General features: G+C 59.9%; 50 protein-coding genes and 1 pseudogene (2 of these 51 only partly in view). 26 read left to right on the top strand and 25 right to left on the bottom strand.

The features are described 5' to 3' along the window. The 5 genes from QMK55_RS28015 to QMK55_RS27980 all read left to right on the top strand — a co-directional run. Positions 1–1,036, top strand: the 3' portion of a protein-coding gene (locus QMK55_RS28015; protein ID WP_320328276.1) for a polyamine ABC transporter substrate-binding protein. Its footprint begins 56 nt before the window's first position; only the last 1,036 of its 1,092 coding nucleotides appear in the window; the start codon falls outside the window, past its left edge; its stop codon occupies positions 1,034–1,036. Between the two features lie 16 nt (positions 1,037–1,052). Next, positions 1,053–2,012, top strand: a complete 960-nt coding sequence (gene speB / locus QMK55_RS28010) for an agmatinase (RefSeq protein ID WP_102355145.1) — start codon at positions 1,053–1,055, stop codon at positions 2,010–2,012. A gap of 909 nt (positions 2,013–2,921) precedes the next feature. Further along, complete coding sequence (gene zapE, locus QMK55_RS27990) at positions 2,922–4,040, top strand: cell division protein ZapE (RefSeq protein WP_102355146.1); 1,119 nt, start codon at positions 2,922–2,924, stop codon at positions 4,038–4,040. Positions 4,041–4,057: 17 nt separating this feature from the next. After that, a complete protein-coding gene (locus QMK55_RS27985) occupies positions 4,058–4,639 on the top strand; it encodes a DinB family protein (protein WP_320328275.1) in 582 nt (193 codons plus the stop codon). A 127-nt stretch (positions 4,640–4,766) separates the two neighbouring features. Beyond that, a complete protein-coding gene (locus QMK55_RS27980) occupies positions 4,767–5,264 on the top strand; it encodes a GNAT family N-acetyltransferase (RefSeq protein ID WP_102355190.1) in 498 nt (165 codons plus the stop codon). An 83-nt stretch (positions 5,265–5,347) separates the two neighbouring features. Here the strand turns inward: QMK55_RS27980 and QMK55_RS27975 are convergent, their stop codons facing one another. Both QMK55_RS27975 and QMK55_RS27970 read right to left on the bottom strand, forming a co-directional pair. Further along, entirely contained in the window at positions 5,348–5,557 is a 210-nt protein-coding gene (locus QMK55_RS27975) for a hypothetical protein (protein ID WP_320328274.1), read from the bottom strand. Between the two features lie 202 nt (positions 5,558–5,759). Beyond that, a complete protein-coding gene (locus tag QMK55_RS27970; protein WP_320328273.1) occupies positions 5,760–8,006 on the bottom strand; it encodes a TonB-dependent siderophore receptor in 2,247 nt (748 codons plus the stop codon). Here QMK55_RS27970 and QMK55_RS27965 point away from each other — a divergent pair. Both QMK55_RS27965 and gorA read left to right on the top strand, forming a co-directional pair. Further along, a complete protein-coding gene (locus QMK55_RS27965; RefSeq protein ID WP_102355150.1) occupies positions 7,993–8,220 on the top strand; it encodes a hypothetical protein in 228 nt (75 codons plus the stop codon). The two genes, QMK55_RS27970 and QMK55_RS27965, sit on opposite strands and share 14 nt — an antisense overlap. Continuing rightward, entirely contained in the window at positions 8,204–9,562 is a 1,359-nt protein-coding gene (gorA, locus tag QMK55_RS27960; protein ID WP_102355151.1) for a glutathione-disulfide reductase, read from the top strand. Before QMK55_RS27965 ends, gorA begins: the two co-directional genes overlap by 17 nt. Here the strand turns inward: gorA and QMK55_RS27955 are convergent. Further along, complete coding sequence (locus QMK55_RS27955) at positions 9,559–10,575, bottom strand: DNA-binding protein (protein WP_102355152.1); 1,017 nt, start codon at positions 10,573–10,575, stop codon at positions 9,559–9,561. The two genes, gorA and QMK55_RS27955, sit on opposite strands and share 4 nt — an antisense overlap. 177 nt (positions 10,576–10,752) lie before the next feature. Here QMK55_RS27955 and QMK55_RS27950 point away from each other — a divergent pair, with 177 nt between their 5' ends. The 3 genes from QMK55_RS27950 to ahpF all read left to right on the top strand — a co-directional run bounded on the left by QMK55_RS27950 (position 10,753) and on the right by ahpF (position 14,078). Further along, positions 10,753–11,691 (top strand): site-specific integrase, encoded by a 939-nt coding sequence (locus QMK55_RS27950; RefSeq protein WP_102355153.1) that lies wholly within the window; start codon positions 10,753–10,755, stop codon positions 11,689–11,691. A gap of 136 nt (positions 11,692–11,827) precedes the next feature. Further along, positions 11,828–12,391 (top strand): alkyl hydroperoxide reductase subunit C, encoded by a 564-nt coding sequence (gene ahpC / locus QMK55_RS27945; RefSeq protein ID WP_003224621.1) that lies wholly within the window; start codon positions 11,828–11,830, stop codon positions 12,389–12,391. A 124-nt stretch (positions 12,392–12,515) separates the two neighbouring features. Beyond that, positions 12,516–14,078 (top strand): alkyl hydroperoxide reductase subunit F, encoded by a 1,563-nt coding sequence (gene ahpF, locus QMK55_RS27940; protein ID WP_320328272.1) that lies wholly within the window; start codon positions 12,516–12,518, stop codon positions 14,076–14,078. Between the two features lie 88 nt (positions 14,079–14,166). On the opposite strand, the gene gloA is transcribed toward ahpF, so the two are convergent. After that, a complete protein-coding gene (gene gloA, locus QMK55_RS27935; protein WP_320328271.1) occupies positions 14,167–14,688 on the bottom strand; it encodes a lactoylglutathione lyase in 522 nt (173 codons plus the stop codon). Between the two features lie 139 nt (positions 14,689–14,827). Here gloA and QMK55_RS27930 point away from each other — a divergent pair, with 139 nt between their 5' ends. Beyond that, complete coding sequence (locus QMK55_RS27930; RefSeq protein WP_102355191.1) at positions 14,828–15,346, top strand: DUF4946 domain-containing protein; 519 nt, start codon at positions 14,828–14,830, stop codon at positions 15,344–15,346. Positions 15,347–15,564: 218 nt separating this feature from the next. On the opposite strand, the gene QMK55_RS27925 is transcribed toward QMK55_RS27930, so the two are convergent. The 3 genes from QMK55_RS27925 to QMK55_RS27915 form a co-directional block, all read right to left on the bottom strand. Then, on the bottom strand, positions 15,565–15,930 hold the full coding sequence (locus QMK55_RS27925) for a histone-like nucleoid-structuring protein, MvaT/MvaU family (RefSeq protein ID WP_102355156.1): 366 nt from the start codon (positions 15,928–15,930) through the stop codon (positions 15,565–15,567). Positions 15,931–16,165: 235 nt separating this feature from the next. Continuing rightward, positions 16,166–17,701 (bottom strand): cyclic diguanylate phosphodiesterase, encoded by a 1,536-nt coding sequence (locus QMK55_RS27920; RefSeq protein WP_320328270.1) that lies wholly within the window; start codon positions 17,699–17,701, stop codon positions 16,166–16,168. 115 nt (positions 17,702–17,816) lie between these two features. Beyond that, the gene (locus QMK55_RS27915; RefSeq protein ID WP_102355158.1) at positions 17,817–18,689 is read right to left on the bottom strand and encodes a LysR family transcriptional regulator; all 873 of its coding nucleotides are present in this window, start codon (positions 18,687–18,689) and stop codon (positions 17,817–17,819) included. Positions 18,690–18,767: 78 nt separating this feature from the next. Here QMK55_RS27915 and QMK55_RS27910 point away from each other — a divergent pair, with 78 nt between their 5' ends. Further along, positions 18,768–19,715, top strand: a complete 948-nt coding sequence (locus QMK55_RS27910) for a DMT family transporter (protein WP_320328269.1) — start codon at positions 18,768–18,770, stop codon at positions 19,713–19,715. 245 nt (positions 19,716–19,960) lie between these two features. After that, entirely contained in the window at positions 19,961–21,037 is a 1,077-nt protein-coding gene (gene hppD / locus QMK55_RS27905) for a 4-hydroxyphenylpyruvate dioxygenase (protein WP_102355160.1), read from the top strand. Positions 21,038–21,163: 126 nt separating this feature from the next. Here the strand turns inward: hppD and rarD are convergent, their stop codons facing one another. The 4 genes and pseudogenes from rarD to QMK55_RS27885 all read right to left on the bottom strand — a co-directional run bounded on the left by rarD (position 21,164) and on the right by QMK55_RS27885 (position 25,159). Then, complete coding sequence (gene rarD / locus QMK55_RS27900) at positions 21,164–22,045, bottom strand: EamA family transporter RarD (RefSeq protein ID WP_320328268.1); 882 nt, start codon at positions 22,043–22,045, stop codon at positions 21,164–21,166. A gap of 287 nt (positions 22,046–22,332) precedes the next feature. Further along, positions 22,333–23,346, bottom strand: a complete 1,014-nt coding sequence (locus QMK55_RS27895) for an aldo/keto reductase (protein WP_320328267.1) — start codon at positions 23,344–23,346, stop codon at positions 22,333–22,335. A gap of 68 nt (positions 23,347–23,414) precedes the next feature. Continuing rightward, a pseudogene (locus QMK55_RS27890) lies at positions 23,415–23,624 on the bottom strand (LysR family transcriptional regulator); the annotation flags it as partial. Positions 23,625–23,848: 224 nt separating this feature from the next. Then, positions 23,849–25,159 (bottom strand): MFS transporter, encoded by a 1,311-nt coding sequence (locus QMK55_RS27885; protein WP_102355163.1) that lies wholly within the window; start codon positions 25,157–25,159, stop codon positions 23,849–23,851. A gap of 172 nt (positions 25,160–25,331) precedes the next feature. Between QMK55_RS27885 and QMK55_RS27880 the strand changes: the two genes are divergently transcribed. The 4 genes from QMK55_RS27880 (at position 25,332) to QMK55_RS27865 (ending at position 31,005) form a co-directional block, all read left to right on the top strand. Beyond that, a complete protein-coding gene (locus QMK55_RS27880) occupies positions 25,332–26,450 on the top strand; it encodes a sugar diacid recognition domain-containing protein (RefSeq protein WP_102355164.1) in 1,119 nt (372 codons plus the stop codon). A 221-nt stretch (positions 26,451–26,671) separates the two neighbouring features. Then, the gene (locus tag QMK55_RS27875) at positions 26,672–27,814 is read left to right on the top strand and encodes a glycerate kinase (protein ID WP_320328266.1); all 1,143 of its coding nucleotides are present in this window, start codon (positions 26,672–26,674) and stop codon (positions 27,812–27,814) included. A 336-nt stretch (positions 27,815–28,150) separates the two neighbouring features. Then, entirely contained in the window at positions 28,151–29,776 is a 1,626-nt protein-coding gene (locus QMK55_RS27870; protein ID WP_102355166.1) for a methyl-accepting chemotaxis protein, read from the top strand. A gap of 41 nt (positions 29,777–29,817) precedes the next feature. Next, a complete protein-coding gene (locus QMK55_RS27865; protein ID WP_320328265.1) occupies positions 29,818–31,005 on the top strand; it encodes a pyridoxal phosphate-dependent aminotransferase in 1,188 nt (395 codons plus the stop codon). 143 nt (positions 31,006–31,148) lie between these two features. Here QMK55_RS27865 and QMK55_RS27860 read toward each other — a convergent pair whose 3' ends face one another. The 5 genes from QMK55_RS27860 to QMK55_RS27840 form a co-directional block, all read right to left on the bottom strand. Then, a complete protein-coding gene (locus QMK55_RS27860) occupies positions 31,149–32,126 on the bottom strand; it encodes a D-glycerate dehydrogenase (protein WP_320328264.1) in 978 nt (325 codons plus the stop codon). Between the two features lie 13 nt (positions 32,127–32,139). After that, entirely contained in the window at positions 32,140–33,438 is a 1,299-nt protein-coding gene (locus QMK55_RS27855) for an MFS transporter (RefSeq protein WP_320328263.1), read from the bottom strand. Between the two features lie 96 nt (positions 33,439–33,534). Further along, positions 33,535–34,539: a sugar kinase gene (locus tag QMK55_RS27850; protein ID WP_320328262.1), complete on the bottom strand. Its 1,005-nt coding sequence runs from the start codon at positions 34,537–34,539 to the stop codon at positions 33,535–33,537. Continuing rightward, on the bottom strand, positions 34,532–35,314 hold the full coding sequence (locus QMK55_RS27845) for an AP endonuclease (protein ID WP_320328261.1): 783 nt from the start codon (positions 35,312–35,314) through the stop codon (positions 34,532–34,534). Before QMK55_RS27845 ends, QMK55_RS27850 begins: the two co-directional genes overlap by 8 nt. Positions 35,315–35,475: 161 nt before the next feature. Continuing rightward, complete coding sequence (locus QMK55_RS27840) at positions 35,476–36,495, bottom strand: LacI family DNA-binding transcriptional regulator (RefSeq protein WP_320328260.1); 1,020 nt, start codon at positions 36,493–36,495, stop codon at positions 35,476–35,478. A 208-nt stretch (positions 36,496–36,703) separates the two neighbouring features. Between QMK55_RS27840 and QMK55_RS27835 the strand changes: the two genes are divergently transcribed. From QMK55_RS27835 to QMK55_RS27825, 3 genes are all read left to right on the top strand, one after another. Next, positions 36,704–37,546, top strand: a complete 843-nt coding sequence (locus tag QMK55_RS27835) for a hypothetical protein (RefSeq protein WP_320328259.1) — start codon at positions 36,704–36,706, stop codon at positions 37,544–37,546. Positions 37,547–37,644: 98 nt separating this feature from the next. Next, on the top strand, positions 37,645–39,729 hold the full coding sequence (locus QMK55_RS27830) for a hypothetical protein (RefSeq protein ID WP_320328258.1): 2,085 nt from the start codon (positions 37,645–37,647) through the stop codon (positions 39,727–39,729). A gap of 246 nt (positions 39,730–39,975) precedes the next feature. After that, positions 39,976–42,585 (top strand): autotransporter outer membrane beta-barrel domain-containing protein, encoded by a 2,610-nt coding sequence (locus QMK55_RS27825; RefSeq protein ID WP_320328257.1) that lies wholly within the window; start codon positions 39,976–39,978, stop codon positions 42,583–42,585. 63 nt (positions 42,586–42,648) lie between these two features. On the opposite strand, the gene QMK55_RS27820 is transcribed toward QMK55_RS27825, so the two are convergent. From QMK55_RS27820 to QMK55_RS27805, 4 genes are all read right to left on the bottom strand, one after another. Then, positions 42,649–43,146, bottom strand: coding sequence for a hypothetical protein (locus QMK55_RS27820; RefSeq protein ID WP_320328256.1), 498 nt, complete (start codon positions 43,144–43,146; stop codon positions 42,649–42,651). A 203-nt stretch (positions 43,147–43,349) separates the two neighbouring features. Then, positions 43,350–43,991, bottom strand: a complete 642-nt coding sequence (locus tag QMK55_RS27815) for a DUF1345 domain-containing protein (protein WP_320328255.1) — start codon at positions 43,989–43,991, stop codon at positions 43,350–43,352. A gap of 169 nt (positions 43,992–44,160) precedes the next feature. Continuing rightward, positions 44,161–47,259 (bottom strand): efflux RND transporter permease subunit, encoded by a 3,099-nt coding sequence (locus tag QMK55_RS27810; RefSeq protein WP_320328254.1) that lies wholly within the window; start codon positions 47,257–47,259, stop codon positions 44,161–44,163. A 15-nt stretch (positions 47,260–47,274) separates the two neighbouring features. After that, positions 47,275–48,432 (bottom strand): efflux RND transporter periplasmic adaptor subunit, encoded by a 1,158-nt coding sequence (locus QMK55_RS27805; protein WP_102355176.1) that lies wholly within the window; start codon positions 48,430–48,432, stop codon positions 47,275–47,277. A 201-nt stretch (positions 48,433–48,633) separates the two neighbouring features. On the opposite strand from QMK55_RS27805, the gene QMK55_RS27800 reads away from it, so the two are divergent. Then, positions 48,634–49,335: a response regulator transcription factor gene (locus tag QMK55_RS27800; protein ID WP_003224662.1), complete on the top strand. Its 702-nt coding sequence runs from the start codon at positions 48,634–48,636 to the stop codon at positions 49,333–49,335. A gap of 4 nt (positions 49,336–49,339) precedes the next feature. After that, positions 49,340–50,641 (top strand): ATP-binding protein, encoded by a 1,302-nt coding sequence (locus tag QMK55_RS27795; RefSeq protein WP_102355177.1) that lies wholly within the window; start codon positions 49,340–49,342, stop codon positions 50,639–50,641. A gap of 117 nt (positions 50,642–50,758) precedes the next feature. Here the strand turns inward: QMK55_RS27795 and pncA are convergent, their stop codons facing one another. The 4 genes from pncA to QMK55_RS27775 form a co-directional block, all read right to left on the bottom strand. After that, entirely contained in the window at positions 50,759–51,385 is a 627-nt protein-coding gene (pncA, locus tag QMK55_RS27790; protein ID WP_320328253.1) for a bifunctional nicotinamidase/pyrazinamidase, read from the bottom strand. A gap of 49 nt (positions 51,386–51,434) precedes the next feature. Next, on the bottom strand, positions 51,435–52,193 hold the full coding sequence (locus tag QMK55_RS27785) for an anti-sigma factor family protein (RefSeq protein WP_102355179.1): 759 nt from the start codon (positions 52,191–52,193) through the stop codon (positions 51,435–51,437). Further along, the gene (locus QMK55_RS27780; protein ID WP_413787280.1) at positions 52,190–52,675 is read right to left on the bottom strand and encodes an RNA polymerase sigma factor; all 486 of its coding nucleotides are present in this window, start codon (positions 52,673–52,675) and stop codon (positions 52,190–52,192) included. Before QMK55_RS27780 ends, QMK55_RS27785 begins: the two co-directional genes overlap by 4 nt. 63 nt (positions 52,676–52,738) lie before the next feature. Continuing rightward, complete coding sequence (locus tag QMK55_RS27775; RefSeq protein WP_320328251.1) at positions 52,739–53,272, bottom strand: tetratricopeptide repeat protein; 534 nt, start codon at positions 53,270–53,272, stop codon at positions 52,739–52,741. A gap of 175 nt (positions 53,273–53,447) precedes the next feature. Here QMK55_RS27775 and QMK55_RS27770 point away from each other — a divergent pair, with 175 nt between their 5' ends. The 3 genes from QMK55_RS27770 (at position 53,448) to nudC (ending at position 56,092) form a co-directional block, all read left to right on the top strand. Then, positions 53,448–54,221 carry a class I SAM-dependent methyltransferase gene (locus QMK55_RS27770; protein WP_102355182.1) on the top strand — a complete coding sequence of 258 codons (774 nt, stop codon included), beginning with the start codon at positions 53,448–53,450 and terminating at the stop codon, positions 54,219–54,221. Positions 54,222–54,442: 221 nt separating this feature from the next. After that, positions 54,443–55,255 carry a crotonase/enoyl-CoA hydratase family protein gene (locus QMK55_RS27765; protein ID WP_102355183.1) on the top strand — a complete coding sequence of 271 codons (813 nt, stop codon included), beginning with the start codon at positions 54,443–54,445 and terminating at the stop codon, positions 55,253–55,255. Between the two features lie 6 nt (positions 55,256–55,261). Then, positions 55,262–56,092 (top strand): NAD(+) diphosphatase, encoded by an 831-nt coding sequence (gene nudC, locus QMK55_RS27760; protein ID WP_320328250.1) that lies wholly within the window; start codon positions 55,262–55,264, stop codon positions 56,090–56,092. On the opposite strand, the gene QMK55_RS27755 is transcribed toward nudC, so the two are convergent. Beyond that, the gene (locus QMK55_RS27755; protein WP_025109917.1) at positions 56,060–56,839 is read right to left on the bottom strand and encodes a TSUP family transporter; all 780 of its coding nucleotides are present in this window, start codon (positions 56,837–56,839) and stop codon (positions 56,060–56,062) included. The two genes, nudC and QMK55_RS27755, sit on opposite strands and share 33 nt — an antisense overlap. A 322-nt stretch (positions 56,840–57,161) precedes the next feature. Here QMK55_RS27755 and sfnG point away from each other — a divergent pair, with 322 nt between their 5' ends. Next, on the top strand, positions 57,162–57,671 hold the 5' end (the start) of the coding sequence (sfnG, locus tag QMK55_RS27750) for a dimethylsulfone monooxygenase SfnG (RefSeq protein ID WP_102355185.1). It continues 585 nt past the right edge of the window; 510 of the gene's 1,095 nt are visible here — the first part of the coding sequence; it begins with the start codon at positions 57,162–57,164; its stop codon lies beyond the right edge, outside the window.

The raw sequence follows: 57,671 nt of genomic DNA, 5'->3' as shown, positions 1-57,671 counted from the left end.
TGCCCAGGCCGAGGACAAGACCCTCAACCTCTATAGCTGGGCCGATTACGTGCCGGCGCAAACCCTGCAGCGCTTCGAGCAGGAGACCGGCATTCACGTGCGCTACGACACCTTCGATACTTCCGAGGTGCTGGAAACCAAGCTGCTGACCGGTGGCAGCGGCTATGACGTGGTGGTGCCGTCGTCCAGCGTTCTGGCCCGTGGCTTGGCGGCGGGCGCGCTGAAGGAAATCCCCCATGATAGCCTCAAGGGTTACGCCAACCTCGATGCCGATCTGCTGGAAAAACTCACGGCAGTCGACCCTGGCAATCGCTACGCCGTGCCTTACACCTGGGGCACGCTCGGGCTTGGGCTGAACGTCGAGGCGGTGCAGAAGCGCTTGCCGGACGTGCCGCTCAACAGCCTCGATCTGCTGTTCAAGCCTGAGTACGCGAGCAAGCTCAAGGACTGCGGGATTGCCGTGCTCGATTCGCCGCAGGAAGTCATCGGTCTGGCGCTGCACTATCTCGGCAAGGATCCCTATAGCACCGACAAGACTGATCTGTCCTCCGCCGAAGCCTTGTTGCAGAAACTCCAGCCGTCGGTGCTGTACGTCGCCACCGGGCGGCAGATCAACGATCTGGCCAGTGGCAACGTCTGTCTGGCGCTGACCTACAACGGCGACGTGAGCATGGCTGCCGATCAGGCGCACAAGGCCAACAAACCGTACGAAGTCGCCTACCGGATACCGCGCGAAGGGACGTTGATCTGGCAGGACAACCTGGCCATTCCCAAGGACGCGCCGAATCCGCAAGCGGCGCGCGCCTTCATCGAGTTCATGCTGCGCCCCGAGTCGGTCGCCGAGCTGACCAACACGCTGTTTTTCGCCACCGCCAATCAGGCCGCGACGCCGCTGGTGGACGAGGCGGTGCGTAACGACCCGGACATTTACCCGTCCGCCGAAGTGCGCGACCGTTTGTACGCCGACCGCAGCATGAGCCTCAAGGACATGCGTCAGCGCACGCGCCTGTGGACCACTTTCCGTAGCCATCAATAACAAGAGGAGCACACCAATGGACGTGCCGATGCTCAACGACCAAGCCATGACCCGCGACAGCCTGTACGGCACTTGCGCCGAAAGCACCTACGCCGGGATCACCAGTTTCATGCGTCGCCGCTACAGCCGTGACTTGCGCGGCGTTGACGTAGCAGTCAGCGGCGTGCCGTTCGACACCGCCACCAGCAACCGCCCGGGCGCCCGTTTCGGGCCACGGGGAATTCGCGCAGCGTCCACTGGTATCGCCTGGGAAAGGCACTGGCCGTGGGCGTTCGATCCGTTCGATCATCTGGCGGTGATCGACTACGGCGACTGCGATTTCGATTACGGCTCGCCGCACACCATCCCTGAAAGCATCGAGGCTCACGCCGAGCGAATTCTCGATGCCGGCAGTGCGATGCTGACCTTTGGCGGCGACCACTTCATCACGTATCCGCTGCTCAAGGCCCATGCACGCAAACACGGCGCGCTGTCGCTGATCCACTTCGACGCGCACAGCGACACCTGGCCGGACGAGGGGGGCAAGCGTGTCGATCACGGCACCATGTTCTGGCACGCTGCCAAAGAAGGGCTGGTGGATCCGGCGCGCTCGGTGCAGATCGGCTTGCGCACCACCAATGACGATCATCAGGGCTTTGCCGTGCTCGACGCGCGTCAGGTGCATCGGCGGGGCTGCGAGGCGATTGTCGAGGCGATTCGTGCGCGGGTCGGCGACAACCCGGTGTACCTGACCTTCGACATCGACTGCCTCGACCCGGCCTTCGCACCCGGCACCGGCACTCCGGTGTGCGGCGGATTGAGCACGGTGCAGGCGCTGGAAATTCTCGGTGGTTTGCGCGGGATCAACCTTGTGGGCATGGATGTGGTGGAAGTGGCGCCGGCCTATGACCATGCGGACGTGACGTCGCTGGCGGCGGCGACCCTGGCCATGGAAATGCTCTGCCTGTACGCCGCCAGACACAAAGTCGACCTCTGATACACCGCAAAACCTCTGTGGGAGTGGGCTTGCTCGCGAAGGCGGTGTGTCATTCAACGATGATGTTGGCTGACCCGACGCCTTCGCGAGCAAGCCCGCTCCCACAGGGGCTGTATTCCATGCGGTTTGAGCATTGGCTGTGAGGCTGCGAGACACACAGTCGACCTCTGATACACCGAAAAACCAATGTGGGAGTGGGCTTGCTCACGAAGGCGGTGTGTCATTCAACGATGATGTTGGCTGACCCGACGCCTTCGCGAGCAAGCCCGCTCCCACAGGGGCTGTATTCCATGCGGTTTGAGCATTGGCTGTGAGGCTGCGAGACACAAAGTCGACCTCTGATACACCGAAAAACCAATGTGGGAGTGGGCTTGCTCACGAAGGCGGTGTGTCATTCAACGATGATGTCGGCTGACCCGACGCCTTCGCGAGCAAGCCCGCTCCCACAGGGGCTGTATTCCATGCGGTTTGAGCATTGGCTGTGAGGCTGCGAGACACAAAGTCGACCTCTGATACACCGAAAAACCAATGTGGGAGTGGGCTTGCTCACGAAGGCGGTGTGTCATTCAACGATGATGTCGGCTGACCCGACGCCTTCGCGAGCAAGCCCGCTCCCACAGGGGCTGTATTCCATGCGGTTTGAGCATTGGCTGTGAGGCTGCGAGACACACAGTCGACCTCTGATACACCGAAAAACCAATGTGGGAGTGGGCTTGCTCACGAAGGCGGTGTGTCATTCAACGATGATGTCGGCTGACCCGGCGCCTTCGCGAGCAAGCCCGCTCCCACAGGGACTGTATTCCAGGCAGTTGCTACACGTTGATATGAAGCCGCGAGACACACAGTCGACTTCTGACACACCACAAAAGTCCACCTGTCTTTCAGGGACATCGTGGCATACTGCCGCGCATGACTTTCGACTCTCCTTTAAGCGCCTGGCAACACGCGATCGAGCACAAGGGCTTCATTCAGGATGAAGCCCAGGAGCACGCGGTCTGGGCGTTACAGAAATGCCATGAAGCCTTGCACGCTGGTGCTCGTTCGGTCACTGGCGTGTACTTGTGGGGCCCGGTCGGGCGTGGCAAGACCTGGTTGATGGATCAGTTCTATCAGAGCCTGCGGGTGCCGGCCCGGCGTCAGCACTTTCATCACTTCATGGGCTGGGTGCACCAGCGCTCGTTCCAGTTGACCGGAATTGCCGACCCGCTGCGGGCGCTGGCCAAAGAGCTGGCGGCCGAAGTGCGGGTGCTGTGTTTTGACGAACTGTTCGTCAATGACATCGGCGACGCGATCATCCTCGGTCGACTGTTTCAGGTGATGTTCGACGAAGGCGTGGTGGTGGTCTGCACCTCCAACCTGCCGCCGGATGAGCTGTACGCCGACGGCTTCAACCGCGATCGTTTCGTTCCGGCGATTACCGCGATCAAGGCGCACATGCAGGTGGTGGCGGTGAACGGTGCCGAGGATCACCGCCTGCATCCGGGCGCGGGGCAGCAGCGTTATTTTGTCGCTGTGCCGGGGCAGGCCAGTGCGCTGGAGCCGGTCTTCCACTCACTCAACGCCGGGCAACCCGCCAGCGCTCTGCCGGTGTCTGTCGGGCATCGGACATTGAACGTGGTGCAGGCCAGCGAATCGGTGCTCTGGTGCCGCTATGCCGATCTCTGCGAGCAACCGTTTGCCGCCATGGACTTCATCGCCCTGTGCGACCGCTATCGGTCTATCCTGTTGAGCGAGGTGCCGAACCTCAGCGCACAGAAACGCGAGGGGCGCATCGCTCGCGGTACGGAAGACGGCTCGGCGCAGGTGGTGGCCGGTGACCGCGAATTGCCGCAATTGTCGGTACACGACGACGGTGTGCGTCGCTTCATTGCGTTGGTGGACGAGTGTTACGACCGTAAAGTCCCGCTGTACATCGAGGCCCAGGTACCGATGGAGGCGCTGTACACCGAGGGTTATCTGGAATTCCCGTTCCGCCGCACCCTCAGCCGTCTGCAGGAGATGCAACTGCAGCGTTTTGCCGAATCCTGAGCGAAGAGGGCGCGAGCATGAGCCAACCGCTGTCTCATCATTTACTGACCATGGCCTACCAGAACGCGTGGGCCAATCATCGCCTCGGCAAAGCCTGGGGCCAGCTTGACGCTGAGGCTCTGGCGGCGCCGCGAGCGAGCTTCTTTCCGAGCATCCGCCTCACCCTCAATCACATCCTCACCTGCGACTGGTTCTACGTCGATGCGCTGGAACGCGAGTTGCGCGGCGCCGAGCCGCGTCCCGATTGCTATGTTTTTTTCAATCGTGATGAGCCGTTTACCGAGGCCACAGCGCTGCGCGAGGAGCAGGCGCACGTGGACCGACGGCTGATCGCCTATTGCGAACAACTGCGCGATGCCGATCTGGGACGAATCGTCACCATCGCCCGGGAAACGCCGCAGCACGACACTCGCCTGCGCATGGTCTCGCATCTGTTCGAGCACCAGATCCATCATCGCGGCCAAGTGCACGCGATGCTCAGCGCGACTTCGGTCAAACCGCCGCAACTGGACGAGTTTTTCTGCGCTGGCGAAAGTGGATTGCGCGCTCAGGATTTTGCTGAACTGGGCTGGACCGAAGAGCTGGTCTGGGGGCATTGAGCAACCGACATCTTTCCTCACGGATGTTTTTCATCTTTGAGGTTGTGGGTTGAATCAGCCTCGCGTTATGGTCGAACAGCCTTTCAGGTGCGCACCTTGCACGCCGGGGTCATGATCGGGGATGGAAATGGATTCCGCAGAAATTCTTGTGCTGCAAGCCAGTTACACCAATCCACTGCACGCCGAAGCGATCGGCATCGTGCTCAATCACTACGCAGAAGACCCCATGGGTGGCGCTCATTCGCTTGCCCCCGAACTGCTGCGCCGCGTGCCCGAAGAACTGGCGCGCCGACCCCATGCCTTCAGTGTGCTGGCTTTTGTTGGCGGTGAGCCGGCAGGGTTGGTGAACTGCTTTGAAGGCTTCTCGACGTTTGCCTGCAAACCGCTGGTCAATGTCCACGACGTGGCGGTGGTGGCGAAATTTCGCGGTCTCGGGCTGAGCCAGAAAATGCTGCGCAAGGTCGAGGAAATCTGCCGTCAGCGCGGCTGCTGCAAAATCACCCTCGAAGTGCTCGAAGGCAACGAGGTGGCGCAGAATGCCTACCGCAAGTTCGGTTTCGCCCCTGGGATGTTCAACCCGGAGCACGGCCGCATGCTGTTCTGGATCAAGGATCTGCAGGCATAAAAAAAGGCGCCCGGACAGGGCGCCCAACTGTCGTCTCCGAGGCCAGAGCGGAGCCATCGGAGGTCCATCGGTTGCTCGTTGAATCAGTGGCGATAAGACTCGGTGATTTGCGCGGTCTGATCGTCCGGAACCTTCAGTTCCACCGTTTTGGCTTCGGTCTGCTGCTCGCTTTGCGCGGGGTGGACCGGGAAGTTGTCGTAGTAATGCCGCATGCGTTCGGCGCCACCCTCGGCAAAGGCGCTGGCGGAACCGAGGGCGAGTAGCCCGGCTAGAATGGCGGTGCTGGTTTTCATGATGCCTCCTACTGAAAAACGTGGGAGCCGTTCGTCCATGAAGCAGATCTCGGGGCGCAGTGTCCCCAGCGTGAATTAACTCGGGGTTAACAGCAGCGGCGAGGGGGTTGGTGACGCATTGCGTGTCATCGGAGATTGGGGCCGCTTGGCGACCCATCGGGGATGAATCCCTTCACCACAGGGTTTTGTTTGAACGGATCAGTCAGAGCTTCCAGTCCAGGCTCAGCGTCACCGTGCGCGGATCGCCCCAGTACACGCCGTTGTAGAAGCCGACATTGTCGTAATACTTCTTGTCGAACAGGTTATCGACGTTCAGCGACGCCGACAGGTGTTTGTCGAACTCATAGCGCGACATCAGCTTGACCACGGTGTAGGCGTCCTGATTGATCCGCGCACGTTCGGTGATGATCCGGCCGTTGGCACCGCGACCGATCGGGCGGCTGGCACTGCCATAGACATCGCTTTGCCAGTTCACCGCGCCGCCCACGGTCAACGCGTGCCAGTTGCCCGGCAGGCGATAGGCCGTGGACAGCCGCAGCATGTTCAGCGGCTGAGTAGTATTGCTGCGTTGCTTTTTACCATCGACGGAGTGGGTGTAGGTATAGCCGGCGGTCATGTTCCAGCCGTCGAGGACTTCGCCGGAGACTTCCGCCTCAAAGCCATTGACCTTGCTGCCCTTGCCACCGGATTTGAAAAACTCCTCGCCGGTCACCGGGTCCGGAGGCACCGAGTTGTCACGTTCGGCGACGTTGTCCTGCTTGCTCCAGAACAGCGCTGCCGTGAGGTTGAGGCGCTCCTCGAGCAGGCTGCCCTTGAGCCCCAGTTCGTAGTTACTGCCAACCACCGGATCGAGGTAGTTGCGGCTGCTGTCGCGAGCGCTCTGCGGTTTGAAAATGTCGGTGTAGCTGACGTACACCGTGTACTCCGGCGTCAGGTCATACAGCAGACCTGCGTAGGGCGTCCAGATAGCGTTCTGGCGTTGATGGGTGGTTTTGGTAGTGGCGGGCTTTTGCTGCTCGTCATAGTAGTAATCGGTGTTCGACTCCTCCCAACTGCCATAGCGGCTGCCGAGCACGGCGTGCAGTTCATCGGTCAGGCTCAGGCGGGTCGCGAGATAACCGGCTTTTTGCCGGGTTATGCCATGTGAACCCGGCAGGCCGGTAACGGTATCGGCGAATTTGGCGATATCGCTCATGTATTTCCAGTCGCGGATATTGCTGTAGCCGGCAGCCTGCGGCGCATCGAAAGCGTAGGGCGAACTCGAACGGTTTTGTGCCTCACCGTAGCCGAACATCAACTCGTGTTCGCGACCCAACAGTTGGTACGGTCCCGCCAGGTTGACGTCGTACACTTCCATCTTCTGTGTACCGAGCATGTGCCCCTTGTACGCCGTCATGCCGCTGCGGTCGGCCTCGGGAAAACCTGCGCCGCCGTAATAGATCTTGCCGTCGACATCACTTTCGCGATGGGTGTAGGCGGCCTTCAGTTTCCAGCCATGGCCCAGTTGCTGGTCAAGCGTGGCGAACGCGGTCCTGTCTTTCAGTGGCCAGGAACTCCAGGGCGTCGCCATGTTGGTCGAACGACCCAGGCCAGCCTTGCTGCCGTCGGCATTCCAGTACGGCACGGTGCCCCAGGAGGTGCCCTGGACCTGCTTGTCCTGATAGTCATAACCGACGGCGAGGACCGTGGATTCGCTCAGGTCGGCCTCGAGGATGCCGTAGCCGACCTCGCGTTGCAGCGCGTATTTGTCGCGGAACGACTGGCTGTCGCGATAGGCCAGCACCGTGCGCCCGCGCAGGCGTCCATCGAACGCCAGCGGCCCGCCGACATCGACGTAGCTGTAGTAATCGTCATAGCTGCCGCCGCTGACACCGGCCAGCGCTTGCAACCGGGCGGTTGGACGTTTGCGCACCATGTTGATCGTCGCCGAAGGATCGCCCGCGCCAGTGGTAAGCCCGGTCGCGCCGCGTACGACTTCGATGCGGTCATAGATGATGGTGTCCGAGTCCGACTTCATCCGCCCGAAGGTATTGAGCATTCCGTCGATCTGGAAGTTGTTGATCGGGTAACCGCGCGCCGAGTAGCTGACCCGGTCCGAGTCGTTGTGCTGCACGACGATGCCGGTGGTCTGGCTCATGGCCTCGGACAATGTACCGAGTTTGAAATCGTCCATTTGCTGACGCGTGACCACGGACACCGACTGCGGGGTTTCCTTGATCGACAGGTTCATCCGCGTTGCTGTGCTCATCGCGCCGGTGGTGTAGGCGTTGCTGTTCTCGGTGTTGATGCCCAGGCCCTCGGCGCTGACGCTGGTGGCCGCCAGTTCCACTGCCTGGGTGGCGGATTGTGGCGCTGTTTCAGGGTCGGTTTCAGCCAGCAGGTCGGGGCTCAACGCAGCACTGCACAGGCCGAAAATGAGGGTCATGGAACGGGTGATGGGCGCGAACATCGCAGCCGACTCCTTGTCTTCGAGAGAAAAAATCCGTTGGTTCAAAGACGAGGTGCAGCCCGGCGATTTAGTATCAAACGAGAAATATTATTATCTGGAGATGTTTCCCGGAATCGCCTGTCAGGCTGAAAAGCTGCGCACAGCGCTTGCCCAATGGAGCGCTGCGGGTATGCTGATGGCCTGCCGAGGAGATAGAAATGGCCTACGATTTTGACCTTTATGTGATTGGTGCCGGTTCCGGCGGTGTACGCGCGGCGCGCTTTGCTGCCGGTTTCGGCGCGAAAGTGGCGGTGGCCGAGAGTCGTTACCTGGGTGGCACCTGCGTCAACGTCGGCTGTGTGCCGAAGAAACTGCTGGTGTACGGCGCGCATTTTGCTGAAGACTTCGAGCAGGCGTCCGGTTTCGGCTGGAGCCTGGGTGAAGCGGATTTCGACTGGGCGACCCTGATCGCCAACAAGGACCGCGAGATCAATCGCCTCAACGGCATTTATCGCAACCTGCTGGTCAACAGCGGCGTGACCCTGCACGAGGCGCACGCGAAGATCGTCGGCCCGCATGAGGTCGAGGTCAACGGTGAGCGCTTCACCGCGAAAAACATCCTGATCGCTACCGGCGGCTGGCCGCAGATTCCCGAGATTCCAGGGCACGAGCACGCGATCACTTCCAATCAGGCGTTCTTCCTCAAAGAGCTGCCGAAACGTGTACTGGTGGTCGGTGGCGGTTACATCGCGGTCGAGTTCGCCGGGATTTTCCACGGTCTGGGTGCGCACACCACGCTGCTGTATCGCGGCGATCTGTTCCTGCGCGGTTTCGATGGCTCGGTGCGCAAGCATCTGCAGGAAGAGCTGACCAAGCGCGGCATGGATCTGCAATTCAATGCCGACATCGCGCGTATCGACAAACAGCCTGACGGCAGCCTGAAAACGACCCTCCAGGATGGCCGCGTGCTGGAAGCCGACTGTGTGTTCTACGCCACCGGTCGCCGTCCGATGCTCGACAACCTGGGCCTGGAAAACACCGATGTGCAGCTCACCGACAAGGGCTTCATCAAGGTCGACGAGCAATACCAGACCGGCGAGCCGTCGATTCTGGCGTTGGGCGATGTGATCGGTCGCGTGCAACTGACGCCAGTGGCACTGGCTGAAGGCATGGCGGTGGCGCGTCGGTTGTTCAAGCCTGAGCAATACCGTCCGGTGGATTACAAGATGATTCCGACGGCAGTGTTCAGCCTGCCGAACATCGGCACTGTCGGCCTGACCGAAGAAGAGGCGCGTGGCGCGGGTCACGAGGTGGTGATTTTCGAGAGCCGCTTCCGCCCGATGAAGTTGACTCTGACCGAGTGTCAGGAGAAAACCCTGATGAAGCTGGTGGTCGACGCCAAGACTGACAAGGTGCTCGGCTGCCACATGGTCGGCCCTGATGCCGGGGAAATCGTGCAAGGCCTGGCGATCGCCCTGAAGGCCGGCGCCACCAAACGTGACTTCGACGACACGATCGGGGTTCACCCGACGGCCGCCGAAGAGTTCGTCACGATGCGTACACCGGTCGGCGCTTAAGCGTCTTTCGCTTTGGCTGTGTCTGGCGCTGCCGCAACGGTAGCGGCCAGACGCAAGCTGTCTTCGAGGCTCGCCTGAGTCTTGGTCAATTCTTTTTCCAGTGACTGATTGAGCTGCAGCTGTTCGTCGACGTTCTGTTTCAGCGTCTGACTTTCCAGCAGGGCCACGCGCAGGCGTTCCTGGAGGAGGGTGCGTTCGCTGTCGACGCGGCTGGCTTGTTCCAGCAGTTGATCCTGGCGCTGGTTGCTGTGCTTGAGCTGATCCTGCAGCAGGCTCAGTTCGCGCTGAGTGCCACGGTTCTCGGTGAGCAGGCGTTCGTTGTCACGGTGCAACTGGGTGATCTCGTCCTGACGCACCAGCGCACTTTGTTGTGCCTGACGCAGTTCCATCTGCAGTTGCTGCATCTGCCCTTCGTGGCGGGCCTGCTCCTGCTCGCGCTGCTCTTTAGTGGCGTTGCGGTAGTGCTCCAGCGCATCGCGGGCGTGCAGGTGCTTTTCTTCCAGTGAGCGGATCTGCTCGTCTTTGTCCTGCAAGCGCAATTCGAAGTCGGCCAGCGCCTGGTTCAGTCCGGCGTTGCGCGTTTGCTCGGTCTGCAGCATCGAACGGGTTTCGTTCAGCGCGCCGGATTCCCTGGCCAGCGCCGCGCCTTGAATATCGTGTTGTTGTTCCAGTTGTTCGAGTGCCTGGCGCACTTGCTTCAATTGCGCTTCCAGCGTTTCGCGCTGTTCTTCGAATTGCTCGCGGGCCTGTTCGATGGGTTCTTGCGCCTGTTCTTTCAGACGTTGAGCGAGGCGCGAGACCAGTGCCGTCAGCTCGTCGTTGATCGGTTCTGCGGACGCTTCGACCGGCTGGCTGCCGTCATCCAGCTCCTTCAGATAGCGATGGATCGTGGTTTTCGAACCGGTATTGCCCAGTTCGATGCGTACTGCATCGATGCTGGGGTGTTCGCCTCGGGCCAGAATCGCTGTGCGCGCTATCTGAACCACTGCTTTATTTACGCCACCACGGGCCATGTGAACTCCTACCGTTTCGTACTGTGGTACATGCCACTAAAGTCAGCAGTGTACCACGCTGAAAATAAAGTTAAATGTTTGATTAACAAGACGCGGGATATACTGGTATTACCCAATGTCAGGTGCTTAAATGGCTTTTTTGCGCCCTAAATCAGTACGTCTGCGAGAACACTGCCCATGAGCGATATCGATCGCTATCTGCAAGCCGCCACCCGTGACAACACCCGCCGCAGCTATCGCTCGGCGATCGAACACTTTGAAGTGAAGTGGGGTGGCTTCCTGCCGGCAACGGCAGACAGCGTTGCGCGTTACCTGGTCGAGCATGCTGGTGTGCTGTCGATCAATACGTTGAAGCTGCGTTTGTCGGCGCTGGCGCAGTGGCACAACAGTCAGGGATTTGCCGACCCGACCAAGGCACCGGTGGTGCGCAAGGTGTTCAAAGGCATTCGTGCGCTGCACCCGGCGCAGGAGAAACAAGCCGAGCCACTGCAACTGCATGACCTGCAACAAGTGGTCGACTGGCTGGAGCAGGAAGCGAGCAGCGCCCGGCAACAACAGGATCGCCCGCAGTTGCTCAAGGCCTATCGCGATCGAGCGCTGATCCTGCTGGGCTTCTGGCGCGGCTTTCGCAGCGATGAGCTGTGTCGGCTGCAGATCGAGCACGTGCAGGCGCATGCCGGCAGTGGCATCACCTTGTATCTGTCACGCAGCAAGGGCGACCGCGAAAACCTCGGGCAGACCTATCAGGCGCCGGCGCTGCTGAAGCTGTGTCCGGTGCAGGCCTATATCGACTGGATCACCGAAGCGGCGTTGGTGCGCGGCCCGGTGTTTCGCGGCATCGACCGCTGGGGCCACCTGAGCGAGGAGGGCTTGCACGCCAACAGCGTGATTCCCTTGCTGCGTCAGGCGCTGGAGCGCGCCGGGATCTCGGCCGAGCGCTACACCAGCCATTCCTTGCGCCGCGGCTTTGCCACGTGGGCGCATCAAAGCGGCTGGGATTTGAAGTCGTTGATGAGTTACGTCGGCTGGAAGGATATGAAGTCAGCCATGCGCTATGTTGAAGCCAGCCCCTTTCACGGGATGGCTCGGATTACGGATAAGCCGCTTACGTCGTAGATATCGTTTTCTTCTATTAATACAGTCAGCTAATAGCGAAAACAAATCAGCAGCATCAGGTTTGCCAATGAGCCATCCGTCGAGTGAGTGGGTAGGATTCACCCATCGAATTCACAACCCTGACGGAGAGTCATCAATGCCTATCATCAACAGCCAAGTAAAACCGTTCAAAGCTACCGCGTTCAAAAACGGCGACTTCGTACAAGTCTCGGACGCTGACTTGAAAGGCAAATGGTCCGTAGTGTTCTTCTACCCAGCCGACTTCACTTTCGTTTGCCCAACCGAGCTGGAAGACCTGGCCGACAACTACGCTGCGTTCCAGAAACTGGGCGTAGAAATCTACAGCGTTTCGACCGACACCCACTTTGCCCACGCTGCCTGGCACAACACTTCGCCAGCCATCGGCAAAATCGAATACACCATGATCGGCGACCCGACCCACGTCATCTCCCGCAACTTCGACGTGCTGATCGAAGAAGCCGGTCTGGCTGACCGTGGCACCTTCGTGATCAACCCTGAAGGCCAGATCAAAATCGTTGAATTGAACGATGGCGGCGTTGGCCGTGACGCTTCCGAGCTGCTGCGCAAGATCAAGGCTGCTCAGTACGTTGCCGCTCACCCAGGCGAAGTTTGCCCGGCCAAGTGGAAAGAAGGCGAGGCCACTCTGGCACCGTCCCTGGACCTGGTCGGCAAGATCTAAGTCTGTGACACGCAACTCAGGGCGGTACGCCGCACCTTCTTAAGTACGCTGCACCGCCCACTAAAAATGCCCGGGCGAGATTCGCTCGGGCTTTTTTTCGCCTCAAATAAAGGAAATCGCCCGTATGTTGGACGCCAATCTTAAAGCCCAGTTGAAATCGTACCTGGAACGGGTCACCCAGCCGATCGAGATCGTTGCCTCCCTCGACGACGGTGCGAAATCCCGTGAAATGCTGGAACTGCTGAAAGATGTTGCCAGTCTTTCGAGCCAGATTACTCTGATCGACAACGGTAGCGATGCTCGCAAGCCGTCGTTCTCGATCAATCGCCCGGGTGCCGACATCAGCCTGCGTTTCGCCGGCATTCCGATGGGCCACGAATTCACCTCGCTGGTGCTGGCCTTGCTGCAAGTCGGCGGCCACCCATCGAAGGCCAGTGTTGAGGTGATTGAACAGATCCGTTCGCTCAAGGGCGAGTTCAGCTTCGAAACCTACTTCTCGCTGTCGTGCCAGAACTGCCCGGACGTGGTCCAGGCGCTGAACCTGATGGCGGTGCTGAACCCGAACATCCGTCACGTCGCCATCGACGGCGCGCTGTTCCAGGACGAAGTCAACGATCGCAAGATCATGGCCGTGCCGAGCATCTATCTCAACGGTGAAAACTTCGGTCAGGGCCGTATGGGCCTGGAAGAAATCCTCGCCAAACTCGACACTGGCGCCATCGAGCGTCAGGCCGAGAAGATCAGCGCCAAGGAAGCGTTTGATGTGCTGGTGGTCGGCGGTGGCCCGGCCGGTGCGTCGGCAGCGATTTACGCTGCACGCAAAGGCATTCGCACCGGTGTCGCGGCTGAACGTTTCGGCGGGCAGGTGCTGGACACCATGGCCATCGAGAACTTCATTTCCGTGCAGGAAACCGAAGGCCCGAAACTGGCGACGGCGCTGGAAGAACACGTCAAGCAATACGACGTCGACATCATGAACCTGCAACGCGCCGACAAGCTGATCCCCGGCAAGAACGGCGAGCTGCACGAAGTCCACTTCGCCAGCGGCGCGACCCTCAAAGCCAAGAGCGTGATTCTGGCGACCGGTGCGCGCTGGCGTGAAATGAACGTGCCAGGCGAGCAGCAATACCGCAACAAAGGCGTGGCGTACTGCCCGCACTGCGACGGCCCACTGTTCAAAGGCAAGCGCGTGGCGGTGATCGGCGGCGGTAACTCCGGCGTTGAAGCGGCCATCGACCTCGCTGGTATCGTGGCGCACGTGACGCTGCTGGAGTTCGACGTACAACTGCGCGCCGATGCGGTACTGCAACGCAAACTGCACAGCCTGCCGAACGTCACCGTGATCACCAGTGCGCAAACCACTGAAGTCATCGGTAACGGCGAGAAGGTCAACGGCCTGCGTTACAAGGATCGCAACAGCGACGAGCTGCGCACTGTCGAGCTGGAAGGGATCTTCGTGCAGATCGGTCTGCTGCCTAACACCGACTGGCTCAAAGGCACCATCGAGCTGTCGCCGCGCGGTGAAATCATCGTCGACAACCGTGGCGAGACGTCGATTCCGGGCATCTTCGCTGCCGGCGACGTGACAACCGTGCCGTACAAGCAGATCGTGATTGCGGTGGGCGAGGGCGCCAAGGCTTCGCTGAGCGCGTTTGATCACTTGATCCGCACATCGGCTCCGGCGTAACTGCCAAGCCAGAAATGAAAAACCCGTGAGCGATCACGGGTTTTTTATGCCTGACACAATTCAATTGTAGGGGTTTTTGTGTAGTCAATTACAGCGGAGTTGGCTGAATGATTTCAACCCAGTAGCCATCCGGGTCCTTGATGAACGCCAGGCTCTTCATGCGGCCATCGCTCAGGCGCTTCTGGAAATCGCAGCCCAGTTCTTCAAAGCGTGCACACGCAGCAACGATGTCCGGCACCGAGATGCAGATGTGGCCAAAACCACGCGGATCGGTGTTGCCATTGTGGTAGGCGAAGTCGGCATCGTTTTCGGTGCCGTGGTTGTGGGTCAGTTCGAGGATGCCGGGAATCGACTTCATCCACTCGGTGCGCGCAGCGGCGTCGGCCGGAATCTGCACCTTGTCGACCAGGGCGAGGAAGTACAGGCTGAATTCGGCCTCGGGGAAGTCGCGCTTCTCGACCAGCGAGAAACCCAGCACGCGGGTGTAGAAGTCCAGGGACTGGGTGATGTCTTTCACACGCAGCATGGTGTGGTTGAAGACGAAGTTGCGGGTTGCGCTGTCCGGGGTGGCGGTGACGCCGGGGAAAGTGCTCAGTTCGTGCAGGCTCATAGGCCCTCCGTAACAATGGGGCGAGTGAATGGGCGCAATGATACGCATGCCGGCCGGCATCGCCAAACCGAATGCGCGGCTTGCTCTGTGGGCGGGCGAGCCTCAGACTTTACCGCTCAATTTGCGAGTGCCTGTGGTAATGATCCGACCCTTAAAAGCGTTGTTCGTTGTCTTTTTCTCGTTGCTGCTGGCCGTTCCGGTGTTGGCGGATCAGCCGAGCATTACCTGGCCTGCGGGTTGGGAAGTCCAGGCGCTGCCTGACACGCCGCCTCAGGTTTCCCGCCAGCGTGCGGTGAAAAATGATGCCGACGGCAATCAGGTCATGGTGATGGAGTTGACCATGACTCAGGTCGAGGCTGGTCATCAGGTCAACGTGCCGGGCGTTTTGCTGGAGATGCGCAAGTCGATTCAGAAGGATTTCTTCCAGGGCGGCTATCAAAGTGTTTGCAACAAGGTGCACCCGGCAAAACTCGGTGCTCTGGATGCACTGGAGACCACCTGTACGATCACTGAAAACGGCCGGCATGTGTTGTCGCAAACATTGGTCGCTGCGGTCGAGGCGGATAAGGCTTATGTACTTTCTTACGCCGGTCAGGCCGAGGTTTATAAGGCCAGCGCCGACGAAATAGTCGCAGTGAGAAACAGCTTGAAACTTTGAGCGTCTGTTCGCCAACTGGCTCGATTAGATACCCGAAGGCATTAAGCACAAAGTTTAGCGCGGGTTACCGTGGCAACATCCCGGCGCAAAATGTTTAGCCGGACGTCTTGTGGGTGTTAAAACGGTGTCACAACTAGCCCGGGGGAAATCGTTGCTTTTGTTAGATATTGTCCAAAAAAAAGCCCCGCATAAAGCAGGGCTTGTTTGTTGACGCAAGATTAACCGCGCAACCAGGAATCAACGGTGGCTGCACCGTACTGTTCCTTCCAGGCTTTCAGGCCACGGTGGTTGCCGCCCTTGGTTTCGATCAGTTCGCCGGTGTGCGGGTTCTGATAAACCTTGACCACGCGAGCGCGGCGGGTTTTCGGTGCGGCAGACACTTGCAGGCCGGATTTGCCCGGGTTCGGATCGAGGATGGCGATGATGTCTTTCAGGCCTTTGCCGTAGTTTTTCATCAGCCCCTGGAGCTTTTCTTCGAATTCGATTTCTTTCTTGAGCCCGGCATCGTTCTTCAGCGATTCCAACTGCTTGAGCTGTTCCTGAAGGGCCTTTTCAGCTGCACGAAATTCAGCGAGTCTGGACAATATCTTTACTCCAATAGTGTGTTTGGCTGATACCAACCGCAAACAAAGCTATAAGCCAAGAGCCTTGAAGCGACTCGGTGATAAATGGCTCACCTGCCAATCTTGCACAGGCTGAAAAAATTGTAGTAGTTAATGCGCCAAGAGTAAATCCTGTTGTTGTCGTCATGTAACAACAGTGGTGTTTTGTATCAATTTGGTGCGTCGGCTCGCAGCGCTCGGGGTTAACTGATTTTAGTTAATGGTGACTTAATGCATCGATGAAGTCGGCGCCGGGCATGGGTTTCCCGAACAGATAGCCCTGCAGGAAGTTGACGTGGTGCGCAGTCAGATAATCGGCCTGTGCCTGAGTTTCTACACCTTCGGCAACAATACCCAGATCGAGCTTGGCCGAAAGTTCGATAATCGTGTCCAGAATATGCCGTGACAACGCATCAATCCCGATCATCGCGACGAAGCTTTGGTCGATCTTGAGAAAGTCGACATTGAATGTTCGCAGGTAGCCCAGGCTCGAGTGCCCGGTACCGAAGTCGTCAATGGCGATCATCACACCCAGCGTATGCAGCTGCTCGAACAACTGGTGCGTGATCTCGGTCGGCTCAATCAGTTCGCGCTCGGTCAGCTCCAGCACCAGGCTGACGCTGGCGGGCGCAAATGCAGCGAGAAACTCGCGGCAATCGTCGACCAGTTGCAGGTCCTGACAGTGGCTGGCGGTGATGTTGATGCCGATGTGGAAGGGCTTGTCGAAGTCTGCGGACAGCGGGCCGAGCAGGGCGGCAGTCTGTTGCATCAAGGCGCGAGTCATGGGCACGATCAGGCCTGAATGCTCGGCGAACGGAATGAACAGGTCCGGACGTACCAGGCCTTCCTTGGGGTGGTTCCAGCGCATCAGCACTTCGGCGCCGGACCATTTCTTGCTGTCGCCATGCACCACCGGCTGAAAGTACGGGATGAACTCGCCAGCCTCCAGTGCCCTCAGCATTTCATGGCTGGGCGAGGTGGCGCGCCGCTGCAGGACATGGCCGATGGCGCCCGACACCACACCAAAAAACATCAGCAGGCTGAACAGCGGCGGGTATTCGTCGGCCATGTAGCGCCAGGTCTCGCCTTGCGGGAAACCGGCGCTGACACTGAAGGCATAACGCGAAGACGCCAGCATGCTTTGCGCCACTGGCAACGCTGGCAGCGCACCCTGATGCACCTTGCCATCGGCGGACAGCCAGTTGTCGCCGACCTGCAGCAACAGCAGCGTATGCCGACCGATCAGGCGCAGCACATTGCTCAGGTGATAGCCATCGAGCGTGGTCAGCGCGCCGCCGCGACCTTCGCTGAGCCGATACACCAACAGCGCGGTGTTGGGGGTGACGGGGTTGCCGTTCATCAACCACAGCTTGCCCTGGGCGTAGTCGCCCGGGTTCACGGCCTCCTTGAACTCACCGAACAACGAGCTGCAATAAAGGTTGTTGTCCCACACCAGATTGGTCGAGCGCACGAAGGGGCGGCGGGTCACCTGTTCGCGCAAGGCCAGTTTTACACTCTCGCAGGGCTGGCCGGCCAATGGCAGTAGATCGCTGGCGGCCTGGGCGGTGTTGTCGAGCATCAGTTCGAACTGGCGCAACGCCTCATCGGCAGTATGTTGAGTGCTCTGTTGCAGGGTGCGTTCTGCCTGCATGTACAGAATCCCGCTGCCCAGCAATACCGGCAAAAGACCACAAAGCAGGGTCACAATGATGCGCACGCTACGTTTGCGGCGGGGTCTGACGGTCAAGGGCATGGGCGCATCCTGTCGCGATGGAGTGGAACTCTCGAATGCAGGCCTGGCAACGGCGCGCCTGTGAAAATCAGCGGAGTCAGAAGGGATGATAGATGGCCGTTGGCGCTTGTGCTGCTCACGGTCGGTGGATCCGCGTCGCCAGTTCGATAAAGGCCAGGGTGGCCGGCGATGCCTGGCGCTGATCGAGGACCGCGAGGCCGATCTGCCGTTGCACTGCCGGCAACAGCGGCTTCTTCACGTAGCGCGGTGTGCCTTCATTCGGCAACGAGCCTTCGGCGACGACAGTGATTGCGTCTCCCCGGCCGACAACGTCCAGCGTACTGAGCAGTTGCGAGCAGCGGTAACGGATGTTCGGTTGCAGGCGCGCGGCATTGAACAAGCGCGAAACCAGCTCGCAAGAGCCCGCTTCGGTCAGCACAAACGGATCGGCGCACAGGTCCCTGAGGCTCAATGCGGGGGACGCGGCCAATGGATGATCGAGCGGCAGCAGCGCAACCATCTGGTCTGCGGCCAGAGCAAAGGTGTCGAAGCGTTCCTCGGGCAACACCACAAAACCGATGTCGATTCGCCGCTCCTCCAGCCACTGGACTATCTGCCGGTCTGGCCCTTCATCAATGTGCACTTCGATGCCCGGATGCGCCTCGCGATAGCGCTGCAGAATCTGCGGCAGCAACTTGATTGACGACGTCGGGCCGAACGAGCCAATACGCAACGTGCCGCTTTTCATGCCGCGCGCGTCGGCCGCTTCCTGGCGCAAGGTGTTGGCCAGGCCGAGCATGGCCCGCGCGCGCTGCAGTAATTGCTCGCCGATGTCGGTGAGTTCGACTGGCGACTGATGGCGGCGTAGCAGCTCGACGCCCAGTTCCTGCTCCAGCGATTTCATCGCGTGCGACACTGCTGACTGTGAAATCCCCAGGCGATGGGCGGCGAGGGTGAAACCACGCAGTTCAGCGACCAGTGAAAAGATCTCCAGTTGAGTGAGGGTCATGAGTATTTGCTCATTTTACGATGACAAGGAATGAGGTGAATGATACGCCATCCTTCAGTTGCTTTCGTTTGGAGTGTCATGCGCAACGTCGAGCAAACTCACGCAACAGTTTCCGATCGCCCGGTTTACCTGACCTTGGCGGCAGTGACCATGATTTGGGGGGGGACCTTTGTCGCCGGGCGTTTTCTGGCGGGCAGCCTCAGCCCTTTGATTGCCGCCAGTCTGCGCTTCCTGCTGGCCAGTGCGGCGCTGCTGGGGTTTCTGTGGCTGGCGCGAATTCCGCTTGCGCGGCCGACGCCCCGGCAATGGCTGCAACTGACGCTGCTGGGGTTCTTCGGGATCTTCTTCTACAACCTGTGCTTCTTTTATGGCCTGCATTACATCAACGCTTCGCGTGCCTCGTTGATTGTCGCGTTGAATCCAGCGGTGATCGGCCTGGCTTCGTGGCTGCTGTTCAAAGAACGTCTGGGACGGCTGAAAGTGGTCGGCATCGCGCTCTGCATCGCCGGCGCCAGCCTGGTGATTGTCAGCCGCAACCCGCTATTGCTCGCCTCGACGCCTGATGCGTGGATCGGTGATCTGTTGATTCTCGGCTGCGTAGTGGGTTGGGGTGTCTACTCGCTGTTCTCCCGAGGCCTGAACCAGTCCCTCGGCCCATTGCAGACCGTGACGTTTTCCGTGTTGATCGGCACAGTGATGCTGTGGGCGCTGGCGACGCTGCGTGGCGAGGTGAGCGGGGCAGCCTTGATCAACCTCGGCACGCCACAATGGCTGAGCCTGATCTACCTCGGCGTACTCGGCTCGGCGATGGCCTACATCGGCTACTACGACGGCATCCGCAAAATCGGCGCGACCCGTTCCGGTGTGTTCATTGCTTTGAATCCGTTGACCGCAGTGCTGCTCGGCGCGCTGCTGCTCGGCGAACAACTGACATTGACCCTGTGCCTGGGCGGCGGCCTGGTGCTGGCGGGGATTTACCTGTGCAACAAACCCCTTGCGCCGGCGCCAAAAAGGCGGATTTTATAGAGAGGGCAGACAACCCTATTTACGCTGTGTAGAATCGGGTTACGCATACAATAATAATCGTCTTCTGGCAGCAGAAGCCTCGCCCGCAAGAGCCTTGGGTCGACAATGAAGATATTCGGGTTTCAACTGATCTATGGTGACTTCCTCGCCCGCAGTGTGCGAGGCATCTCCTGCGCACCTCCCGCCGGTCTCAGCATTACTGACAAATAACTCTGGTTAATTGATAAGAATGATGAGGCGTCACCATGACCGATTTATACGAAAACCCAATGGGCCTGATGGGCTTTGAGTTCATCGAGTTCGCATCGCCGACTCCTGGGACCCTGGAGCCGATCTTCGAGATCATGGGCTTCACCAAAGTCGCGACCCACCGCTCCAAGAACGTGCACTTGTACCGTCAGGGCGCGATCAACCTGATCCTCAACAACGAACCCAACAGCGTCGCTTCGTACTTTGCCGCCGAGCATGGCCCGTCAGTGTGCGGCATGGCGTTCCGCGTCAAGGATTCGCAGAAAGCCTACAGCCGTGCCTTGGAACTTGGCGCTCAGCCCATCCACATCGAAACCGGCCCGATGGAGCTGAACCTGCCGGCGATCAAAGGCATCGGCGGCGCGCCGCTGTACCTGATCGACCGTTTCGGTGAAGGCAGTTCGATCTACGACATCGACTTCGTGTTCATCGAAGGCGTTGACCGCAACCCGGTGGGTGCCGGCCTGAAGATCATCGACCACCTGACCCATAACGTGTACCGCGGCCGCATGGCCTACTGGGCCAATTTCTACGAGAAGCTGTTCAACTTCCGCGAGATCCGCTATTTCGACATCAAGGGCGAATACACCGGCCTGACCTCGAAAGCGATGACCGCACCGGACGGCATGATCCGCATCCCGCTGAACGAGGAATCGTCCAAGGGCGCCGGGCAGATCGAAGAGTTCCTGATGCAGTTCAACGGCGAAGGCATCCAGCACGTGGCATTCCTCACTGACGACCTGATCAAGACCTGGGATCAGTTGAAGAAGATCGGCATGCGCTTCATGACCGCGCCGCCGGACACCTACTACGAAATGCTCGAAGGCCGTCTGCCGAATCACGGCGAACCGGTTGATCAACTGCAATCGCGCGGCATTCTGCTCGACGGTTCGTCGAACCCGGACGACAAGCGCCTGCTGCTGCAGATCTTCTCGGAAACCCTGATGGGCCCGGTGTTCTTCGAATTCATCCAGCGCAAGGGCGATGATGGTTTCGGCGAAGGCAACTTCAAGGCCCTGTTCGAATCGATCGAGCGTGACCAGGTGCGTCGTGGTGTGCTCGCTACCGAGTAATCCACCACACCGATAAACACTGTAGGAGTGAGCCTGCTCGCGATAGCGTTTTCAGATCCAGCAATGCTGGTGACTGAATAAACGCAATCGCGAGCAGGCTCACTCCTACATTTTTTTGTGTCGGGTTTAAGGTCTGCGTTGCCGCATCAGGTGCTTGAAGCCTTCAAACACCAGTACCACCACCGCCAGCCAGATCGGAATGTAGGTCAGCCATTCGCCGGCCTTGATGCTTTCACCGAGCAACAGCGCCACACCGAGCAGCAACACCGGCTCGACATAGCTGAGCAGGCCGAACAGGCTGAACGGCAACAAGCGGCTGGCAATGATGTACACCACCAGCGCCGATGCACTGATCAGGCCGAGCAGCGGAATCAACCACAGCAGGCCCGGGTACTGATCGAACACGCCAAAGCCTTGCTCGCCACCCTGCACGAACCAGTACGCCACCGGCAGCATCAGCGTCATGTCGACCCACAAGCCGCCGAGGTGGTCGGTCTTCAGGCGTTTGCGCAGCACGAAGTACAGCGGGTAGCCGACCACGACCACCAGGGTCGCCCAGGAAAATCCGCCGACCCGATACAACTCGTTGGCCACGCCGAGGGTTGCAAACAACACCGCGATTTTTTGCAGGTACGACAGGCTGTCGCCGTAAGCGATACGCCCGGTCAGCACCATTGCCAGTGGCAGCAGGAAATAGCCCAGTGACACGTCGAGGCTGTAACCGTTGAGCGGCGCCCACATGAACAGCCACAGCTGCACGCCGAGCAACGCCGCGGACACGATCAGGCCGCCGATCAGCTTCGGATATCCGGCCACCCGCCGCAGCAACTCCAGCACCCGCCGCCATTCTCCGGAGACCAGCATGAACACGGTCATGCACGGCACGGTCAGCAGCATCCGCCAGCCAAAGATCTCCACGCCACTCAACGGGGTGAGCAGCGAGGTGTAGTAATACATGACGGCAAACAGCACCGAGGCTGAAACCGATAAAGCGATACCTTTAGACAAACTGTCCTCGCGGGTGGGTGATCAAACAGGGCGCGCAGAATACGTGGTTTTTGTGCTGAATATTGGTCGAGTGATCAATATTCCCAACATCTTGAAGATAAGCACAAAACCGCTGGGAGCGACGGTACGATCATTCGGTCCGCTCGCGAGAGGGAAGCAGGCCCCACATCTTTAGTGACTATTCCAGTGCTTTCGCGAGCAAGCCCGCTCCCACAGTGGATCTGTGTCGAATACAACGTGTGCATCGCCAATGATTCCCTGTGGGAGCAGGCTTGCTCGCGAAGCTTTTAGCCTTGGTGCGGTTTACGGCCCGACACAAAATGGCTCACATCATTGAACCCCGGTGTCGACGCGTGGCCCGGTGTCACCAGCGAATCGATAAACGCTTCATCCTCAGCCGTGATCTGCACCGCCTGCGCCTTGGTGTACGCGTCCCACTGTTGTTCGGTGCGTGGCCCGACGATCGCCGAAGTCACCGCGCTGTTGTTCAGCACCCAGGCAATCGCGAATTCGACAATCCCGACTCCACGCTCTTTTGTGTATTGCTGAATCTGCTGGGCAATGCGCAACGACTCCACGCGCCATTCAGTCTCCAGAATCCGCTTGTCCTGACGCCCGGCGCGGCTGTTGGCGTCCGGGGTCACGTCCGGTGCGTACTTGCCGCTGAGCACGCCACGGGCCAGCGGGCTGTAAGGCACCACGCCGAGGCCGTAGGTTTGCGCGGCGGTGATCTGCTCGGTCTCGGCCTGGCGGTTGACGATGTTGTACAGCGGCTGGCTGATCACCGGGCGGTCGACACCGAGTTTGTCCGCGATGCGAATCACTTCGGCAATCCGCCAGCCGCGATAGTTCGACAGGCCCCAGTAACGAATCTTGCCTTGGCGAATCAGGTCGCCAATCGCCGACACGGTGACTTCCAGCGGCGTGTTGTGGTCTTCGCGGTGCAGGTAGTAGATGTCGAGGTAGTCGGTACCGAGGCGCGTCAGGCTAGCCTCCAAGCCGTTGAAAATGTGCTTGCGGCTCAAACCGCTGCGGTTCGGCACAGCGTCCACCGGGCCGAAACCGACTTTGGTTGCCAGCACCCATTCATGCCGGTGACGGGCAATCGCCTCACCGACGATCTCTTCCGAACGGCCATTGGTGTAGACGTCGGCAGTGTCGATGAAATTGATGCCCTGATCCCAGGCCTTGTCGATGATGCGCAGCGAGTCTTCTGCGCTGGTCTGCTCGCCGAACATCATCGTGCCGAGGGTGAGGGTGGACACCTGCAACCCCGAGTGACCCAGTGTGCGATAGCTCATGCCGAAATCCTTTTGTCGGTGGGAAAACTCCAATCAAATACCAGAAGCGTCCAGTGCGGCAAAGTGAATTATTGGCTGAGTAACGCGCAACGCGCCTGCAAAAATGCCTGCAACACCCGCACCCGCTCGGACACCTGCACCCGATGCGGGCACAGCAGATTGAACGGCACGCTCTCGCCTTGCCAGTCATTGAACAGCGTCAGCAGGCGCCCGGCGCGCACGTCTTCGGCGACGTCCAGCCATGCCTTGTAGGCGATACCATGCCCGGCCAGCGCCCAGTTTGACGGATGCTTTGAAGAGCTGATGAGGAGGGGATTGAAGCAATTGCGAAAATCGAGTGCTGCTGAACATGGGCGAAAATCGAGTCTGAAAACCTGATTATTGCTTACGAAGCAGGCACAGCAAGGGGGAGCAAGCTCCCCCTTGGGTTTTTACCGGACACTAGTGACGCTCTGCGTGGGAATGTAGCCCCGGGCACGCTCTGCGTCCCGATCAAGCCTGATTACGCCCGCAACGTGCGCGTCATGCGCAGCGCCAGCAAGCTCCCGCCAACAATCACCGCTGCCAGCAGGTACAACGCCGCATCGGTCGAACCGGTGCTGTCCTTGACCCAGCCGACCAGGTACGGGCTGAGGAAACCCGCCATCTGGCCCATGGAGTTGATCAGCGCCAGACCACCCGCCGCCGCACCCGCGCTCAACATGGCAGTTGGCACCGGCCAGAACATTGGCAAACCGGTCAACGCGCCCATGGTCGCAATGGTCAGACCGAGAATCGCAATCGCCGGGTTGGCCGCGAAGTTCACCGCAATCAGCAGGCCGACAGCGCCCATCAACATCGGCACCACCAAATGCCAGCGGCGTTCTTTGCGCAAGTCCGCCGAACGCCCGACCACCAGCATGAACACCGCTGCCAGCAGGTACGGAATCGCACTCAACCAGCCAATCACCAGGTTGTCGCTGAAACCGAGGTTCTTGATGATCGACGGCAGCCAGAAGTTGATCGCGTACACACCGCTCTGGATGCAGAAGTAGATCAGGCCGAAAGCCCAGATTGCCGGGTTCTTGAACACCGCGAGCAGCGAATCGGAAGTGGTTTTCGGTTTGTTCGCCAGGTCTTCAGCCTGATCCGCTTCCAGCACCGAACGCTCGTGCGGGGTCAGCCATTTGGCGTTGGCGAAGTTGTCGCTGAGCAGGAAGTAGGCGAGTGCACCGAGGATTACAGTCGGAATGCCTTGCAGCAGGAACATCCACTGCCAGCCAGCGAGGCCACCTTGGCCCGCAGCGAAGTGATTGAGGATCCAGCCGGAAAACGGGCTGCCGAGCAGGCCGGACACCGGGATCGCTGACATGAACAGCGCCATGATCCGGCCACGGCGAAAGGTCGGGAACCACTGCGAGAGATAGAGCACAACGCCCGGGAAGAACCCGGCTTCGGCCGCACCGGTAAACAGCCGCAGGGTATAAAACTCAGTCGGGGTGGTGACGAACAGCAAGCAGGTCGACAGCGTGCCCCAGGTGATCATCATCAGCGCGATCCAGCGCCGCGGGCCGAACCTGGTCAGGGCCAGGTTGCTCGGTACGCCGCACAGCACGTAGCCGATGAAGAAGATACCGGCGCCGAGGCCGTACACGGTTTCACTGAACTTCAGCGCGTCGAGCATCTGCAGTTTGGCGAATCCAACGTTGACCCGGTCGAGGTAGTTGAACAGGTAGCAGATGAAGATGAAGGGGATCAAACGCAGCGTGATGCGTTTGTAGACGGCGTTTTTACCGTCATCGATGGTCTGGGTAGCTGCGGCGCTCTGCGACATAGCGGCTCTCTCTTTATTATGATTTTTTGCGATGCACAGGTTAACGTTGATCGCCCTGAGAGTCTCGGCCACCTGTGGCCGGATTGTCTTTGTGCCTGAGCACAGGGTTTGCCGCCAGACCCTGTGCGGGTGAACAACCGTCCGCCGCCGTTGCTTAAGGATTTTGCCGATCATGTTCGAACTCGATCACGACCTCGCTCAGGATATCGTTGACCGGGCCATGGCCATTTTGCCCTACAACGTCAACGTCATGGACAGCCAGGGCCTGATCCTCGGCAGTGGCGAGCCGGAGCGCATCAACACCCGCCACGAGGGCGCGCAACTGGTGCTGGCCAACGGTCGGGTGGTCGAGATCGACGCGCAGACGGCGGTGCATTTGAAAGGCGTGCAGCCGGGCATCAACCTGCCGCTGATGCTCGATCAGCGGTTGATCGGCGTGCTCGGCATTACTGGCGAGCCGGAGCAACTGCGCACTTACGCCGAACTGGTGCGCATGACCGCGGAAATGCTGGTCGGCCAGCGCAACCAGCAAGCCGAGCAGCAATGGCGGCGCCAGCGTTGCGATGACCTGCTGGCATTGTTGCTGAGTGAAGCGGGGGACTCGCCGCGTCTGGTCGATGAAGCGCAGCAACTGGGGCTCAAACCGCAATTGACCCGGGTGCCGTATCTGTTCGAACTGGGTCTGGAACACGGCCCGGGGCAAACCGTCGACGCCTTGAGCGCCTGGCTGACGACGCGTTACCCGGACAGCTGGTGCGTGAGTTCGGCCAAGTCATCGCTGCTGTGGTGCCGTCCGGCGAGTCAGGCCGTTGAACATGATCGCCTGCTGGAAAAGCTCGACGGCCTCGGCTGGAATATTCTGCGCATCGCCGTCGGTGGGCAGGCGGAAGGGCTGGCCGGGTTGCGCCGTTGTTATCGGCGGGTCGGCGATCTGCTCGCCTATGGCCGGGACGTGTTGCCGCACTCACGTTTGCTGACGCTCAATCGCTATCGTTTGCCGGTGATGCTCTGGCGTCATCGCAATGATGATGCGCTGGACGAGTTGCTCAAACCGTTGCGCAAGGTCATCGCCAAGGACGCTAACGGCCAGTTGCTCGCGACGCTGCGCAGTTGGTGTGAACACGACGGGCAAAGCCAGGCGTGTGCCGACGCGCTGGGCATTCATCGCAACAGCCTGCGTTACCGCATGGAGCGGATTGCCGAGATCAGCGGCGTGGATCCTCTGCGGCTGGACGGGATGCTGGCGTTGTACCTTGGGGTGCAGTTGTTACCGCAGACTGATCCGAGCTGATCGGGTGTTTTCTGAGACGCCATCGCGAGCAGGCGAAGGCCTACATTTGAAATGCGTTCCCTGTAGGAGTGAGCCTGCTCGCGATAGGGCCGCAACATACAACGTCAATTCCAGGCTTTTGTAGAAATGAACAATAAACGCCCGCCCCGCTTGTGCAGCGGACAGGCGTCAAAGCGCAGGCCGACTGGCAGCATGAAGGGCATTGCAACTGGAGAATTCGCATGAAGATCGTCATCGCCCCCGATTCGTTCAAGGACAGCCTGAGTGCCCAAGGCGTTGCCGAGGCCATTGCACTGGGCCTGGCGCAAGTCTGGCCGCACGCCACGCTGGTCAAATGCCCGATGGCCGACGGCGGCGAGGGGACGGTGGAGTCGATACTGGCCGCCTGCGAAGGCCAGTTGCGCCGCACCCGGGTGCGCGGTCCGCTGGGCACACCCGTCGACGCCGCGTGGGGCTGGTTGCCGCACAACCACACCGCGATCATCGAAATGGCCGAGGCCAGTGGCCTGCAATTGGTACCTACGGGGCAGCGTGATGCCTGCATCAGCAGCACGTTCGGCACCGGTGAACTGATTCGCGCCGCGCTGGATGCCGGCGCGCAACGGGTGATTCTGGCAATTGGCGGCAGCGCCACCAACGATGGCGGCGCCGGGGCCATGCAGGCGCTCGGGGTGAAGTTGCTCGATGCCCAAGGTCAGGCACTGGTGCCGGGCGGTCTGGCGTTGGCGCAACTGGCGCGTCTGGATCTGAGCGAGCTTGATCCACGTCTGGCCCGGGTGCGCTTCGACATCGCGGCCGACGTCAACAATCCGCTGTGCGGCGTGCACGGTGCCTCGGCGATTTTCGGCCCGCAAAAAGGCGCGTCACCGGCTCAGGTGCAGCAACTGGATCAGGCACTGGGGCACTTCGCCGAACTTTGTGCGCAAGCGCTGGGCAAGGACGTTCGCGACGAGTCGGGCAGCGGCGCGGCAGGCGGCTTGGGCTTTGCTGCCAAGGCGTTTCTCGGTGCACAATTTCAGGCTGGCGTCGAAGTGGTGGCGGAACTGGTGGGGCTGGCAGACGCGGTCAACGGCGCCGATCTGCTGATCACCGGCGAAGGCCGCTTCGACGCGCAGACCTTGCGCGGCAAGACCCCGTTCGGTGTCGCGCGGGTCGCCAAACAGCACGGTGTGCCGGTGATCGTCATTGCGGGCACGCTGGGCGAGGGTTATCAGGAACTCTACGAGCACGGCATCGATGCGGCATTCGCCGTGACCAGCGGCCCGATGACCCTCGAACAGGCCTGCGCCGAGGCGCCGCGTTTGTTGCGCGAACGGGCGACTGACATCGCCCGGGTCTGGCAGATGGCCAAACGCAATATCTGACGCACTGAAAACATTGTGGTGAGGGGATTCATCCCCGATGGGTTGCGAAGCAGCCCCCCGCGTTTTCGCTAAAAACCAGTCTTCAGATTCTGCGACTGCAGCGTAGCCGAGCGGGGATGAATCCCCTCACCACAGGGGGGCAAGCTGCAAAGGTGTTTCACTGCTGAAACACTCTGAAAAATATTTCCGCTTTACACCAAACCTTCCTAAAGCCTGGCCGATACAGAGATCAGGCGCACACAGATTCCCTCGAACAGTGACGCCGGACTGAACCCGCCCAAGGTCCAGTGATGACGGCAAGGACGCTCGCAGTTACCTCTATCCGAGAGTCTAACCATGTCCTTGCGTAACCTGAATATCGCGCCCCGTGCCTTCCTCGGTTTTGCCTTTATCGCCTTGCTGGTGATCGTCCTTGGCGTGTTCGCCGTCAATCGCATGTCGACCATTCGCCAGGCCTCTATCGACATGGAGACCAACCAACTGCCCAGCGTCACGTACCTTGGTGTGGTGACGGAAAACGTTCTGCGCCTGCGGATTCTGTCGTTCCGCATTCTGGTCAACCGTGACCCTGCCGGTCTGCAAGAAGCGCAAACGCGTATCGGCGTGCTGGTGGACAAGGTGCGCAGCGCTCAGGCGAGTTACGCGGCACTGCCGGCAGAGACCGATGAACGTGCCTTGTATCAGGCTTTCGCGACGACGCTCGATAACTACCTGCAAGCGCAAAACCAGATGATGGAGCTGTCGCGTCAGGACAAGGTCGATGAGATGCGCACGCTGATCAACACGCGCATCAAGGACGGTACCGACCAGATGGGCGAGCAGCTCAACAAACTGATCGCGATCAACGCCGCCGGTGCGAAAGTCGCCTCCGCTCAGGCCGGTGAGCATTACGACAGCGCCATTACCGGGATCGTCATTGTTGCCGTTGTCGCGGCGCTTGCCACGGTACTGCTGGCACTGCTGCTGACCCGCAGCATCGTCACCCCACTGAACCGTGCAGTACAGGCGGCGCAAACCATCGCCGGCGGCAACTTGAGCAAAACCATCGAAGTCGACGGCAAGGATGAAGCCACGCAGTTGCTACAGGCGCTGGCCACGATGCAGACCAACCTGCGCAAAACCATCGAACAGATCGCCGGCTCCGCCACCCAACTGGGCGCCGCCGCCGAAGAACTCAGTGCAGTCACCGAAGAAGCCTCCCGTGGCCTGCAACAGCAGAACAACGAGATTGAGCAGGCGGCCACTGCCGTCAACGAAATGACCGCTGCCGTGGAAGAAGTGGCCCGTAACGCCGTGTCGACTTCCGAAGCGTCGAACCAGTCGACCCAGGCCGCTCGCGAAGGTCGCGATCAAGTGGTGAAAACCGTCGACGCGATCCAGACCATGACCCACGACGTGCAGAACACCTCGCAGATGATCGAAGGCCTGGCCGCGCAGGGTCGCGACATCGGCAAGGTGCTCGACGTGATTCGCGCCATCGCCGAGCAGACCAACCTGCTGGCCCTCAACGCAGCCATTGAAGCGGCACGTGCCGGTGAAGCCGGGCGCGGGTTTGCGGTGGTGGCGGACGAGGTGCGCGCCTTGGCCCATCGCACCGCACAATCGACTCAGGAAATCGAAAAAATGGTCGCCGGCATCCAGAACGGCACCGGCGAAGCGGTTTCGTCGATGCAGCAAAGCAATCAGCGCACCCAGACCACCCTGGAAATGGCCCGCGCCGCCGGTGTCGCGCTGGAGCAGATTACCCAGTCGATCCATCAGATCAACGAGCGTAACCTGGTCATTGCCAGTGCCTCGGAAGAACAGGCGCAGGTGTCCCGCGAAGTCGACCGCAATCTGGTCAACATCCGTGACCTGGCTACGCAATCGGCCGCCGGGGCCAACCAGACCAGCGCCGCCACCCATGAGCTGTCGCGCCTGGCGGTGGATTTGAACGCCATGGTGGCGCGTTTTGTGATTTGAGATAGGGTGAAGGCTGGAAACCGCGCAATCAGGAGACGTGCATGCGCTATTCAGCCTTGACCCAACGAATCGCCGGGGAAGGAGCAGCGGCCTGGCAGATTCATGACCGAGCGCTGGAGTTGCGCGCCGAGGGTGTCGATATCCTGCTGCTGAGCGTGGGTGATCCGGATTTTGATACGCCGCTGCCGATCATCCACGGCGCGATCGACAGCCTGCTGGCGGGCGATACACATTATTCCGAGGTGCGGGGCCGCTCGGCGTTGCGCAAGCTGATCGCCGCTCGCCACCAGCGCCGCAGCGGTCAGGAGGTGGATGCCGAGCACGTGATCGTGCTGCCCGGTGCGCAATGCGCGGTGTATTCGGTGGCCCAATGCCTGTTGGACCCTGGCGATGAAGTGATCGTCGCCGAGCCGATGTACGTGACCTATGAAGGCGTGTTCGGGGCGTGCGGCGCGACGGTGGTGCCGGTGCCCGTGCGGCCGGAGAACGGCTTTCGCGTTGACCCGGCGGATGTCGCGGCGCGGATTACCCCGAAAACCCGCGCCATGTTGCTCAACAGTCCCAACAATCCTTCCGGCGCGAGCCTTTCCCTGCTTATCTGGCAAGAGCTGGCGGCGCTCTGCGTACGCCACGATTTGTGGCTGATCAGCGACGAGGTTTACAGCGATCTGCTGTACGAAGGCGAACACGTCAGCCCGGCGAGTCTGCCGGGCATGGCCGAACGCACGGCGACCATCAACAGCCTGTCGAAATCCCATGCCATGAGCGGCTGGCGGGTCGGCTGGTCGATCGGGCCGAAAGTGCTGGCTGAGCATTTGGTCAACCTGTCGTTGAGCATGCTGTTCGGATTGCCGGATTTCGTCCAGAAAGCGGCGCAAGTCGCGCTGGAAAGCGATCTGCCGGAAGTGGCGCAGATGCGTGAGGAATACCGCATGCGCCGTGATCTGGTGTGCGAACGCTTGCGCGGTTGTCCGGGGTTGCAGCCGATTCGCCCGGATGGCGGGATGTTCGTGATGGTCGATGTGCGCCAGACCGGGTTTGGCGCGCAGGCGTTTGCCGAGCGGTTGCTGGAAGATTACGGGGTGTCGGTGCTGGCAGGGGAGGCGTTTGGGCCTAGCGCGGCGGGGCATATTCGCATCGGACTGGTGCTTGACCGGGTGAAGCTGGCCGATGCCTGTGCGCGGATTGCGCTGTGTGCGGTGCAGCTGTTGCAGGCGCGTAGTGCCTGACAGTGTTGTGTTGCCTGAACTGGCCTCTTCGCGAGCAAGCCCGCTCCCACAGTGGATGGGTGTGTACATAATGTTATCTGTACACACCAAACCCTGTGGGAGCGGGCTTGCTCGCGAATGCAATCTGCCATTCAGCACATTTTTCAGCCCTGCCAAGCCGCCGGATTCACCAGATTGGCCGGCTTCTCCCCAGCCAACGCAGCAAGCAGATTCTCCACCGCACAGCTCGCCATCGCCTCCCGCGTCTCATGCGTCGCCGAGCCCATATGCGGCGTCGCGACCACATTGTTCAATTGCAACAACGGCGAATCATGATTCAGCGGTTCTCGCTCGAACACATCCAACCCCGCCGCACGAATCCGCTGATGGCGCAGCGCGTCGATCAGCGCCGCTTCATCCACCACTTTGCCGCGCGAGATATTGATGAAGATGCTCTCGGGGCGCATCAACGCAAACTGCTCGGCGCCGATCAAGCCTTCGGTCTGCGCCGTCAGCGGCAGTGTCAGACAGATGAAATCCGCCTCTTGCAGCAACGCCTCAAGGCTACGGTACTGCGCATCGAAACGCGCCTCGACCGCCGGTTTGCGCGACTGACTGTGATAAAGCACAGGCATGCCAAAGCCGAAATGCCCACGCTGGGCCAGCGCCTCGCCGATGCGCCCCATGCCGATAATGCCCAGGGTCTTGCCATGCACATCGGTGCCAAAATGCGCCGGGCCGATGTTGCGGTGCCACTGGCCGCTGCGCACCATGTTCGCCAGTTCCACCACGCGCCGAGCCGTGGCGAGAATCAGCGCAAAACCGGTGTCGGCGGTGGTTTCGGTGAGCACGTCCGGGGTGTTGCTGAGCAGGATCTTGCGCCGGCTCAGGTAGTCGATGTCGTAGTTGTCGACACCCACCGAGACGCTGGCGATCACCTGCAGTTGCGGCGCCAGATCGAGCAATGCGGCGTCGAGTTTCAGGCTGGCGCCGAGCAAACCGTGGGCGCCGGGCAGGGCGTCGCGCAGCCTCATCAGACCGTTGGCGTCGAGGCTTTCGATCAGCGTCACGTCACAGTGTTGTTGCAGGCGCGTCATCAGCGCCGGCGAGAGTTTCTTGTACAGCACGACTTGCTTTTTCATGGGCAAAATCTCTTCAGGAATGCGCCGGCACGGGACGAGTGACTACGGCTTTGGCCACGACGCGGTCACTGGCGCCGGGCTTGAGGAAAATCGTCAGCACCACCGACAGCAGCAACGCGCCGCTCATCAGCAGGTACGAGGCACCGGGCGAGCCGGTGGAGCTGTTCAGGTAACCGACCAGGTACGAGCCGCCGAACGAACCGAGTGCGCCCATGCTGTTGATCAGCGCCATCGCGCCGCCAGCAACGTTGGCCGGCAGGATCTCCGGGACGATGGCGAAAAACGGCCCGTAAGGCGCGTACATGCACGCTCCGGCGATCACCAGCAGCGCGTACGACCACCAGAAATGTTCTGCGCCCAAGGCGTAGGAGCCGTAGAACGCAATGGACGCGATCAGCAGCGGTGGCCAGACGAAGCGTTTGCGCTTTTGCAGTTTGTCCGAGCCCCACGACACCGCGAGCATGCCGATCACCGCCGCCAGATACGGCAGCGCCGACAGCCAGCCGGCTTCGATCATGTCCATCTGCGCGCCGGCCTTGAGGATCGACGGCAGCCACAAGACGAAGCCGTAGACGCCGATGCTCCAGCAGAAAAACTGCAGCGCCAGAATGATCACCTTCGGCGAACGGAACGCCTCGGCGTAGTTCTTCACCGCTTTGATCCCGAGCTGTTCGGCGGCGAGGGCGCTTTCCAGGTCGTGCTTTTCCTGTTCGCTCAGCCACTTGGCCTGAGCGGGACGATCATCGGCCAGTTTCCACCAGATAAACGCCCAGATCACCGCCGGCAAGCCTTCGATGATGAACATCCAGCGCCAGCTGAAGTGCTGCACCAGATAACCCGAGACCACCGACATCCACAGCATGGTTACCGGGTTGCCGAGGATCAGGAAGGTGTTGGCCCGCGAGCGTTCGGCGCGGGTGAACCAGTGGCACAGGTAAACCAGCATCGCCGGCATCACTGCGGCTTCGACCACGCCGAGCATGAAGCGAATCACGATCAGCCAGTAGGCGTTGGAGACGACCCCGGTCAGGGTGGCGAGGCCACCCCAGAAAATCAGGCTGAAGAAGATCAGTTTTTTCACGCTGTGCTTTTGCGCGTAGATCGCCCCGGGCACCTGGAAGAAAAAGTAGCCGAGGAAGAACAATGCCCCCAGCAATGAAGACAGGCCCGGGGTGATCATCAGGTCGGCGGCCATGCCCGACGCAGCGGCGAAGCCGTAGTTGGCGCGGTCCAGATACGCCAGGCTATAGGTGATGAACACGATGGGCATGATGTACCACCAGCGGCGGGCGGCGAGGGTTGCAGTTTTCATGGTCTTGCTCCTGAGCTTGTTGTTTTTGTCGCAGCAGGTTCAATTAGCGGGTTGTCTTGGCGGGCCTCATCGCGAGCAGGCTCACTCCTACAAGGGTTATGTGTTTGCCGCTGCACTTGTGACTGGCAGAGATCCACTGGAGTGAGCCTGCTCGCGATTGGCGGACGTGAATTCAACGATGAGCTCGGATCGGGTCGGCAACCCCTCCATATCCCCGCGACTCTGCACCGCCCGACTGCCAATCCAGTTCGCGCGTTGTACCGCCTCGGCAATACTCAGGTGTTCCAGCAGGGCGCTGATCATGCCGACGGCAAAGCCGTCACCCGCACCGACGGTATCGACCACTTTGGCCACCGGCACCCCGGCGACAAAACCCTGATCCAGCTGCGTGCGGTAGTAGGCACCCTGTGGCCCCAGCTTGATCGCCACGGCTTCGGCGCCCTGATCGAGATAAAACGCGGCAATGTCCGCCGGGTCTTCGAATCCGGTGAGCAAGCGACCTTCATTCAAGCCCGGCAATACCCAATGGGCGAGGGCGGCGAGGCGGTTGATTTCGCGGATCATCTCTTGCTCGCTGGCCCACAGGCTCGGGCGCAGGTTCGGGTCGAATGACACGCTGCGCCCGGCATGGCGCATGCGCGTCATCAGTTCGAAAGACATTTCCCGCGCGGTGGCCGACAGCGCCGGTGGAATCCCGGTGGCGTGCAGGTGACGGGCGCTCAGCAGGCTGGCGCTGATCGACTGCAGTGACAGCTGACTGGCCGCCGAGCCCCGGCGGAAATACTCGACCTGCGGGTCGCTGCCATCATCGTTACGGGATTTGAACTGGAAACCGGTCGGGTGCTGGTGATCGACGTCGACATGGCTGCAATCCAGACCTTCCCTGATCAAGGTCTCGACCACAAACCGTCCGAGGGAATCGTTGCCGACCCGGCTCAGCCACGCCACGTTGAAACCCAGGCGCGACAGACCGATCGCCACGTTGCTGTCGGCGCCGGCAATGCGTTTGTGAAAGCCTTCGACCGCGGCCAGATCACCGGTCTGCTCGGCGACCAGCATCGCCATGGTTTCGCCAAACGACAGAATATCGATATCAGACATGGGCAGGCTCCAGGCGCGATTGGCCAAGGCGGGCGAGGGCGGCGACATGCTCGGTGGTCAGCGCCACCAGGTCATCGCCCTGCAACGGGTATTCGGCGGCACGCATAACGCCTTGGGCCATGTGCCGCAGCAGTTGTTCCCACACATGCAGGTCGCTGACAGCCGGTGGCACGGCGACCAGTTTGCCGTCGGCGCGGCGGGCCACGGCTTTGCAGTGCACGTAGCCAACATAGCGCCCGAGCAGGCGTGCGGCGTTGGTGGCCGACTGGTCCTGCCACTGCCAATTACCGATGTCGAAGGTCATTTTGATCGGCAGGTTGTGCTGCTCGACGGCGGCGAAAAACCGCTGGAACGGCTCGATGCGGCCGCCATGCAGGGTCTGGTCGTTCTCCACCAGCAACTGCACCGGGCTGTTGCCGAGCAGTTGTTGTAGCGCCTGCAGATCACAGTTGTCAGTGAAATAGCCGAGCGAGACCTTCAACCATTTCGAGCCGAACGCTTGGGCATGTTGCAGAGCGTTGATCAGCTCCGGATTGGGCTGTGCCTGGCCAGCGAGCCACAGTTCGGTCGGTGAGGAATAGATGCTTAGCAGGCCGTGGGAGTGAGTGGCCTCAGCCAGTTGCGCGGGCACTTCACGGGTCAGCAGCTCCTCACGCCATTCGATGCGATCGGCGCCGGCAGCGGCCAGCACATCGATGAAGAAGTCCTGCCCGCGCTGGCGTACCAGGTCGGCGCCGTAGCTGGACAGGCTGATGGAAACGGCAGGTTTATTCATTGTTATCTACCTCTGAAACCGGTTTCATTTTTGTTCAAAAAAAATCAGGTGTTGCTGTTTTGGCCTTTAGGGCCCCATCGCGAGCAGGCTCAGCTCCTACAGTGGAGCGCATTCCAAATGTAGGCCTTCACCTGCTCGTGAGGCGGTCGGCAAACTCTCCGCTAAGGTCCTTGAGTAGAACCCCGCTCAACCAGTACCGGCGCAAAATCCAGCCTGCGCACCGCCTCGACATCCCCGCGCAAACGCTTGAGCAAACACTCAAACGCCCGCGCGCCAATCTCGGCCGTCGGTTGGGCGAGAGCTGTAATCCCGTTGCCCACCAGCGGATACCAGTCCAGGTCATCCAGGGCAATCAGCCCGACATCCTCGAACAACCGGCAACCGATTTCGCGCAGGGCGAGGGTGCAGGCCAGCGCGGCCACGCCGTTGGCGCAGAACAGCGCTTTCGGCCCATTCGCCGGTTGCTGTAAAAAACGTTGAAGTTGAGTCGCAAGTTCTGCGCCGGTTTCCTGCACCGCTCCGGTCAACCCGGGACGCTGGGCAATCTGCTTCTGAAAACTGTTGACCCGCTCGATGCGTGAACTGGTGCCGTCAAAGGGTTCGGTCACCAACAACGCATCCCGGTAGCCACGCTGTTGAAGGTGCGTCAGCGCCATCTCGACAGCCAGCGAGTTGTTGAGACCGACCATGTCGCTGTCGAGGCCATCGACCTTGCGATCCACCAGCACCAGCGGCATTTCGCGGTGCAGTTCATGGAGTTCGTCACGGTGATGACCGAGGGTGTTCACGATCAGCCCTTCGATGTTGTACGAGCGCAACAACGCCAGATGTTGGCGTTCCTGCTCGTCGTCACGGTCGGTGTTGCACACCACCAGGCTGTAACCGTGCGCACGGCAGGCGGTTTCCACCCCGTGCATCACGGCAATCGAATAAGGGTTGCGGATATCGGCCACCAGCATGCCGATCAGGCGTGTGCGCCCGCGCTTCAGGCCACGGGCCATTTGATTGGGGCGGTAGCCGAGTTCGGCAATCGCCTGCTCGATACGCTGGGCAATGGCATCGGAGAGCAGGGCGCGGTCATCGCCGATGAAGCGCGAGACGCTGGCCTTGGAGACGCCGGCACGTTCGGCGACATCAAGCATGGTCACGCGGCTGCGCTGGGCGGCGGAGAAATCGTTCACGGTTGAGTCTTCTTATTGTCTGAAACCGGTTTCAGAAGACACCATTTGTACGGTAGCCGTCAACTGATGTGTTTGGAGTGAAGTTGAATCTGTCTGGCGTTTCCGACAGGCGGTGGTTTTACCTGTCAGATCTGACAGTAGGCAACAACTGGATACGGGCGTTTAATTTCTTCCACGTGAATGGCGAATGAAGAGCGAGACAGTATCCATGTCAGCCGATGACCCCCATGTGACAAGCAGCGCTGTCAATGCAGGCATTTTACTCAATCCGCCTCGATTCGAAGGCGTCGACCCGTCGGATCCGGCCGGGACATTACCACCGGATGCGAAGCAAAACGGAATTGTCTGCATCATCGATATCTGGCCAGCGTTTCCTGTAGATACGCGTATTGATCGCGTCGAGATCTTTATCGTCGGCAATCCGAAGTTTGTCGCGTGGGCAGAATATAGTGCTGCCGACAATGCCCCCGAGTTTCATATTCCAATAGCGCCGTTGTCGCTGCCCAATCTGGCTACGTTCGAAGTTTTTTACACCGTGCGCTCGATCAATGCGACAACGTCACCGTCACGGCGCCTGACGTTTGCAATTACACCTCCACCTCAGTTGTTGAAAGAGTCAACGTTTCCGGATGCAGATCTCTGGGGCTATATCGGCTGCACAAAAAACAATCCTCTGGATCCTGATGCTTTATTTATCTGGGAGGGCATACGCACTCTGATTCCGTTCAATGATCTTTTCCGAGTGGGCGATGTGATCAGTCTCAGCTGGCGAGGATGGCGTTCGCTGAATGGAACGGGAGCTGCGTTAACCCCCTTATATACCTTTACTGCTGCTGTAACGGATGTAGCCAACAAAAAACCGGTCTTAATTGTAATAAGACCGTTTGCTACACACATCGAACCTATGCGCGAGAACGATTCTGCGACGACCGAATACCTGTTAGTGCGAAACGGAGTTTCAATTTTCAGTTCTTTTACAGGCCTGGTGAAAATAGACAGAGTGATTCCGGGTACTCCTGGTTTTTGCTCGAGTGCACGCTGGATGACATGACGATTTGCTGTAACAGAAAGGCGACTGCTGTCGGCGATAACGCCCTTGTCGATGAAGGAAGTATTGATATCCATTGTTAAGAATATTGGAGAAAACACATGACAAGTTATCAAGCTGGAACTGCGGCGCAGGGCGGTGGGATTTTGGTGGCACCAACTCCCGAGTTACCGGATGGCCGCGGCCCGCAGGGCGATATCATTCCCATCGCTGCAATTGCCGTGGGCGGGACGCTTCAGCTATTACTGGATACAACCGTTCCTGATAACCGGCAAAATGGTGATCAGGTAACAATAGATGTCACGCGAACCCAACCGCCTGCGGTTCCGACGCCCGCAGACTACACAAGGCTGCCACGCTTGACCCTCCCGGATATGGCACAACGACCGGTTAAATTTCCGGTTCAAATACCCACGGAACATTTGGGGGAGAACGCAACACCAGTCGGTCCGACTACAATCTGGGTCCGCGGCGTGTACTTTGAGCGAGGTTTTAATGCGTTGACTTCGGGTTTCGTGGAGTACCAGATTGACCGCACGGCACCCTGGCAAGCAAAACCGATTCAGACTGCGCCCAATCCCGGGCAAAGACCCGGCGCCAAATCAATCCCGGCAGTGTCATTTCCCAACGCCCCTGGCGATCTGGACGATACCTGGGCAGCTCTTCCGGGTAGCGCGATGGGGTTGAGGGTTGTAATAAACACCACGTATCCCAATGCTCAACCTGATGACCACGTGCGGCTGTATGTGGCCAATCAACGAAGCAATCCTCCGGAGGTGCCGGCTTTCTTCGATGACCCCATGCCGACCAATGGCGAGGTGCTGATTCCGACTGCCGAGTTGAGGAAAATAACCAGTGGCAGGGCTTTTATCTGGTTCGAAATTGAGGATGCTGCAGGCAACATAAGCGCGACATCAGTAAGCTTCAAAAACACTCGCTTTCTGCCGTTGCCCTCATTGGGGCCACTGCACGTACCGGCAAACAATGACGGGCTGATCAATCTGGACGATGCGCGTACAGGTGTTACCGTAGAAGTCGATCGGCCGGTGAACGCACTCAATACCGATGAGGTGAGCGCGAAATGGGGCAGTCAGTCAGCCCAGGACTTGCCATTTGGCATCCTGAACAAACTGGTTTTCACTATTCCATGGGGCGATTTGAGCAAGGAGTATTTCGATAATCAGACCGGCCAGATTTACGAGGTGCCTGTTCAGGTCACAGCCGATTTGATGCGCAACAATATTTCCGTCAGTGATGTGGATACGAGCGTAAACACTGACTTTTCGACGCACCCACCCTATATCGTCGATCCGATTAACCCACCTCCAGTTGTCAATCCCGAGTTCCAGCTGGCGATCGTTCGGGGACAAGCGCCTGTTACCGATAATGTGCTGGGCCCACATGATGCCAATCAAACCGCCAAGATATTTATTGATGTATCACCTGAAAGTGGCGGGGTATTCCCAGACCCGGAACCCGGTGATCTGGTCACCGCATTTTACCTGGGTGACGCAGGCGAGGTCGTTGTCGGTTCAAAGCTGATGACCGCCACAAATATCAATACGATAATTGATATCGATCTGCCTTACAGCATTGTCGGCCCCGGCGGTCTGGGAAAGAAAAAAGTATGGTGGGTATATGAGAACCCCAACCGTAACAACAAACAGATTTCGATAGAAACCGAGGTGACGGTCAATACGGTGGTCATCAATCTTGATCCGCCACAGTTCGTGCGGCCACCAGCAGATGGGGCTTCTGATCCGAATATTATTTGCGAAAGTCTGACCCTGGTGTCCGGAGAGCATGTGGCCAGATTCCGTATTCCGCCAAATCCCCACTTTGTCGATGGTATGCCTGTCACATTCAACTGGCGCGGGTTCCGCACGGATGATTATGCGACGCCGGCACCGGCTGATACGGAGTTCACCCGAACCCGAAACATTTCCCTGCCTGAGTTGACCGCCGGGATGATCTTTGATGTCGGGGCTTATGATCCGGTGGTGCGGAATGTACCAAGGCCACCACCCGCTACTCCGGATCCTTCAGACTTCTACGCGGGTTATGTAAAAGTCTGGTATTCGACACCGACAGTTCCTACATCCGGTGTTACGGAAATGACCGTCTACCTGCTCAACGGAGACTTCAAGTACTGCGAGACAGAACCAGGTTGGAATCCTGCGCCATAGTATGAATGTCAGGGGCTGCATTCGCCGGGAGATCACTGCTCTCCCGGCGGTGCCGTTGTTCCGGCTTCGGAAACGTTGATGGCACTTCATTCGGCAGGGATGAGCCTTACCTATAAAGAGGATTAGTCCTACATAGATGATTCGAGGTTGTAGGTATTCTCCGACGTCGCCAACGATGGGCGTCTGATGGAGCCTTACTGCGAACCGTCTTTCTCCTGTCCTGACAAAACTCAGAGAGCCGCTGTTATGAAGTTTGAAAAGATACTGGGACTGACGGTCATGAAACTTACCGGTGCACTCACTTATGCTGTGGTGATAATGACCACTTCAGGGCCCGCTTATGCGCGTAACCTTCTGCCGGGGGAGGTGGCGACCGTTTCCACAGGCGCTACACCCGAAGCCTGGTTTGTTCCTGCGAGCGCTACACTCAATATCAACAGCGCGAGTGCACTGGATATTCAAGTCGGTGGTGGCGCGCTCAATGGCGATACCGCCGCGACATCACAGATTGATGCATTCGCAGGCGCTCGTGTCAGCCTGTCCGGATCTACTGTTACCAGCACAGGTTTTGAAGCGGCTCTGGCGTTGACGGACAGCCAGGCCAACATCACGAACAGCACATTGATCAGCCAGGGCGCGGCACTGACATTGGCCCGTGATCTGCTGATCCCCGTGGGATCCACTGCTACTGTCACTGGCAGTACGTTGCGCGGCGGGATATTCGGTGCTGCGGTGACCTCACTCAGCACGTTGAACCTGATCAATACCCAAGTGAGCGCAACGGATGCGGACGGAGTCGGGTTGGCCCTGTTTGGCGGGAATGCCAATGTGAGTGCCGGCAGCAAGATTACCGGCGGTCTCAATGGGGTCACTTTCGGGCAGGACACCGTGGCGAATCCCGGTGATGTCACTGGCCAAAGTCATTTGATACTGGATGGCGCCACGGTCGAGGGCCTCAGTGGCGCGGCGATTACTGTCGATTTCGCAACACCCGCTGGTCAGCCGGTTCTGATCGATGTCAACAACGGCTCTCGTTTGATCGGGGGTAACGGCAATATCCTCGAAGTGAACGATGGAGCCGCTGTGCAGTTTCAGGCCGACAACAGCCAATTATCCGGGAACATCGAAGTCGCTGAGGGTGGTGTCGCCAGTGTTTCGTTGCGAAATGCCGCCACCCTTGATGGCAACCTGGTCAATGTTGATTCGGTCACGCTTGATACCCGCAGCATTCTCACCGGTAATATCCAGGGCTCCGGCGCAGGAACAGTGGCGCTGGATAACAGTGCGAAGTTCAAGGGCGCAATTTCCGGCGTCGCCAGCGTTTCGTTGCGAAACGCTGCGACCCTGGACGGCAACCTGATCAATGTCGACTCGGTAAAGCTCGACACCCAGAGTGTTCTCACTGGCAATATCCAGGGCAGCGGCGCGGGAGCGGTGGTGCTGGACAACAATGCGCAATTCAACGGTGCTGTTTCCGGTGTCGGCAATATGTCGATCAGCCGTGGTGCCTCATGGAACATGGTGGGCAACAACGCAGTCACTCGCCTGGACATGCAGGGCGGTACAGTGAGTTTTGGAACAGACCAGGCCTACAATCAGCTGGATATAGCCACTTTATCGGGCACGGGTCAGTTTTTGATGCGCTCGGATGTGGGTACTGCTCAGTCGGATTTTTTGAATGTCACCCAATCGGCAACCGGCCAGCATCAACTGGTGGTGGCGGCTACCGCCAGTGAGCCCGCCAGTGGCGCGCCGGTCAAGGTGGGGAACATCGCTTCCGGAGATGCGCAGTTTTCCCTGAAAAATGGACAAGTCGATGTCGGCGCCCTGGCCTACAAGCTGGTAAAAGAGGGCGAGGGGCTGTTTCTGAAACCCGATGCGACCACACCGAGCACGGGGTCTCAAACTGCTCTCGCGATCTCCGGGACCACGCCCACGGTCATTTATTCTGAAATGACAACCCTCAATACCCGCCTCGGAGACCGACGCATGGCCGGCACTCAGCCTGTGGCACAATCGGCCGGGGCACTGAGTTCGAATGGTCAAGACTCTTCATCCGGTCTCTGGATTCGAACCTATGGTAATCAGTACAACGTAAAGGGCGCCTACGGTAACGGTTTCAATCAGAACCAGACAGGTGTCTCGGTGGGGTTGGACAGAGCATTGCCATTTTGGGATGGTCAGTGGTTGATCGGTGTTTTTGGCGGGTACAGCAACACGCGTCTGGATCTGGCGCGAGGCAGTTCCGGTACGATTGGCAGCGGTTATGCAGGCCTTTACTTGACCTGGTTTGATCAAGCTACCGGGTATTACCTGGATACCGTCGGCAAGATCAACCGCTTCAACAACGATGTCAAAGTCACCTTGAGCGACGACACTCGAACCAAAGGAAACTTCGATAACATGGGGTTGAGCGGGTCCGTCGAAGTCGGCAAGCACATTCCTTTGAACAGGGGGTATTTCATTGAGCCTTCCGCACAAATAGGGGTAGCGGCCGTTGAGGGTAAGCGCTACAAACTGGACAATGGCTTGCAAGTGGACAGCGACGAAACTCGCTCGCTACTCGGCAAGGTCGGCATGACGGTGGGGCGAGAGCTCACGCTGGACAATGGCAGCAAGCTGCAGCCGCGTCTTCGCGCCGCCGTCAGCCACGAGTTTGTCAATAACAACCGCCTCAGTGTCAACGACACCAGTTTCAATAATGACTTGTCCAGTACCAGCCTGGAATTGACTGGCGGAATGAACTGGGTTCCGGCCAACAAAAAATGGCAGGTTTACGCCGAGGTTGGCACCAGCCGCGGCACTAAAGTCGACCAGGAGCTGGGTGGGAGTGTGGGTCTGAGTTATAACTTTTAAATAGAATCAGAAATAAAAAAGGAAGCTTGAAAGCTTCCTTTTTTATTATGGAGTGTCGACGAATTATTTTCGGATCTTGCTGAGGTCGGTATTAACAAAAAACTCCCCATTAATCGGAAACAGATCGGAAGCGTCTGCGCCCCCGTGATCAAACAGACCGCTCCACGTCCCGGTCAGGGTTTTTTCGATGTCATTGTATTCAAACGTGATGCTACCGCTCTCGGCCATGTGTAAATCACCGTTCACCGGGTTGGAATTGTAGGTCACTCGGATATCTTCAATATTTTTGGATAGTGTAAACGTTCCTGTCGAAGGCTTCGCCGCAAAGACAAATTCAATCGTCTGTGTCAAGCCATTTTCGGTCTGTCCAGCCCTCAGCCAATAAAAGCGGCCATTGGGGTAGTCTTTTAACTCGAGTGCAGGGACAGAGGTCGAGCGAAAATCTTTGTATGGCGGGATCTTGACGTGTCTGAAGTTTGGATTGGCATCACCATTGATGGTGGCCGACAAGTACGGTTGCGCAGGAAACGTTGTTGCGTAGGCTCGGGCTGCGTAGCTCATGAGTTTATCTCCATACAGAATGGTAAGAGTCATCCAAAGACTGACCGGTCCTACTTCTGGATGTTGTATGGAAGCTCAAACAGGAGGCGGCTGTAAACTGTCATAGTTGACAGGTTACAGCCGCATTTCTTTGTGCTTTTTTAAGCTGCCCTTTTGACAGCGCATTCAAACGAGTAAAAATCTCCGAACAGTTTTTGAGCCACTCAGCCAAACAATCCCGCTGCAATATTGATTGAAAACCCCAGAATCGCCGTATTGAACACAAACCCGATCAATGACTGCGCCAGCACGATCTTGCGAATGTCACGTGTGGCGACGCCCACATCTGCAGTCTGCACTGCCACGCCGATGGTGAAGGAGAAATACAGAAAGTCCCAATAGTTGGGCGTGGTCAATCCCTCGGCAAAACGCAGCGCCGGTTCCTTGCCGTCCCAGGTGTAAAACAGGCGTGCATAGTGCACGCTGAAGATCACTCCGATCACCAGCCATGAACCCACCACGGTAAGCGCGGTGAACGCGTAGTGCAGAAGTTTACGATGGGTATCCAGATCCTTGGTGCCGGCCAGCTCCAGAGTGATGGCGGCCAGGCTGGCCAACGCTGCGATACACACCACGAACAGCACCAGTCCGGCGTTTTCGTCTTCGATGACGGCGATGCGTTTGACGTCCGGCGCCTTGGCCCTGACGGTCAGCCAGAACATCAGAATCAGGTAGGTCCAGACACCGGCGTTCCAGCCGATGAGGATTTTGCCGACGATGGATTCGGCAGGCACCAGAAGACCGCTGGCAAGGCCAACCAGGGCAGCGGCGGAAAGGCGAGGGTGGGTGCGGGCGAGGAAGCGCATGGGGACTCGATGGGCCAGGATGTAGAAACACCTTAGCCCAGCGATGCGCTGCCTGACTACCGGCCAGCAAACCTTGTAGGAGTGAGCCTGCTCGCGATTGCGTCGGTAGATTCAACACTGATGTTGACTGAACGGACGCTATCGCGAGCAGGCTCACTCCTACAAAGGGTTAGTGGTGTCTCGTGAAGCGCTGCACGAGTTTCATCACGACGACGAAGAACAACGGTACAAAGATCACCGCCAGCGTCGCCGTGATCATCCCGCCGATCACCCCGGTGCCGATCGCCTGCTGGCTCGCCGAACTGGCGCCAGTGGCGATGGCCAACGGCACCACGCCAAGGATGAACGCCAGCGAAGTCATGACGATCGGCCGCAGACGCAGGCGCGCTGCCTGCAACGTCGCGTCGATCAGGTCATGGCCTTCGTCATACAGGCTCTTGGCAAACTCGATGATCAGGATCGCGTTCTTCGCCGACAGACCAATGATCGTGATCAGGCCGACCTTGAAGAACACGTCGTTGGGCATACCGCGCAGAGTCACCGCCAACACTGCACCGAGCACACCCAGCGGCACCACCAGCAGCACCGAGGTCGGAATCGACCAGCTCTCGTACAGCGCCGCCAGACACAGGAACACGATCAGCAGCGACAGACCGAGCAGGATCGGTGCCTGACTGCCGGACAAGCGCTCCTGCAACGACAGCCCGGTCCATTCCTGGCCCAGACCTTTCGGCCCCTGAGCGACCAGACGCTCAATCTCCGCCATCGCTTCACCGGTACTGTGCCCCGGCGACGGTTCGCCGGAAATCGCGATCGCCGGGTAACCGTTGTAACGGGTCAGTTGCGCCGGGCCTTGCGTCCATTTCGCCTGAACGAACGCCGACAGCGGCACCATGTGCCCGGTGTTGTTGCGCACGTGCATTTTCAGCAGATCATCGACCTGACTGCGCTGATCGCCTTCGGCCTGTACCACCACCCGCTGCATGCGCCCCTGATTGGGGAAGTCGTTGATGTATGAGGAACCCACGGCGGTGGACAGTACGTTGCCGATGTCAGCGAACGACACACCCAGCGCGTTGGCCTGCTTGCGGTCTACTTCCAGTTGCACCTGCGGCGCTTCGGCCAGCGCGCTTTCACGCACGTTCATCAGTACCGGGCTTTTTTCCGCAGCGGCGAGCAACTCGCCGCGCGCCTGCATCAACGTGGCGTGGCCGAGGCCGCCGCGATCCTGCAGGCGGAACTCGAAACCGCTCGACGTACCGAGGCCGTCCACCGGTGGCGGCAACACGGAGAAAGCCATGGCGTCCTTGATCTGGCTCAGGGCGATGTTGGCACGATCGGCAATGGAGCTGGCCGAGTCATCGCCGCCGCGTTGTGACCAGTCCTTGAGCGTGGAGAACGCCAGTGCTGCGTTCTGTCCGCTGCCGGAGAAGCTGAAGCCCAGAATCACCACGCTGTCACTGATACCCGGCTCGCCGGCGTTATGCGCCTCCAGCTGTTCGGCCACCTGCACCGTACGGTTTTTGGTCGCGCCGGGTGGCAGTTGAATGTCAGTGATGGTGTAACCCTGATCCTCCACCGGCAGGAACGAGGAGGGCAGTCGCGCAAAGCACAGGCCCAGGCCGACCAGCAACACAACGTAGATCAACAGATAACGCCCGCTACGCTTCAATGCGTAGCCAACCCAGCCTTGATAACGATCGGTCAATTGTTCGAAGCGGCGGTTGAACCAGCCAAAGAAACCGCTCTTCTCGTGATGCTCGCCCTTGGCAATCGGCTTGAGCAGCGTTGCACACAGTGCCGGGGTCAGGGTCAGCGCAAGAAACGCCGAGAACAGGATCGAGGTCGCCATCGACAGCGAGAACTGCCGGTAGATCACGCCCACCGAGCCCTGCATGAACGCCATCGGGATGAACACCGCCACCAGCACCAGGGTGATGCCGATGATAGCCCCGGTGATCTGCTTCATCGCCTTGCGCGTCGCCTCTTTCGGCGACAGGCCTTCGGTAGCCATGATCCGTTCGACGTTTTCCACCACGACGATGGCGTCGTCCACCAGAATACCGATGGCCAGCACCATGCCGAACATGGTCAGCACGTTGATCGAGAAACCCAGCGCGAGCATGGTGGCGAAAGTGCCCATCAAGGCCACGGGCACCACCAGCGTCGGGATCAGCGTGTAGCGGATGTTCTGCAGAAACAGGAACATCACCGCAAACACCAGCAGCATCGCTTCGCCGAGTGTGTAGACAACCTTGGTGATCGAGACCTTCACGAATGGCGAAGTGTCGTAGGGAATCTTGTATTCGACACCGGCCGGGAAGTAGCGCGACAGCTCGTCCATCTTCGCCCGGATCAAGGTCGCGGTCGCCAGCGCATTGGCCCCCGGTGCCAACTGCACGCCGACGGCGGTCGACGGCTTGCCGTTCAGGCGCGTGCCGAACTGGTATTCCTGACTGCCAATCTCGACCCGCGCCACGTCACCGATGCGTACGGTGGAACCGTCACGATTGGCCTTGAGCACGATGTCGGCGAACTCTTCCGGGGTCGACAGCTGACCTTTCACCAGAATCGTTGCGGTGATTTCCTGGGCGGAGGGATTGGGCAAGTCGCCAATGCTGCCTGCCGATACCTGGGCGTTTTGCGCGACGATGGCGGCGTTGACGTCGGCCGGCGTCAGGTTGAAACCGATCAGCTTCTGCGGATCGATCCAGATCCGCATCGCCCGCTCGGCGCCGTACAGTTGCGCCTTGCCGACGCCATCGATGCGTTTGATCTCGTTCATCACGTTGCGCGCCAGATAGTCACTGAGCGCCACGTCATCGAGTTTGCCGTCGCTGGAGGTCAGGGTGATCAGCAACAGGAAGCCGGCAGACACTTTCTCCACCTGCAAACCTTGCTGGTTCACCGCTTGCGGCAGCCGTGACTCGACCACTTTGAGGCGATTCTGCACATCGACCTGAGCCAGCTCCGGGTTGGTGCCCGGCTGGAAAGTGGCCTTGATTGTGGCACTGCCGAGGCTGCTCTGCGATTCGAAGTACAGCAGGTGATCGGCACCGTTGAGCTCTTCCTCGATCAGGCTGACCACACTTTCATCGACGGTCTGCGCCGAGGCGCCAGGGTACACGGCGTAGATTTCGATCTGCGGCGGTGCAACGTCCGGGTATTGCGCCACCGGCAATTGCGGAATGGACAGCGCACCGGCCAGCAGGATGAACAGGGCGACGACCCAGGCGAACACCGGGCGATCGATAAAAAACTGCGGCATATAGAAGCGTCCTGCTTACTGACCAGTGGTCTGGGCAAGTGGAAGAGGGGTGTCGTCGATCTGCACTTTTTCGCCGGGACGGGCGTGTTGCAGGCCTTCGATGACAATGCGGTCGCCGGGCTTGAGGCCGCCGGTGACGATCCAGCGGTCGTTCTGCACCGCGCCCAGTTGCACCGGTTGCTGGGCCACACGCATCTGCTCATCGACGGTCAGCACTTGGGCGATACCCGCGCTGTCACGCTGCACTGCACGCTGTGGCACGGTGATGCCGTGCTCGATGGTCGCTTGTTGCAGGCGTACGCGGATGAAGCTGCCCGGCAGCAGGTCGAGGTCCGGGTTGGGAAATTCGCTGCGCAGAATGATCTGGCCAGTGCCCGGGTCGACGGTGATGTCGCTGAACAGCAGCTTGCCCGGCAACGGGTAGAGGCTGCCGTCATCCTGAATCAGCGTGGCTTTCACCTGGTCCTGACCGACTGCCTGCAATTGCCCGGAACGGAAGGCGCGGCGCAGTTCATTCAGTTCACGGGTCGACTGGGTGAGGTCAGCGTGGATCGGGTTGAGCTGCTGAATCAGCGCCAGGGGCGTGGTTTCGTTCTGCCCGACCAGCGCACCTTCGGTGACCAGTGCACGCCCGACACGCCCGGAAATCGGCGCGGTGACGGTGGCGTAGCCCAAGTTCAATTTCGCGCGCTCCACCGCCGCCTTGTTGCCGGCTACATCGGCAGCGGTTTGCCGGGCATTGGCGCGTGCGTTGTCGTAATCCTGAGCGCTGATGGCTTTATCGTCGATCAACTGCGCGTAACGCTGCTCCTGCAACTTTGCCTGGAACGCGTTGGCCTCGGCCTTGCGCAGCGCGGCTTCGGCGCTGTCGAGGTCAGCCTTGAACGGCGCCGGGTCGATGCGGAACAGCACATCACCCTTTTTCACGTCGCTGCCTTCGCGGAAGGTGCGTTGCAGCACCACACCGGCCACCCGTGCACGCACTTCGGCGATGCGTGGCGCGGCGATGCGCCCGCTCAGTTCGCTGCTGATCGTCAGGGGGCGGGCCTCGATGGTTTCGATGCGCACGGTGGCCGGCGGCGCTTCCTCTTCGGCTTTAGAGGACGAATCACAGGCACTCAGCGACAGTGCGATTGCGATCAGGCCGAGCCCGGCCAGCAGATTTTTCGACATGTACCACCCCCAATATTGAAGCCCGCATCCTACGGTCAGACGCCGAGGGTAGCGGTGAAGCTTTGTAGGCGCTGTGTGAAATTGTGTAAGGGTTTTACTCAGGGACGGGTGAGGGCGTATATCCTTTACGCCTTGAAATTTATTGCGACAGATAAACCGCCATCGCGAGCAGTCGCCACTGCACTTTCCTTGGAACACCCCATGCCCAACATCCTCCTGGTCGAAGACGACACCGCCCTCGCCGAACTGATTTCCAGCTACCTGGAGCGCAACGGCTATTCCGTCAGCGTGATCGGGCGTGGCGACCATGTGCGTGAACGGGCACGGATCAACCCGCCCGACCTGGTGATCCTCGACCTGATGCTGCCCGGCCTCGACGGTCTGCAGGTCTGCCGTTTGCTGCGGGCGGATTCGGCGACGTTGCCGATCCTGATGCTCACCGCCCGCGATGACAGCCACGATCAGGTGCTGGGCCTGGAAATGGGCGCTGACGATTACGTCACCAAACCGTGCGAGCCACGGGTTCTGCTGGCCCGAGTGCGTACCTTGCTGCGCCGTAGCAGCCTCGGTGAACCAATGACCGTCAATGACCGGATCGTCATGGGCAACCTGTGCATCGACCTGTCCGAGCGCACCGTGACCTGGCGCGAGCAGCCCGTGGAGCTGTCCAGCGGCGAATATAATTTGCTGGTGGTGCTGGCCCGGCATGCCGGCGAAGTGCTGAGCCGCGATCAGATCCTGCAACGCCTGCGCGGCATCGAGTTCAACGGTACCGACCGCTCGGTGGATGTGGCGATTTCCAAGTTGCGGCGCAAGTTCGACGACCACGCCGGCGAGGCGCGCAAGATCAAGACCGTGTGGGGCAAGGGTTACTTGTTCAGTCGTTCCGAATGGGAATGCTGAGCTGATGTTCAGAATCCTCTTTCGCCTGTATCTGGTGACGATTGTTTCCTACAGCGCGGCGATCTACCTGGTGCCGGATCTGGTGATCATGGCGTTCCGTGATCGCTTCATCGCCTATAACCTCGATTACTCGCGTGGCCTGCAATCGCTGATCACCCGCCAGTTTCACGCGGTGCCGCATGATCAATGGCCGGCACTGGCGCAGTCGATGGACAAGGACTTCCAGCCGCTGCACATTGTGCTGGCGCGCATCGACAACGCCGAGTTCACCGCCGCCGAGCAGGCGCGTTTGCGTCGCGGAGAAAACGTGGTGCGCATCGGCGACTGGGGCTGGCGAACATTGGCGGTTGCGCCGCTGAACGAAGACGTCGCCGTGCAAATGGTAGTTCCGCCGGACCCGATGGACGTCAATCTGCTGTACTGGAGCATCAACGTGCTGATCGGCGCGAGCATGCTCGCCTGCCTGCTGCTGTGGATTCGCCCGCACTGGCGCGACCTGGAACGCCTCAAGGGCGCTGCCGAACGCTTCGGCAAGGGGCACCTGAGCGAGCGCACGCAGATCCCGGCCAGCTCCAACATCGGCAGCCTGGCCAATGTCTTCGACACCATGGCCGGCGACATCGAGAACCTGCTCAACCAACAGCGTGACTTGCTCAACGCGGTGTCCCACGAATTGCGCACGCCGCTGACCCGGCTGGATTTCGGTCTGGCGCTGGCGCTCTCCGATGACTTGCCGGCGACCAGCCGCGAGCGCCTGCAGGGGCTGGTGGCGCACATTCGTGAACTGGATGAGTTGGTGCTGGAGTTGCTGTCCTACAGCCGCCTGCAGAATCCGGCGCAATTGCCCGAGCAGATCGAGGTCTCGCTGGACGAGTTCATCGACAGCATTCTGGGCAGCGTCGATGAAGAACTGGACTCACCGGACATCGTTATTGATGTGCTTTTGCACGGTCAGCTCGAACGGTTTTCGCTGGATCCGCGCCTGACCGCGCGGGCCATCCAGAACCTGCTGCGCAATGCCATGCGCTATTGCGAGAAGCGCATTCAGATTGGCGTGCAGGTCAGTCCCGATGGCTGCGAGATCTGGGTCGACGACGATGGTATCGGTATCCCGGATGACGAGCGTGAGCGGATTTTCGAACCGTTCTATCGGCTTGACCGCAGCCGCGACCGGGCTACAGGTGGGTTTGGTCTCGGGTTGGCAATCAGCCGCCGGGCGCTGGAGGCGCAGGGTGGGACGTTGACGGTAGAGAACTCGCCGTTGGGTGGGGCGCGGTTCCGGTTGTGGTTGCCTGACATGGCTTGACCCGAAACCTGTGGGAGCGGGCTTGCTCGCGAAAGCTGTGGGTCAGCCAAATATCGGGTGACTGACACACCGCTATCGCGAGCAGGCTCACTCCTACAGGGAGGGGGAACGCGTCGGTCAGATCAGTTGGTTCGATTGAATCAGACCAACCCCGGCGGTCTGCATCCGCTCCATGGCCGCCGCCAGTGATCCGTCCCTGTCAATGGCGCGGCAGGCATCCAGCAGCACAAACGTATTGAATCCGGCCGCCCGGGCATCCAGCGCGGAAAACATCACGCAGAAATCCAGTGCCAGACCGACCATATAGACCGTGTCGATACCGCGCTCCTTCAGATAACCGGCCAGCCCTGTGGTGGTGCGCCGATCCGCTTCGAGAAACGCCGAATAACTGTCGATATCCGGATTGCAGCCTTTGCGAATGATCAGTTGCGCGTGGGGCAGATCCAGCGCCGGGTGGAACTCGGCGCCGGCCGTGCCTTGTACACAATGCTCCGGCCAGAGTGTCTGTTCGCCGTAGGGCAACTGAATCATCTCGTAAGGCTTGCGCCCGGGGTGACTTGAGGCAAACGAGGCGTGGCCGGTCGGGTGCCAGTCCTGGGCAATGACCACCTGTTTGAACAGGCCGCCCAGGCGATTGATCAGCGGCACAATCAGATCGCCTTCGGGCACGGCCAATTGGCCGCCGGGGGTGAAGTCGTTCTGCACGTCAATGACCAGCAGGGCGGTGCGGGGTGAAATCTGCATCGGTGGGGCCTCCTTGGATAATCACCGGTCCAGCATAGTGGAGCGGCATTTACGCGCCCAACTTTTCGATCAAGTGTTTTGCCCGCTCCTCCAGCTCCAGCGCCGGGTTGTGCCCGATCAACATCCACGCGTGCTCGCCTTCGGCCCAGTACACCACGTTCATCTCATGCCGCCGTTCGTGCGCCAGTGGCCGGCTGCCGCTGTTGGACCGCGTGACACACAGGGCCAGCGGGCCATGCTTCGCGTCCAGATAGGTCAACTGTGCAATCGGCACGCCGTCGTACTCAAGCATCTGTGCCCGCTTGAGTTCGGCGCCCGGCAACGTCACCAGTGCCGGTGACAGATTCAACCCCAGCCGTGCGTCCACCGTGCGCAGTTGCGCGCGTTGACTGGCTTCGTCGCTCGGCAAGTGATCGAGGGTCTGCGGCACATAGAGCGCCATGTAATCACCGACCAGCGCGCGCCAGTTATGCGCTTGTTGCGCCTGCCAGGCGATAAACAGCCGATCAGCCAACACGCCGCCAGCCAGCAGGCCAGCAGCGGTCGCGCCGATAAACCAGCGACGGCTCAGGCCCGGCCGCTGAGGCGCGGCGATGGCATCGAGGCGTGCTTGCAAACGCTCCAGTGGCGCCTGTTGCGCCAGCTCGTCATAGGCCTCTTTGTACGGCAGGCTGCTGCGGTCGAGCCATTGCACGCGCAGGCTGAGCAACGAGTCGTCGGCAATCGCGCTGTCGAGCTGGCTGCGATAGGCCGGGTCCAGTTCGTCATCGAGGTAGGCCGTCAGTTGTTCGTCGGAGGGCTTGTTCATGGGTGGTCACCTCCGGTGGATTTCGGTACGGCTTGCAGGGGCGGGTATTGCGCCAGTTTCAGGCGCGCGGTGGCCAGGCGACTCATGACCGTCCCGATCGGCACTTGCAGGATCTCGGCGACCTCGCGGTAGGACAACCCTTCGACATAGGCCAGGTATACGGTTTCGCGCTGGGCTTCGGGCAAGGCATCGACCCGGCGGATCACCTGCGCCGCCATCACGTGCGTCTGCGCGGCGTACTCGCCATCGATGGCCAGTTGACCGTCTGCATCGACCTGGCCCGCGCCCTGACGCACCCGGCGTGCGCGTACTTCGTTGAGCCAGATCGAATGCAGGATGCTCAGCAGCCAGCGATCCATGCGTGTGCCGGCCACGTATTGACCGGCACGTTCCAGCGCCCGCACACAGGTCGCCTGCACCAGATCCTCGGCCACGTGCCGATTGCGCGACAGCAGCAGACCGTAGCGCCACAAACGCGCCAGGTGCTGTCCGAGTTCTGCTCTGAATGCCTGATCGCTGACGATGATGGCGTTCCTTTATTAATTTCAGGTTTTCGATGAATCGTTGATGGCTTCGGCCAGGTCCTGGTATTCCTCGCAGGACATACCGCATATCGATTTGATCTGCTGCAACTGTTCCTGCGCCAGGTCGACGCGGCCTTTGATCACATAGGCTTCGCCGAGATATTCGCGTACTTGCGCGTATTGCGGATCGAGTTTTACTGACTGCAGGTAATAGCTGATGCCTTCATCGGTGCGCCCCAGTTTTCGTGTGGCGTAACCGCGGTAATTGAGGGCCTTGGCGGTGTTCGGCTGTTTCAGGGTGTCGAGCAGGGCCAGGGCCTCTTCGTACCGACCGTCCTTGGCCAATCTGTAGGCGTAGTCGGTACGGTCGGCATCCGGCACGGCGCTGCTGGTCTGCATCACGCATTTCTTCGATTTGCTGTCCCAGACCTGGCCTTTGGGGCAGTTGGGTTTCTGCACGGGCGCGCTTTCATCACCGTTGGCAAACGCCATCGATGCGGACAACGCGGTCACCAGCAGCAACGGGGCGGCGAACATAACGGAACGGATAGTCATGGGCAAGGCTCCACAGAGGGTTATGTTTCACTTTGAACACCACAGCACGGGATTTTATTCATTGCTTTGTCAGGCTCTGTTCAAGGTACGCGCAAATTGTGGCGTTATGCTCAGGAATGCCAGCCGTCCATCCAGCGCCTTGCCATGCCGCCGCGCTGACACACGAGGAACTGCCATGAAAGATCAGGTTCATCATTGCGCTGCCGCCGGCTACAAAACTGCCGCCGATACCTACGTCAAAGGCCGCCCCGACTATCCGCCGCAGGTCAGTCAGTGGCTGACGCAAACGTTAGGCCTGGACAGTCGCAAGACGGTCATCGATCTGGGTGCCGGCACTGGCAAGTTCACCGGGCGGCTGGCGGCCACCGACGCGCAGGTGATCGCTGTGGAGCCGGTGGCGCAGATGCTGGAAAAACTCTCCGCCGCCTGGCCCGAAGTGCTGGCCGTGAGCGGCACCGCGACGGATCTGCCATTGCCCGACGCGTCGGTGGACGTGGTGGTCTGCGCCCAGGCATTTCACTGGTTCGCCACCTCCGAGGCCTTGACAGAGATTGCCCGGGTGCTCAAGCCCGGCGGCAAGCTCGGCCTGATCTGGAACCTGCGTGACACACAAATCAGTTGGGTGCCGAAACTCGACGCTATCGTCAACGCCCTGGAAGGTGATACGCCGCGTTATTACACCGGCCAATGGCGCGAGGCGTTCCCGCATCCGGCGTTCGGGGGCCTGCAATTGCAGCAGTTTCACCATGGGCACACCGGCTCGCCCGAGGACGTGATTTTCAATCGGGTGCGCTCCACCAGTTTCATTGCCGCGCTGCCTCAGGCGCAGCGCGACAAGGTCGATGAACAGATCCGCGCACTGATCGCCTCGGAGCCGGCGTTGCGCGGCCGGCATGTGCTGACGGTGCCTTATGAGACGGCGGCGTATGTGGCGGTAAAGGGCGGTTAGACCGGCGGTGCGGCCCTTCGCGAGCAGGCTCGCTCCCACATTGATCTTCAGTGAACAGGGATTCTGCAGTCACCACCGATCCCTGTAGGAGTGAGCCTGCTCGCGAAGGGGCCGGCCCTGACACCACATCTCTCGACCCAGTCCCGCATTTGGCCGAACCGCCATTGTGATGCCTTGTTATAGTTCGGGCCTCATTTTCTGCCCGGTAAAGGATCACTGCCATGTCTCAATACACCGCCTTCAGCGTCGAACTGGCCGACAACATCGCTCATGTGCAGATCAACCGTCCGGAAAAGATCAACTCGATGAACGCCGCGTTCTGGAGCGAGATCGTCGAGATTTTCCAGTGGATCGATGACACCGACGAAGTGCGGGTGGTGGTGCTCAGCGGCAACGGCAAACACTTTTCCTCCGGCATCGACCTGATGATGCTCGCCGGCGTCGCCAATGAACTGGGCAAGGATGTCGGCCGTAACGCGCGCCTGCTGCGGCGCAAGATCCTCACCCTGCAGGCCTCGTTCAACGCTGTCGACAACTGTCGCAAACCGGTGCTGGCCGCGATTCAGGGCTACTGCCTGGGCGGCGCGATCGACCTGATCGCTGCCTGCGATATGCGTTACGCCGCTGAAGACGCGCAATTCTCGATCAAGGAAATCGACATCGGCATGGCCGCCGATGTTGGCACCTTGCAACGGTTGCCACGGATCATCGGTGACGGCATGCTGCGTGAACTGGCTTATACCGGTCGCACCTTTGGCGCCGAAGAGGCGCGCAGCATCGGCCTGGTCAATCGCGTGTACAGTGACAAGGAACTGCTGCTCGAAGGCGTGATGGACATTGCCCGCGCCATCGCCGGCAAGTCGCCGATTGCGGTCACTGGCACCAAGGAAATGATCAGCTACATGCGCGACCATCGCATCGACGACGGTCTCGAATACGTTGCCACCTGGAACGCCGCCATGTTGCAATCCACCGACTTGCGCGTGGCCATGGCCGCCCATATGAGTAAACAGAAACCCGAATTTCTGGATTGAGAAACCATGACAGCTCGTTGGACCACTGCAGTACTGGACACCGATCAACCCGGCGGCTGGGCCGTGGCGCGCAGCCCCGAAGGCTTTCTGTTCGATGACAACGGCGCGCTGTTCCCCCGCGATTGGCTCAAGCGTCAGGACCTGTCAGTCCTCGCCGAACACGGCATCGGTCACCTTGATGGCGAGCCGGTGTTTCTGCTGGAATTGCGCAGTTCCAGCGAAGTGCCGGGCTGCAACTGGAAAGGCCTGCGGGCGTTCATGCTCGATGGCGATCACACCGTCTACAAAGTGCTGGGTTATGCCGCGCAGATCGGCACCTGGGCGCGCGAACATCGCTTTTGCGGCAACTGCGGGCAGGCGATGACGCAGGTGTCGCGCGAGCGGGCGATGTATTGCCAGCCGTGCGATCTGCGCAGTTATCCGCGCATTTCGCCGAGCATGATTGTGCTGATCACGCGCGGCGACGAGATTCTGCTGGCGCGCTCACCGCGTTTTGTCACCGGGGTTTACAGCACGCTGGCCGGTTTTGCCGAGCCGGGCGAGTCGGCGGAAGACTGCCTGGTTCGCGAAGTGCGCGAAGAAGTGCAGATCGAGGTGAAGAACATCCAGTACATGGGCAGCCAGTGCTGGCCGTTCCCGCATTCGATGATGCTCGGCTTCCATGCCGAATACGCCGGTGGCGAGATTGTCTGTCAGGAAGACGAGATCGAAGATGCCCAGTGGTTCAACGTGCACGATCTGCCGCCGTTGCCGGCGTCAAAATCGATTGCCCGTTACCTGATCGACGTCTACGTGGCGCGGCGTTCAGGCCACGCTGAACCAGTGCTGCCAGGCTAACCGCACGGTCAGCCCCAGCACCACGGTGATGAACACCGGGCGAATGAACTTGGCGCCACCGCTGATCGCGGTGCGCGCCCCGAAGAACGCGCCGACCATCACCGACAGGCCCATGCTCAGGCCGATGATCCAGTCCACTTGCCCGGAAAACACGAACACCGACAGCGCCGCGATGTTGCTGACGAAGTTCATGCTGCGCGCCACGCCGCTGGCCTTGACCAGATCGATCGGGTAGAGCAGCAGGCTGCTGACGGTCCAGAACGCGCCAGTGCCGGGGCCGGCAACGCCGTCGTAGAAACCCAGGCTGAAGCCCTGACTCGACTGCCATTTCTTCTTGATCGGCGCATCGCTGTCCAGCGGCGCTTTGGGCGTGCCGCCGAACAACAGATACACGCCGCAGGCAAACACGATCACTGGCAGCATTTTATTCAGCCATTCTGCTGGCAGATAGTGGGCGACGATGGCGCCGGTCAGTGCGCCGACCAAGGTGCCGATGATCGCGTGCGTCCACTGCCGGGGGTGGAACAGCTTGCGCCGGTAGAAAGTGAAACTGGCGGTGGCCGAACCGAAGGTCGAACTCAGCTTGTTGGTGCCCAGTACCAGGTGCGGCGGCAAGCCGGCGGTGAGCAGCGCCGGGGTGGTCAGCAGACCGCCGCCGCCAGCGATGGCGTCGATGAAACCGGCAATGAAAGCGACGAGGGCCAGAACGGCCAGGGTAGTGAGGTCAACGCTGAGTTCGAAAGGCATGGAGTCGGCTTATTCGGCAGGGCGCAGAAGGGCTGCGGGGAGGTCGGCCATGTTACCTGCATCCGGCTTTTGCGGCGACCCGTCGGACGCCTTTGCGAGCAAGCCCACTCCCACATGTTGCATCTGTGGGAGCGGGCTTGCTCGCGAAGAGGCCAGCTCAGGCACTGACTATTCAACTGTTGCCCACCCAACACCTCGACAACAAATCACCCTCCAACAATGCAACTCCATCAGCCTCAACCCCAATAAAAACGGGTGACTGGACGCTGGCACGCTTGCTGCTCTGACTCCTTGACCTTCCCAATGTCCCGAGGACACGCCAATGAGCAAGCAAGCCGTGAAATTCGCCTACTGGGTGCCGAACGTCAGTGGTGGTCTGGTGGTCAGCAAGATCGAGCAGCGCACTGATTGGGGCATCGACTACAACCGCAAACTGGCGCAGCTCGCCGAAGCGGCGGGGTTCGAATATGCGCTGACGCAGATCCGCTTCACTGCCGGTTACGGCGCCGAGTTCCAGCATGAATCGGTGGCTTTCAGTCACGCACTGCTGGCCGCCACCAGCAAGCTCAAAGTGATCGCGGCGATTCTGCCGGGGCCATGGCAACCGGCGCTGGCGGCCAAGCAACTGGCAACCATCGATCAACTCACCAACGGCCGGATCGCGGTGAACATTGTCAGTGGCTGGTTCAAGGGCGAGTTTCAGGCGATCGGCGAGCACTGGCTGGAACACGACGAACGCTATCGGCGTTCCGAGGAGTTCATTCGTTCGCTGCGCGGGATCTGGAGTCAGGACAACTTCAGCTTTCGCGGCGACTTCTACCGGTTCGACAAT

Source organism: Pseudomonas sp. P8_229 (assembly GCF_034008635.1).
Taxonomy (GTDB): Bacteria; Pseudomonadota; Gammaproteobacteria; order Pseudomonadales; family Pseudomonadaceae; genus Aquipseudomonas.
This window is presented reverse-complemented; position numbering and strand designations above follow the sequence as displayed.

Coding starts and splice junctions, on each gene's coding strand:
- speB (WP_102355145.1), top strand. CDS start 1,053: ATGGACGTGCCGATGCTCAACGACCAAGCCATGACCCGCGACAGCCTG.
- zapE (WP_102355146.1), top strand. CDS start 2,922: ATGACTTTCGACTCTCCTTTAAGCGCCTGGCAACACGCGATCGAGCAC.
- QMK55_RS27985 (WP_320328275.1), top strand. CDS start 4,058: ATGAGCCAACCGCTGTCTCATCATTTACTGACCATGGCCTACCAGAAC.
- QMK55_RS27980 (WP_102355190.1), top strand. CDS start 4,767: ATGGATTCCGCAGAAATTCTTGTGCTGCAAGCCAGTTACACCAATCCA.
- QMK55_RS27975 (WP_320328274.1), bottom strand. CDS start 5,557: ATGAAAACCAGCACCGCCATTCTAGCCGGGCTACTCGCCCTCGGTTCC.
- QMK55_RS27965 (WP_102355150.1), top strand. CDS start 7,993: ATGGGCGCGAACATCGCAGCCGACTCCTTGTCTTCGAGAGAAAAAATC.
- QMK55_RS27970 (WP_320328273.1), bottom strand. CDS start 8,006: ATGTTCGCGCCCATCACCCGTTCCATGACCCTCATTTTCGGCCTGTGC.
- gorA (WP_102355151.1), top strand. CDS start 8,204: ATGGCCTACGATTTTGACCTTTATGTGATTGGTGCCGGTTCCGGCGGT.
- QMK55_RS27955 (WP_102355152.1), bottom strand. CDS start 10,575: ATGGCCCGTGGTGGCGTAAATAAAGCAGTGGTTCAGATAGCGCGCACA.
- QMK55_RS27950 (WP_102355153.1), top strand. CDS start 10,753: ATGAGCGATATCGATCGCTATCTGCAAGCCGCCACCCGTGACAACACC.
- ahpC (WP_003224621.1), top strand. CDS start 11,828: ATGCCTATCATCAACAGCCAAGTAAAACCGTTCAAAGCTACCGCGTTC.
- ahpF (WP_320328272.1), top strand. CDS start 12,516: ATGTTGGACGCCAATCTTAAAGCCCAGTTGAAATCGTACCTGGAACGG.
- gloA (WP_320328271.1), bottom strand. CDS start 14,688: ATGAGCCTGCACGAACTGAGCACTTTCCCCGGCGTCACCGCCACCCCG.
- QMK55_RS27930 (WP_102355191.1), top strand. CDS start 14,828: ATGATCCGACCCTTAAAAGCGTTGTTCGTTGTCTTTTTCTCGTTGCTG.
- QMK55_RS27920 (WP_320328270.1), bottom strand. CDS start 17,701: ATGCCCTTGACCGTCAGACCCCGCCGCAAACGTAGCGTGCGCATCATT.
- QMK55_RS27915 (WP_102355158.1), bottom strand. CDS start 18,689: ATGACCCTCACTCAACTGGAGATCTTTTCACTGGTCGCTGAACTGCGT.
- QMK55_RS27910 (WP_320328269.1), top strand. CDS start 18,768: ATGCGCAACGTCGAGCAAACTCACGCAACAGTTTCCGATCGCCCGGTT.
- hppD (WP_102355160.1), top strand. CDS start 19,961: ATGACCGATTTATACGAAAACCCAATGGGCCTGATGGGCTTTGAGTTC.
- QMK55_RS27895 (WP_320328267.1), bottom strand. CDS start 23,346: ATGAGCTATCGCACACTGGGTCACTCGGGGTTGCAGGTGTCCACCCTC.
- QMK55_RS27885 (WP_102355163.1), bottom strand. CDS start 25,159: ATGTCGCAGAGCGCCGCAGCTACCCAGACCATCGATGACGGTAAAAAC.
- QMK55_RS27880 (WP_102355164.1), top strand. CDS start 25,332: ATGTTCGAACTCGATCACGACCTCGCTCAGGATATCGTTGACCGGGCC.
- QMK55_RS27875 (WP_320328266.1), top strand. CDS start 26,672: ATGAAGATCGTCATCGCCCCCGATTCGTTCAAGGACAGCCTGAGTGCC.
- QMK55_RS27870 (WP_102355166.1), top strand. CDS start 28,151: ATGTCCTTGCGTAACCTGAATATCGCGCCCCGTGCCTTCCTCGGTTTT.
- QMK55_RS27865 (WP_320328265.1), top strand. CDS start 29,818: ATGCGCTATTCAGCCTTGACCCAACGAATCGCCGGGGAAGGAGCAGCG.
- QMK55_RS27860 (WP_320328264.1), bottom strand. CDS start 32,126: ATGAAAAAGCAAGTCGTGCTGTACAAGAAACTCTCGCCGGCGCTGATG.
- QMK55_RS27855 (WP_320328263.1), bottom strand. CDS start 33,438: ATGAAAACTGCAACCCTCGCCGCCCGCCGCTGGTGGTACATCATGCCC.
- QMK55_RS27850 (WP_320328262.1), bottom strand. CDS start 34,539: ATGTCTGATATCGATATTCTGTCGTTTGGCGAAACCATGGCGATGCTG.
- QMK55_RS27845 (WP_320328261.1), bottom strand. CDS start 35,314: ATGAATAAACCTGCCGTTTCCATCAGCCTGTCCAGCTACGGCGCCGAC.
- QMK55_RS27835 (WP_320328259.1), top strand. CDS start 36,704: ATGTCAGCCGATGACCCCCATGTGACAAGCAGCGCTGTCAATGCAGGC.
- QMK55_RS27830 (WP_320328258.1), top strand. CDS start 37,645: ATGACAAGTTATCAAGCTGGAACTGCGGCGCAGGGCGGTGGGATTTTG.
- QMK55_RS27825 (WP_320328257.1), top strand. CDS start 39,976: ATGAAGTTTGAAAAGATACTGGGACTGACGGTCATGAAACTTACCGGT.
- QMK55_RS27820 (WP_320328256.1), bottom strand. CDS start 43,146: ATGAGCTACGCAGCCCGAGCCTACGCAACAACGTTTCCTGCGCAACCG.
- QMK55_RS27815 (WP_320328255.1), bottom strand. CDS start 43,991: ATGCGCTTCCTCGCCCGCACCCACCCTCGCCTTTCCGCCGCTGCCCTG.
- QMK55_RS27810 (WP_320328254.1), bottom strand. CDS start 47,259: ATGCCGCAGTTTTTTATCGATCGCCCGGTGTTCGCCTGGGTCGTCGCC.
- QMK55_RS27805 (WP_102355176.1), bottom strand. CDS start 48,432: ATGTCGAAAAATCTGCTGGCCGGGCTCGGCCTGATCGCAATCGCACTG.
- QMK55_RS27800 (WP_003224662.1), top strand. CDS start 48,634: ATGCCCAACATCCTCCTGGTCGAAGACGACACCGCCCTCGCCGAACTG.
- QMK55_RS27795 (WP_102355177.1), top strand. CDS start 49,340: ATGTTCAGAATCCTCTTTCGCCTGTATCTGGTGACGATTGTTTCCTAC.
- pncA (WP_320328253.1), bottom strand. CDS start 51,385: ATGCAGATTTCACCCCGCACCGCCCTGCTGGTCATTGACGTGCAGAAC.
- QMK55_RS27785 (WP_102355179.1), bottom strand. CDS start 52,193: ATGAACAAGCCCTCCGACGAACAACTGACGGCCTACCTCGATGACGAA.
- QMK55_RS27775 (WP_320328251.1), bottom strand. CDS start 53,272: ATGACTATCCGTTCCGTTATGTTCGCCGCCCCGTTGCTGCTGGTGACC.
- QMK55_RS27770 (WP_102355182.1), top strand. CDS start 53,448: ATGAAAGATCAGGTTCATCATTGCGCTGCCGCCGGCTACAAAACTGCC.
- QMK55_RS27765 (WP_102355183.1), top strand. CDS start 54,443: ATGTCTCAATACACCGCCTTCAGCGTCGAACTGGCCGACAACATCGCT.
- nudC (WP_320328250.1), top strand. CDS start 55,262: ATGACAGCTCGTTGGACCACTGCAGTACTGGACACCGATCAACCCGGC.
- QMK55_RS27755 (WP_025109917.1), bottom strand. CDS start 56,839: ATGCCTTTCGAACTCAGCGTTGACCTCACTACCCTGGCCGTTCTGGCC.